This is a genomic window from Streptococcus sp. 27098_8_75, from assembly GCF_041432475.1.
GTDB lineage: Bacteria > Bacillota > Bacilli > Lactobacillales > Streptococcaceae > Streptococcus > Streptococcus gordonii.
Map to the genome: position 1 here is coordinate 403,701 of NZ_JAPVZR010000002.1, position 57,268 is coordinate 460,968.

A 57,268-nucleotide genomic window follows, 5' to 3' on the forward strand; every position below is an offset into this window, starting at 1 on the left:
GGAGAAGGTGGAAGATTTGGATGCGACCAGTTGATGGGACGTGAGGTCCACGGCAGAGGTCCACGTATTCACCCTGACGGTAGATAGTCAAACCACCTTCGTCTTCAGAGTGTTCTTCGATCAATTCCAACTTGTAAGGGTCGTTCTTAAAGATTTCACGTGCCTCGTCTTTGGTAACTTCCTCGCGAATAGATGGGAAGTTTTCCTTGACGATCCTCTTCATTTCTTCTTCGATTCGAGGAAGGTCTTCGTTAGAGATTTGACCAGCTGTGTTGTCCGTATCGTAGTAGAAACCATCTTCGATAGCTGGACCAACTCCCAAGTGAATGTCTGGGAAAAGGCGACGAGCTGCTTGAGCAAACAAGTGAGCAGCTGAATGGCGCAAGATTGGAAGGGCATCTTCGTGATCAGGTGTCACGATTTCGATGGAACCATCTTCGGTGATAGCACGAGTCGTGTCGATGAGTTTGCCGTTGAATTTACCAGCCAAGGCTTTTTTAGCGAGGGAATTGCTGATGCTTTGCGCAATTTCAAAAGTTGTAACGCCAGATTCGAATTCACGAACAGCACCATCTGGGAAAGTAATCTTAATCATGGTTTTCTCCTTTAAAAAATTATCGTATTTTTATAACTGAGGTTTGAAGGAATAGGGAAACTAGTCATTTACAATGAATGATATCAGTTGATTATTTAAATAAATGATAGTTTAACTTTCTCATTCTATAGATAAAGAAAGCTGTAGAAATAAATAGATAGCATACCAAAGAAAGGATTAGAGACAAGTATTGCTCATCAGTCATCTCACCTTCCATGTATATCCTTATCGGATAGCTTTTTATCGCATTGACCAAATAGATAGCAGCTGTCAAACTTGAAAGATATCCCGTTATAATGAGTTTCTTGTTGTTGAAAAACATTAAGATACCAAGAAAGGGGGCAAGGAAGGGCAAGAGAGGAATGAGTAGAAAAAATGAAAAGACGACAATATACTCTAAGCCCCATAGGCTGAGAGTTTTCATTAGCCATACATAGACTATAAGGAAGGTACAAGCCATCATCCAAGATAAATATTGCTTCAAATATATCACCTCATTCAGCTCTTAGCTAAATTTCATTTTAACTTTGTCATAACTATTCTCCATACAAAAAGCGACATCCTCGAAAGGACGTCGCAACGTGGTTCCACCTTCATTTATGTTCCTCAAAAAAGAGGGACACCTCTGATTGGCTCTAACGTAGCCACCGTTTTATGTTTTCATAAAATCCAGTAGAGTAGTCCCAACTGCATCCTCTACGCGATTTCCAGCTCCACGCGCTCTCTAAAAGATTTCCTGCAGGTGATATGTCTCTAGGAAACATTATAGCACGATTGAAAAAATTTGCAAGAACTTTTACATTTTTCTAGCTTCGCTTTTTTTCTTTCTCAAATGATAAAACAAATGGCCTAATCCATTACCAGCCAGTGAAGAAAGAAAATAAACCAAGTGATAGAGAGGAATCCATTCTCCAAAGATAAAAATTGTCAGCAAAAATAGAAGGCCAACTAAGAGTGAAAAACGCAATGCAAATCCATAAAATACTGCATATAGAAAAGACACCAAAAGAGTGACAAGAGGTGAAAAGATAAGAATGTTTCCAACCACAAGGCTTTTACTTACCATTGAATCAAGTGGCAAATATATTAGCAAAATATCAAATATTAAATAGAAAAAAACAAGGGGAAATAAGAAAAGAAATTCATTTTTTCTGTCTCTCATCCCCTCACCTCCTTTTCACCTTTCAAAGAGTAAACTTATTCTAGGTATTTGCGAATTTTTCTGATTTGTTTTCTTGAAGCTTTGATCATCCGAGTGGAACCATTTACCGGAAGAAGGATAATTTTACCTGGCAGTTTTATCATTGATTTTGCAAAGCGCTTTGTTCTTGTTTCATCCGGCCTAATTTCATTTTGAAAATCTTTAGAAATCCCTAAGTCCAGATAGAATTCATAGACACGGCGCCCAAAATTTTCTGCTGAAATCTCATAGAGTTTATCTGCCAATCTCTCTTCGTCCATTTTAGGCGTTGTCATAACTGCTTCTAAAATAGCACCAGATAGGTCATTGTCCTCATAATAAAGCGTCCCAAACATTTTATCCGTCACAACATTATCTAGATAAGGATTGCCATGTGCAATAATCGGTGTACCACTGGCAATACTTTCCAAATATGTTAGACCTTGTGTCTCACTAGTCGAAGCAGAAATAAAGAAATCAGCCGCCTTATAGTAAAGGGCAGTTTCATTTGGAGGAATCATACCCGTGAAAATGATAGAATCAGTAATACCTAAACTCTCAGCCTGTTCCTTCAAGTCCGCCAAATAAGGCCCATCTCCTGCTACTACCAATTTTACAGCAGCATTTTCTTTTAAGACATCTGGTAAGGCTTCAATAACTGCTTGAATATTTTTCTCATAGGAAACTCGAGACAAACTGAGCAACATAGTTTCCGAATCATCGATTGCCAATTTCTTTCGTAAATCTTCAATATGATTTTTGGTAATTTCAGGCCGTTCAAACTTAGCCAAATCAATCCCTGTAGGAATGACCCTCTTTTCAGTTGTAACCTTATAACGTGTCAACAAATCATAGACGATTTCACTAGGACAAATCACACCATCCATGTCATTCAAAAAACCACGAACGATATACTTAACCATACTAGGCCGAATCAGCATTCCATTTGCAATATAGCGGACGTAATCTTCATATTGAGTATGATAGGTATGCAGGACAGGAATCTTTAATTCCTTAGCAATCCAGACCCCTAACAACCCCAATGAAAATTCAGTCTGTGTGTGAATGATATCAAGCTGATACTGGCGAGCAATCTCTAAAGCCTTAGAAAAACCTCGGTATGCAACCCGACGATCTTTAAAGGCAAAAAAGGGTACACTCGGTATCCGAATAATCTGCCAATCCTCATAACGATTCACGTCTTTATCAGTTGTCGTAAAGATAAAAACTGTATGTCCTTGCTTTTCAAGTTCCGTCTTCAAAGTCCGAATACTCGTCGCCACACCCGAGACCTGAGGGAAATAGGTATCTGTAAAAAGACCAACTCGCATATTACATCTCCAATACTTTTCGATAGGCTTCTACTAGCTGATAGGCTACATCATCAATTGAACGGCTTTGAGCCACTCGATAACCAGCCTCACGTTTATCAACTTGACCGTCTAAAACTTTTTGAAGTGACTCAACAAATTCATCAACATTATGACAAAGCTCAGCAGATTCTTCGCTAATCCATCCCTCATACACAGGAATATCCCGAAGAATGACATGTTGCTTGCTAGCTAGGGCTTCCAAGACCACAATACCTTCTGTCTCTTCATATGATGGGAAAAAGAATGCATCACTTCCTGACATAGCTCCTTGAAAAACAGCTCCCTTAAAATAGCCAGGGAACTCCACATTAGAAGGATGATCTTTTTCTACTAATCTACGAATCGAAGCTGGGATCAGCCACTTATTGATTGAGCCTAGCCAGATAAAACGAACATCTGGCATCCTTCTAGCCACTTCAACAAAGTCTTCTATTCCTTTTCGCTTAAAATAGAGACCTGCACAGACAACAACCTTTTGGCCTTCCTTAACTTGAAAATGTTCTCTAAAAACCTTTTCCTTTTTAGGATCCGCTTGGTATTTCCCAAGATCTATACCATTTGACACAGCAATAATCGGTGTCGTTACCCCGTAGCCTGCAATAAGCTTTTTAGAATACTCTGACGGTGTAATAACAAAGTCAGCCTTTTGATACATATGAGCCAGATATTTACCAAATAACGGTGCAAAGAAATTTGACCCAATAAAAGAATTCTGAAAATCCTCCTTGGTAGAATGGCCATGCATAATAACCTTCTTCCCATGTCTCTTGGCGGCATGTAAGAGGAGCAAACTTCTTGGTCCATAAGTATTAATATGGACTACATCATAATCACCTAAAATATCTGTCGTATACGGAATACCAGCCAAGTCCAAGGCATGCATTTGGTGTTGCAAAGCTCGACCAATACCAGATTTTTCTAGAACTGATTTTCCTTCTAAATACAATAAAACTTTCATAAATACTATTATACCTGAAAGCAGAAAAAAATTAAACTTTAAATGGCAAAAGCAGGTATGGATCTCTCAATCCTATTGCTTTTCTTGCCAATAAGTAGCCTCAAACTGCATACAAAAAAAGCCACCAAATGGTGACTTTAACTTTTATTTTCTAGTTGAGTCCCGTTCGTAAATACCATGAGATAGAACAACTTCGCGTTCTTCCAACTCTTCCTTGTGCATAATTTTAGTCAGCATACGCATACTAATAGCACCTAAATCATATAAAGGCTGGCTGATAGTCGACAAATTTGGACGTGTATAGCGAGATATCTGTGAATCATCGCTAGTAATAATTTCAAAATCCTCTGGAATTTTTACTCCACGATCAGCTAGTCCGTTTAAAAGACCAGCTGCCAGCTCATCACCTGTAACAAAAGCAGCCGTTGCTTTAGAAGCAATTACTCGTTCAGCTAAATTATAGCCATCATCATAGCTATACTTAGACTCAAAAACAAGACCTTCGCTGTATGACAGCTTTTTACTCTTAAGAGCCGTTTTATAACCGGATAAGCGTACTTTTCCATTGATATCATCAACTAAAGGTCCGCATACAAAAGCAATTTTTTTATTGCGCTTAGCAAGGAATGTGATAGCATCAATTGTAGCCTGTTTATAATCTATATTAACACTTGGCAATTGGTGCTCCACATCAATAGTTCCAGCCAAGACAACTGGCGTGCGTGAGCGTGAAAATTCTGAACGAATCTTTTCAGTAAGGTGGTAACCCATAAAGATAATACCATCTACTTGTTTCGAAAAGAGAGTGTTTACAACTGAAACTTCCTTATCATCATCCTCGTCACTATTTGCTAGGACGATATTGTATTTATACATCTCAGCAATATCATCAATTCCCTTGGCGAGTGTTGAGAAATAACTATTTGTAATACTTGGAATCACAACACCAACTGTCGTAGTCTTCTTGCTAGCCAAACCACGAGCTACTGCATTTGGACGATAATCAAGGCGATCAATTACTTCCAAAACTTTTTTCCGAGTGTTTTCTTTTACATTCTTGTTTCCATTAACTACACGACTAACTGTCGCCATAGAAACCCCTGCTTCACGGGCGACATCATAAATGGTTACTGTATCGTCTGTGTTCATATTGCTTCCTTTCTTAAAGTTGAAAATAACGTTTTCATATTCCTACCAAGAACATTTTATCACTTCTTGGAAACACTTTCAAGCATTTTGATGAGTTTATTTGAAAACTCTTGCTTTTTTAGCCATTTTTTGCCAAAATAGAGGCATAGAAAGAAGGTTTCATTATGACAAAATTGAATCAAATTCGTAATTTTCTTGAAAATGAGAAAAAAGGCGCTGCAATCATTTCAGATCCAGTCACAATTCATTACTTAACCGGATTTTATAGTGACCCTCATGAACGTCAAATGTTTCTCTTTGTCTTCACAGATCAAGAACCTATACTTTTTGTTCCCGCTTTAGAAGTAGAGCGTGCTTCTAGTACCGTTGGTTTTCCTGTAGTAGGTTATGTAGATTCTGAAAACCCTTGGCAAAAGATTAAGGCTTCCCTACCAGTCGAAGCAGTTAAGGCTGTGGCTGTTGAATTTGACAACTTAATTTTAACTAAATACCACGGTTTGAAGACTGTCTTTGAACAGGCTGAATTTACAAACCTTACACCATTTATTCAACGGATGCGCCTGATTAAGTCTGCCGATGAAATCCAAAAAATGCTTGTAGCAGGCCAATATGCTGACAAAGCCGTTAACATTGGTTTTGACAATATTTCTTTAAATAAAACTGAAACAGACATCATTGCTCAGATTGATTTCGCCATCAAGCAAGAAGGCTATGAAATGAGTTTTGAAACTATGGTCCTAACTGGAAATAATGCAGCCAACCCTCATGGTATTCCAGGAGCAAACAAAATTGAAAACAATGCTCTCCTACTCTTTGACCTAGGATGTATGGTTAATGGCTATGCTAGTGATATGACACGGACCGTTGCAGTTGGCCAACCTGACCAGTTCAAAAAAGATATCTACCATCTAACATTAGAAGCTCAGCAAGCTGCACTTGACTTTATCAAACCAGGTGTGACAGCTCATGAGGTAGACCGGGCCGCTCGACAAGTTATCGAAAAAGCTGGCTATGGCGAATATTTCAACCATCGTCTCGGCCATGGTATTGGTATGGATGTTCATGAATTTCCATCTATCATGGAAGGTAATGACATGGTTATTGAAGAAGGTATGTGCTTCTCTGTTGAACCAGGTATTTATATTCCTGACAAGGTCGGTGTCCGCATTGAAGATTGTGGGTATGTCACTAAAAACGGATTTGAACTCTTTACTGAGACTAGCAAGGACTTGCTCTACTTTGATTAGAATAGCCAAAAGCACCCATTGCGGTGCTTTTTTGCTAGTTTGATATCTACTTAGTCAACTGTTACTTCTCCAGTTCTATAGTTAATACGAATCCCCGTTTGAATATTCGGTATGAAAGTATTAAACTCGAGACTCCCATCGCTTGATTTGGTTTCCAGACGAAAGATTACTCCTTTCTTTGCTTCTAATCGTTATTGGACTGAAATTTTTTACACTTTCTTAGATCCTCTTGCCCTTAATTACAAGTCTGAACTCTATTGTTCAGGCTTGCTTTTTCCTAAAAACTTAAGAATCCCGAAAAACAGTCTGTAACTAGTTCGTGAAATTCTTATAGGAATAAATGATTAACTTTTCAAATCAGGTCTTCCCTTGCCCTTCTTTTTTTAAAATGATATAATTTTATTAAATTATCAGAATATTCTAATATATTTTTGTTTTAAGGAGACATCTATGTCCTTCAAGAAAGGCAGAGGGAGAGGCTACCTTAGCTATCTTGTTCTCTTACTTTTTCTCATCATATTTTTACTTTTTCATTGTTTTTATCTGTTTCTTTAGGAGCTGTTAAAATCAATTTGTTAGATACCTACCGGATTGTATTTAGTAAGTTAGGTTGGTTCTCAAATATAGGATACCTTTCCAAATCAAGTATTGCAATCGTTTGGAATATGCGAATCCCAAGAGTACTCCTTGCCATTATTGCAGGAGCTGGACTTTCTATCTGCGGGTGTGTGATGCAGTCCACAGTCAACAATCCCATTGCCGAACCTTACATTCTGGGGATTTCTTCAGGAGCTACTTTTGGAGCTACACTCAGTATCATTTTAGGCCTTAAAGTCTTCACTGGAGTTGCTGCTTTTACGGGAGCACTTCTAGCAACCGCTGCTGTTTTACTAATTGCGACTATACAAGGAAAGTCGACAACATCCAGTCTGATTCTTTCCGGTACAGTAGTTAACGCCCTCTTTATCGCCTTTGCTAATTTTATCATTTCTCTTGGCGCCAATGCTGATAGCGCCTTGACTATCAAATTTTGGACTATGGGTTCTCTGGCAGGGGCATCTTGGTCGAATCTAACTTTTCCTGCTTTCATTGTCTGTCTTTCCCTTTTGTTCTTTTGGTCTCAATATCGAATTTTTAACGCCATGACGATGGGGGAAGAAATTGCTTTAACATTGGGTGTGCCCTTACGCTTTTATTGGTATCTTTATATCACTATTGTCGCGATTATCACTGCTATGCTAGTGGCGTCTTGCGGGATTATTGGTTTTGTAGGATTGATTACTCCTCATTTAGCAAGAGCCCTAATAGGAAGCAATTATAAAGAAATCTTACCCATAGCCAGCCTTCTTGGAGCTCTCTTTGTTCTTTGGGCCGATGTTTTTTCCCGGATTTTAATAAAAAACTCTGAACTTCCGATTGGTATTTTTACCGCTTTAGTAGGAGCTCCCTTTTTTATCTATGTGGTTGCTAAAAGTCGAAAGGAGGTGCTTAATTGAGATGGATCTAATTTGCGAAGATATTCACTATTCAATTAGCCAGAAAAAAATTTTAAATGGCATTTCTCTAAAAGTCGAAGGGAGAAAATTCCACACTATTCTTGGACCCAACGGCTGCGGTAAAACAACCCTATTGAAAACTATATATCGCCAAATTAAACCAGACAGTGGTAGGATTTTTTTAAACGGAAGTCCATTAAAAAATTTGAGTTTAAAATCTACCGCTAAAGGCATGGCAGTTCTCAGTCAATTTAACCAGTTGCAATTTGACACCACTGTTGAGGAAATCGTATTACTGGGGCGAATCCCCCACCTATCTTTTTTACAGAGAGTACAAGAAGAAGATTATGACTTGGTTCATCAATCTTTACTTAAAGTAGATATGGTCGACAAAGCCAAACGCTCCTACTCTTCCCTATCAGGAGGAGAAAAGCAAAGAGTCTTGTTGGCTAGAGCTCTAGCCCAGCAACCAAGTCTGCTCCTGTTAGATGAACCAACTAATCATCTGGATATTAGATATCAGCTGGATATTCTAAGTATTGTTAAAGACTTAGATATCAACGTATTGGCTGTTCTACACGATATTCAATTAGCCTGTCGCTACTCAGATTATCTGTATCTTATGAAAGGAGGTGAAATCCTATACCAAGGCATCCCTGAAGAAGTAATTTGTCAAGAATCACTGCAAGCCATTTATGGTGTTCAAAGCAAGGTCGCTTGGACCAGCGATCAACAAGCAATGATTCAGTATCTCTAAGAAACTATTTTCAGAGATGAATAGTTGAAGAAAAAATTGTTTCCAATGTGACTTTCTTATAATTAATGGAAACTTTTGAGTGGCCACTTTTTGAAAACCTTAGCCTAATCTGGCTATATTCACAACACATGAAAGGAAATGTATATGAAAAAAACACTCAGTATCTTACTCGTTGCGACTGCTGCACTGACAATGGCAGCCTGCAATTCCTCATCTAAGGAAAGTACGAAAGAAAGCTCAACTTCGCAATCTTCCTCAAAAACACAAAACGCGAAAAAGAGCACAGCAGAGACAAAATATCCAGTGACAATCAAAACCTACGATGCCGAAGGCAAGGAGATTGATCAGGTCTTTGAAAAGGCACCGGAAAAGGTCATCACCAATAACCTTTCAACGACCGAAATCTTGATTGAACTGGGATTGAAAGACAAGATCGCTGGTATGCTCAATCCAGACAACAACGTCACAGATAAATACAAGGCTGATATTGCCACCATTCCGCAAGTCGGCGACAAGAAAACCGTATCACAGGAAACTGTCCTATCCTATGAGCCAGATGCTCTTCTTGGCCGAAACATGATGTTTTCCGAGAAGTCTCTGGGGACAGTCAGTGCCTGGAATGAAAACAAAATCCCTGTCTACACACAGAAGGCTTCCCTGTCCAATACCAAGCAAGACCTAGGAAATATCGTTGAAGATGTCAAGAATATAGGAACCATCTTTAACGTTCAAGACAAGGCCAATCAGTATGCTGACCAGCTACAGGCAAGAATTGACACTGTCAAGAAAGCTAATAAGGCTAGCCAAGGCGAAAAGAAAAAAGCGCTTATCATGTGTGCTTACAACGATGAGACTTTCGGTGCTTATAAATCTGCCCTGCAGGAGAGCCTGCTTAACCAGCTCGGCTATACCAATGTAGCGACCGGAACCTCTGACTTGACCTTGGAAAACCTGGTTTCTATGGATCCAGAAGTCATCATCTACGTAACCAGTGACCGCAACAAGTCCATGGATGAGCAAGCAGTTGATCTAATGAAAGCCAATCCAGTTCTGGAAGATGTCCCAGCGGTTAAGAATCAAAAAATCATGACCATCTCCTATGATGAGTTTATGGATTATGGTCCTGCTGTCATCGACTCTCTTGAGAAAATCAATGACTTTATCAATAAATAAGGCCTTTGTCTGGGAGGGTATCACTGTCAATATTACTCTGCCCCAAGATTATGACGGATCACGACCTTATCCAGCAATCTTGCTAAATGATGGCCAGATAAACTACCTGAACAGACTTTCCTCATCGGTAATCTTGATTGGACTGATATCGAACAACAGTCTGGACGATTATACGCCTTGGAAAGCCAATGCTCTAAAGCCTGGCAATCCCGATTTTGGCGGCAGAGCAGATAGCTACCATCAAAAGCTCTTCAGCGGTATTTTAACAGAAATCAGACAGCACTACCTACTGGACGACAAGAGAATTGCCTATGGTGGCTACTCTCTCGGTGGACTAGTTGCTGTATACAGCCTCTATAGCAACTGCAAGATCCCCTGCATCTTTTCTATCTGCGGTTCCTTTTGGTACCCAGGTTTTACCGACTATTGCCAGACACAGGACTTGAAAAACAGGGACTGTCTAGTCTATTTGCAGAATGGAAAGACAGAAGGCGCGAATCACTCGAACCGACTTTCCAAAGCTCCTTTTTATGCTGAAGAAATTCATCGCTTGATTCAGAAAGAAATCCTTACCACGTGCTCCATTATTGACCCTTATGGACATCATGAAGCTCTTCAATCAAGGTATGATTCCTTTATAAAATGGTTAGTTCAATACTGGCATTTAGAAACAACTAGTTAACTATCTTTCTTGAAAAACTTTAATCTAATCATGGCACTATATAGAGAAACACTTTAATTTTTATTGAAGTAGACGGCTTCTACCTTCCTCATCTCTTCTGATTTTAGAAAGATGATAAAAAGCACCAGATTTACTTCCCCCTAAGACTTAGATAGAAATAATCTAAAAACTAGGGTAGGGTAAAATTGGTGCTTTTTCTGTTTTACTATATAACTACTCTACTGTTACTTCTCCAGTTCTATAGTTAATACGAATCCCGGTTTGAATATTTGGAACGAAGACATTAAACTCGAGGCTTCCGTCGCTGGACTTTGCTTCCAAATGAGAGCCCGCTGCTATTAAGTCATCAGGATTAGCATAAATCAAGGTAACTCGATAACGGATTCTCTTCTTTTTATCCAAAGCCTTCCGAATCAAGCTTTCATAAAAATTTTGTCCAGTAGACGAAGGACTGTTTGCCTGATTTGCCCAAGCTGTTTGAACAGCGATATTCTTTGGGTTACTTGTAGAAGCATCGAAGTTCTTTAAGCCTCCGACTAAAGAATATGCTAATAAATGCCCTCGATCAACAGCATGATTAAAATCTCCACTAAGATTTCTCAACTGATGCCAGCCGGCAGGAACCCAACTTGTCGTCCCGTTTCCTGTTTCTTCTCGATTTTTGTATTGTCTAGTCTGTTTAGAAAGCAGTGCGTTCCCAATTATTGGTACTAACTGTCCCTGGACTGACTTCGTTTGATTTTGTGCATAAGGCTGACTGGCAATATCAGCATTCAGGTCTGTCTTGTTGCCATTAATAATAAAAGCACCTGCCTGATTCCATTCTATGCTACCTTTTAATTGCTTACGAACAGAATCAGTCAATACACTCTGAGATAGTGCTTGCTCGGGAGTTGAGATATCCCTTCTTCCTGTTCTTTGAACCTGTGGATTAGACTTTATGTTATCCTGATTCTGATGGTTTGAGTAATAATTAGCACCAGCTATCAGAACAAGTGCCAGAATCAGTCCTACTATGCTTTGAAAGAGTTTCTCTTCTTGTTTCTTCTTCATTTTTTCCTCATAAAAATAGGAGCGGACAAACTGCCCTATACTCCTTATTTACCTGTGAATTTATTAATAATGCTCTGCCATTTATCAGGTGATAAGATGGACCAAGGATTATCGCCACCACCAATCACACCATAACCAATAACTAAACCAATAGCAAAGACAAGGAGCCCCAAGAAAATTACTAAGAGAACAATCCCAACTTGTTTCGCTACATATTTTAACTCATCATTCATCATCATCTTCCTTCACACGCTTGATGTTGGCTCCTAGAGCAGCCAATTTCTCATGGAAAAGATAGTAACCACGATCTAAATGCTCTAATTTGCTAACCTTGGTTTCCCCACTAGCGATAAGGCCCGTCAAAATCAAGGCCGCACTAGCTCTCAAGTCAGTAGACATGACCTCTGCTCCTTGAAGCTTCTGCCCTCCAACAATTCTTGCTGTATCCCGCATAATTTCAGAGTGCAAGCCCATACGACGCATCTCTTCTAAATGTTGGAAGCGATTTTCAAAAACTGTTTCAATCATGGTTGATTCGCCACGGACTACAGTCATCAAGGCAGTAAACTGAGCCTGCATATCCGTTGGAAAACCTGGGTGAGGCAGGGTTTTAACACTAACGGCTTTTAAGCGAGATAAATCTGATTGAATCCGGATTCCCTCTTCTTCTTCAGTTACTGATACACCCATTTCTTGAAGCTTAGCTAGCAATGGACGATTGTGTTCCCAAATAGCATCCTGAATCAGAACATCACCACCTGTCATAGCAGCAGCAACCATAAATGTTCCCGCTTCAATTCGATCCTGAACAACGCTATGTTTGGTTCCTGTTAATTCTTTGACTCCAAGAATAGTTAAAGTCTCAGTTCCTGCACCACGGATCTTTGCTCCCATTTTATTGAGCAAGACAGCTAGATCAACAATCTCTGGTTCTCTAGCGGCATTTTCAATAACAGTTGTCCCTTCAGCCAGTGTCGCAGCCATCATAATATTCTGAGTCGCGCCTACACTCGGGAAATCCATATAAATATGTGCCCCGTGCAACTTATCTGCTTTTGCTTCAATATAGCCGGCTGTCTGAGTAATCTCAGCCCCCATTGCTTCAAGGCCTTTCAGATGTAAATCAATTGGACGACTTCCAATCGTACAGCCACCAGGCATTGATACCTTAGCATGTCCATTACGCGCCAAGATAGGCCCTAGGACGACAATAGATGCCCTCATCTTGCTGACATACTTATAGGGGGCTTCTTCTGTAATATCTTGACTAGCATCGACCACGATCTCATGCTCATCCTGATTGAAGTCTACAGTAGTATTTAAACCGCGAACAACATTGTTCATGGTGAAGACGTCTGAAAGGACGGGTACATTTGTTAAAATCGTTTTTCCTTTACTTGCCAAGACGGTTGCAGCCAAAAGAGGCAAGACTGCATTCTTTGCACCCTCGATTTGTACTGTTCCAACTAAGCGATTATTTCCACCTTGAATAATAATTTTATCCATATATACTCCCTTACTCATTCATTGTTTCTAGTTTCTCTCTTATTTTACGTTTCCATTCAAAATATCAAAACTTACTTGATAAATACTTAGGAAAAAGAGACTAACCAGATAACCAAGCGCAATACTCAAGAATAGAATGAGTAAGCGAATTTTTAAAGCATTATCAGCATTTACTTTCAAGAGCCTCTCCCAGTTAACAAGACTAGATAATAACTGATGAGACAAAAAAATAAATAGTAAATGACTGCTAAGCGTAAAAACTATTTGAATCATAGACCTATTATACCAAAAATACTAAATAATGGGAAATGACCTTTACTTATCCCCTCTCGCCTTGTTCTTGAAGCAAGTTCTGACAGAAAAAAGCTTGTTGCCTTACAGCAACAAGCTTATGTCTAATCATTATTTTACAAAGTCAAGCAATGCCAAGAAACTTTCAGCTTCAAGTGAAGCTCCACCAACAAGGGCACCGTCAACGTCAGGGCAAGCCATGTATGAAGCAACGTTTTCAGGTTTAACAGAACCACCGTATTGAACACGAACTTTGTCCGCAACTTCTTGACCGAAGTCAGCAGCTACAACGTCACGAACAACTTTACACATTTTTTGTGCGTCATCTTGTGAAGCTGATTTACCAGTACCGATAGCCCAGATTGGCTCGTAAGCGATAACTGATGCAGCAACTTGTTCAGCTGTCAATCCAGCCAATGCAGCAGATACTTGAGCACCTACGAATTCAGCAGCTTTACCAGCTTCGTAAGTTTCAAGCGACTCACCACAACAGATGATTGGAAGCATACCGTTTGCAAAGATTGCTTTTGCTTTTTTGTTGATGTCTTCGTCAGTTTCATGGAAGTAGTCACGACGTTCTGAGTGACCGATAACAACGTAGTCTGTACCGATTTCTTTCAAAACTTGTGGGCTAGTTTCACCAGTGAAAGCACCTGCATTTTCAAAGTAGCAGTTTTGAGCAGCAACTTTAAGGTTTGAACCTTTAGCAGCAGCAAGAACAGCTGTCAAATCAACTGCAGGAGCTGCGATACCTGCTTCAACAAGGTCTGATGAAGGAAGTTTTGATGCAACAGCTTCAACGAATGCTTTTGCTTCTTCTGGATTTTTGTTCATTTTCCAGTTACCAGCGATAAATGGTTTACGTGACATTTCACATACCTCTTTTTTCATTTTATTTTCATGTTCCATTGTATCACAGTTGGCTCAATAAATAAAGGCGCTTGCTAAGTTTTTATCAAATTGAAACGGCTAAAATACTGCTCTCTATTTTATAAAAGACCTTGCTATATGTCCATTATGAAGCTAAATACATTGGTGTTAGGAATATTAGTAAACAAATCCTTCTTTCAAAAAATATAAAAAAACCCGCATAAGCGGGTTTAGTGTCTGACTTAAATTGTTAATCTGGTAACTTAATTGAATTAAGCTTCGATTTCTGTAACCATACCTGAACCAACAGTACGTCCACCTTCACGGATAGAGAAAGTAGTACCTTGTTCAACGGCGATTGGGTGGATCAATTCAACTTCGATAGTTACGTTATCACCAGGCATTACCATTTCAGTACCTGCTGGAAGTTCGATTGAACCTGTAACGTCAGTTGTACGGAAGTAGAACTGTGGACGGTAGTTGTTGAAGAATGGAGTGTGACGTCCACCTTCTTCTTTAGTAAGGATATAAACTTCACCTTTGAATTTAGTGTGTGGGTTGATTGAACCTGGTTTAGCAATAACTTGTCCACGTTCGATTTCATCACGTTGGATACCACGGAGAAGCACACCTACGTTGTCCCCTGCAAGACCTTCGTCAAGCTGTTTACGGAACATTTCAACACCAGTAACAACTGCTTTTTGGATTTCTTCTTTGATACCAACGATTTCGATTTCGTCGTTGACTTTAACGATACCACGGTCGATACGTCCTGAAGCAACTGTACCACGTCCAGTGATTGAGAATACGTCTTCGACTGGAAGAAGCAATGGTTTGTCAGTGTCGCGTTCTGGTTCTGGAATGTATTCATCAACAGTGTTCATCAATTCCATGATGATATCTTCGTATTTAGAGTCACCTTCAAGAGCTTTAAGAGCTGAACCTTGGATAACTGGAAGATCGTCACCTGGGAAGTCGTATTCTGACAAGAGGTCACGGATTTCCATTTCAACCAATTCAAGCAATTCTTCATCGTCAACCAAGTCAACTTTGTTCATGAACACGATCAAGTGTTTAACACCAACTTGGCGAGAAAGAAGGATGTGCTCACGAGTTTGTGGCATAGGACCATCAGTTGAAGCTACTACAAGGATAGCTCCGTCCATTTGAGCGGCACCAGTGATCATGTTTTTAACGTAGTCCGCGTGTCCTGGAGCGTCGATGTGAGCGTAGTGACGTTTTTCAGTTTCATACTCAACGTGCGCAGTGTTGATAGTGATACCGCGTTCGCGTTCTTCTGGAGCAGCATCGATAGACGCATAGTCTTTTGGTTGGTTAACTGATGAAGGCAAGCGACGTGCCAATACAGTTGTGATAGCTGCTGTCAAAGTAGTTTTACCGTGGTCAACGTGTCCGATAGTACCAATGTTAACGTGTGGTTTACTACGATCGTATTTTTCTTTTGCCATTTGAGTAAAAGCCTCCAATAAAATATATTTTATAGATAGACAGTAGGCAATACAGTCTAACTTTCCTTACTATTTTATCAAATTCTAGTGAAAATGCAAGCCTTTTACACATTTTTTGTGAATAAACCTTTTCTAACAGAAAGCTCAACTTGTATATGACAAGTTGACTACTAGCGTATATTCTAAAACTCATCATCTGCTTCTCTTCTTACTTCCTTAAAGGGTTTAACAAAACTACAAAAATGATTTAATCGATTAAAAAAAATCGGAAATATTTCCGATTTTTCTTCGTATTAACCTGAGTTTCGCAAACCAGTCGCAATACCATTAATAGTGATGTGAATCAGCTTCTCTTGATCAGGCGTGAGCTGACCATTGCGTTGACGTTTAATCAGCTCTAGTTGAATATAGTTCAAAACATTAAAGTAAGGCATACGATAGTCCAAGCTGTCTCTTAGATAAGTATTTTCAGCCAAGAGTTCATCGTGTCCTTCAATCTCAAGAATAACATTCTTAGTTAGTTGCCACTCATCCAAGATAATATTGAAAATATCCCGAACATTCTGATCTTCGCATAACTGAGCATATTCAAAAGCAATGTTCATATTGGACTTAGAAAGGACCATGTCTACATTTGATAATAGAGATTTGAAGAATGGCCATCTCTTGTACATAAGTTGTAGAAAGGCAAGGTTATTTTCTGGATCTTGATCAATAAATTCCTTGAAACTCGAGCCAACACCGTACCAACCAGGGAACATCACTCGACTTTGAGACCATGAGAAGACCCATGGGATCGCTCGAAGACCACCGATTTCAGTAATCGTTTTACGAGCTGCAGGACGAGAGCCAATATTAAAGCTAGAAATCGCTTTGATTGGACTAGATTCAAAGAAATAATCATAAAAGCGTTCGTCGCCAAAGACTAAATCACGATAAATCTGATAGCTTCGCTCGACAACTTGATCCATGATCCGCTCATATTTATTGGATGTATGGGCATCACTTTTCTTATGTGTTACCATTCGATTGATTGCTGCAGAAACGAGCATTTCCAAATTATAGTAGGCTGCATCTTTATTACCATATTTGTTTCCAATAACTTCCCCTTGCTCAGTAAGGCGGATCCGGTCGTTGATACTTCGTAGGGGTTGTGAGGTGATCGCTTCATAGGTTGGACCGCCACCACGGCCAACTGTACCTCCACGACCATGGAAGAAGGTAATTTTAACACCAAATTTATCACCGATAGCAGTCAGCTGTTGCTGAGCCTTATAGAGAGTCCAGCAAGAAGATAGGTAACCACCATCTTTATTACTGTCTGAGTAACCCAACATGATTTCTTGGTAATTATTCTTAGAGGCAATCCACTTCTGAGCAATAGGCAAAGATAGATACTTTTCCATTGTTTCGCATGAATTGTCCAAATCTTCAATTGTCTCAAAAAGAGGAACAATCTGTACTCGAGTCCCATTTTCATCAATCAGTCCTACTTCTTTCAGCATAATAGCCAACTCCAGTAGGTCTGATACACTGGTCGAGTGAGAAATGATGTTCTGCTTGATGACTTCTTCCCCAAGTGCATCTTTCAGCTGTCGAGCAGTCTTGAAAATTTCTAATTCTTTTTGCAAAAGTTCGGACTTAGGCTCATGAGTAGCTGATAGAATGCGAGGATCCTCAAGCAATTGCTTAAGTAGTACCTGACATTTTTCTTCTTCAGATAAGCTACTGTAATCTTTTACAATGTTTGCTGATGCCAAGAGCTCAGCCACACAAGCTTCATGAACACTAGAATCCTGTCGCATATCAATGCTGGCTAAGAAGAAACCAAAAACATCTACTGCTTGTAAAAGTTCTGTCAGGTCTCCTGTCACTAAAGCCTCACCATGATGTTCGATAAGAGAATCATAAATGACCTGTAAGTCTTCTTTGAATTCTTTTGCAGTTTTGTAAGAAGGTGTTTCCTCCTTCTTCAACTCAGTTAAGGTTTCACTGATACGAGACTGAATATAGTTTGGAATAATTTCCCGTCCCTTATTACTCACAGAAGGAGTTGTCTTGGCAGATAATGTTTTCTCAGCTCGATCAGTCAAGCGCTGACCTTCATTAGAAAAGTTTCCTTCTTTCAGGTACAGCAAGGTCTGAATCAGCTTGGACTGAATATAGTGGAAGGCACGGCGGTAAGGCTCATTTTCACGATAAACAGATTTATCAGTTGACAAAGCAGCCATTTCTGCTACTGCCTGACTAGTTTCTGAGAGATTCGTTGACAGAGAGAAAGTACGATAAAGTGTATAAACCTTGTCAATGTAATAGTTGAGAATGACTTCACTCTGGAGAGTGGCTGATAGTTTCAAGGTTTCTGCTGTTACAAAAGGATTCCCATCCCGGTCACCACCAATCCACATCCCCATGGTAATAGGTTTAGGATTATCCAACTTGATGCCCCGCTCTTCTGCCAAGCGTTTGTATTCGACCATAAAGTTGGTAATGGCTTGTAGAAAAGAGCTATTGTAGTATTCCATGACATTGGTAATCTCATTGGTTACTTTTAGTTTCTTATCCCGAATCATATCTGTCTGCATCATAAGCTCGATGTAACGACGAAGGTTGCCTAGCCACTTCTTCTCATTAACCAGACCAGCCTTAACATCTCGATGCTGACGCAAAAGGGTGTGAATATGATTTGTCAGATCCAGCATTGTCTTTCTTTGCACCTGAGTTGGGTGAGCTGTCAGTACCGGAACAACATTTAAATTCTCTAGAATTTCTTTTGCATTCTCCCGCGTTGAAATCAAGTCAATAGTTGTTGACAGCTTTCCAAGATAATCTTGGTCGATATTGTTCTGATGATTGATTTCATAGGCTAGATCAACGTCTTCAGAAATATTAATCAAGAGTGGCAGAATAGAAAAATAACGAGAAATATAGACCATTTCTTCTGTTGTTAGTTCTTCTACGATTTCCTTTAGTTCCTGGTATTTGGAGTGAACAGCTAAATCCTGCATCATTTCAATCTTTTCGAATGTCTCAGGACTAAGAATTTTACGCGTAACATCAGTAAGTAAGTCCGTCAAAATGGAAACTTCTTCTCGAATAACATCTTTATTACTAAAGCTTTCTAACTTATTAAATGACATGGTCTGAACCTTTCTATTTAAGGACAAAGACTAGCTAACAACCAGCCGGTCTCACAAAGTTTCTTCTAAAACACGATTGATATTGTTTCGTTTTTCGTTGGCATCAATATTGAGTACAAAGGCAATTCCAACTGACAGAACTAAGAGACTATTCCCACCTTGTGATAGGAATGGAAAAGTCACCCCTGTTGAAGGAATCAATCCTGAGATCCCTCCAATGTTTATAAAGGTTTGGGTCAGCATCATGCCTCCAATTCCCAAAGCCACCATTGAATTAAAAGGGTCTCTAGCTCGAATACCTACCAGAATGATTCGCAAGATTAGGAAAAACAGTAGGGCTAAAATTAAGCTAGCACCAATAAAGCCCAATTCCTCGATAACAATTGAAAAAACAAAATCTGTCTGCGCTTCGGGTAAATAGCCTCGTTTTTCAATTGAATTTCCAAGTCCTAATCCAAACCAGCCTCCGTTTACAATCGCATAATATGAATTCGCAAGTTGATGCCCTGCTCCTGACACATCTGTAAAGGGATTAAAGAAGGCACTAAACCTCTTGGCAACATATCCAAACAAAGGAACCTTGGAGACTTTTTCTACACCAAGCAGCCAAATACTGGATAGGATCAAGGTCGAAGTTCCTACCAGTATTCCTAGCATGGCTGAGAACCATCGATGTCCAATACCACTTACAGAAACCATTATTAGGACAGTCAAAGCTAAAATAGTAGCATTCCCCAAGTCCGGCATGATAACAACGATACCTATCAAAATTCCTGTGATAGTACGCCAATCACTTAACGTTCTGGGTAACCACCGGTTAAAAGTTAAAGCTTGATAATCATATATTTCAATCTCTTCCTGCTTTCTTGAAAACCTCAGTGCTAAGAACCAGACCAGCAGAATTTTCAGATACTCGGCAGGCTGAATACTAACCCCGCCAATAAAAAGCCAACCATGTGCTCCGTTTACTGCACGAGTTATAAAACGCGATAAGAGTAACAGGATCACTTCCACTAAAATGAAACCGAACAAAACCTCTTGTTTCTTAAAAATATCGATCTTTACCTTATATATAAAAACAATTGCTATTAAACTCAGAATCCAAAATATGCCTTGGCTTATAACTGATTTAAAAGAATTAGCACCTGACTGAACCAAGGTCGCACTGGTTGTTGAATAGACAATAATCAAGCCTAAAACTGATAAAATCAAATAGGGAATTAAGATAGAGTAGTTTAATAGGTGTCGTTTGTCAATCTTCATACTTCACCTAAATTTTCTAAAATTTCATTGTACATTATATCATTTTTCAAAACGAAAAAAAAGCCATATCCTTTTCGCAATGTAGCAAAATCTTATGATAAAATGTAAGAAAACAACTGATTGGAGGTCTAAAACTATGAATGTTTACCAATTTTCTGTCGAAAAACAAGATGGCAGCCAGCTTTCACTGGACAGTTTTAATGGGAAAGTCTTACTCATTGTAAATACAGCAACTGGCTGCGGATTTACTCCACAGTATAAAGGACTGCAGGAATTATATCTTCGCTATCATGGTGAAGGATTTGAAATATTAGATTTTCCCTGCAATCAGTTTAAAAATCAAGCTCCAGGAAGTGCAGAAGAAATCAACAATTTCTGTAACCTAAACTATCAGACCAGCTTTCCCCGTTTTCAAAAGATTAACGTAAATGGAAAAAAAGCTGACCCACTATATACATGGCTTAAAGAAGCAAAGGGGGGAATTCTATCTAAAGATATTAAGTGGAACTTCACCAAATTTCTTTTAGATAAAGAAGGCCATGTGATGAAACGCTACTCTCCTCAAACATCTCCTCAAGATATTGAAAAAGATATTCAAGAACTTTTAAAATGAATAAATTTCTAATAAGCTAAAACTTGAACAGTAGGTGTTCAGAAGTTCTATTATAAATGATTTTTTTTGCTTTTTTATTTTTTTTAGGTTACAATAAAAAAGTATGAGAAAGAAGATAAAACCAATCGTTGTACTCGCTTTCTTTGTCTGCTTTATTCTAACAATATTGGTTAGTAGGCAACTATCGAATGCGAAAGGTCAACGAGAACAAACAAAAACTGTCCAATCATCTTCTTCAAGCTCTTCGGAAAAAATAGATCTTACTAAACCAATCATCGATTTGTCTGGTTGGCAGCTTCCGAGCGAGATTGATTATGATCAATTGGCTAAAAATGTTTCAGGAGTCATTGTGCGTATCCAGAGCGGTTCCTATACTAAAAAAGAGAATGCTGCTACTTATGCTAACGGGCTGGATAAAGCATACAAAACCCATATCAAGGAATTTCAAAAACGCAACATCCCTGTAGCAGTCTATGCTTATGTATCTGCTTCTTCGACTAAAGAAATGGAAAAAGAGGCAGAAAGTTTTTACAAGGCCGCATCAAAATACAAGCCGACCTACTACTGGCTAGATGTTGAAGAAAAAACCATGTCTGATATGAATGGAGGTGTCGAAGCCTTCCGTGCTAAATTAGAGTCTTTAGGCGTGAAAAATATTGGGATTTATGTAGGTACTTACTTCATGGAAGAACACAGCATAAATACTGAGAAATTCACAGCTCTTTGGATTCCAACTTATGGAACCGATAATGGTTATTATAATGCTGCTCCTAAGACTGACATTGATTATGATTTGCACCAATATACTTCCCAAGGAACTTTAAATGGTTTCTCTCATCCTTTAGACTTAAATCAGATTTCAACTTTAAAGAACCGAGAGGAAACTCATGCCAAATTATTTGGCAAACAATGATTTAAAATCAAGTATTTTACTTGATTTTTTCTTTTCACTTTAAGCAAGTTCTGCCCATTTTAGGACTTTACTTAAATTTTCACTAACTAAAAGTAAAATATGTTATAATAAACTACATTGAACATGTTAAGGAGATTTTGATGTTTTCTTGGATTACAAGAATGATTAAAGGATTGATTATCGCACTAGGGTTTATCTTGCCTGGTGTTTCTGGCGGAGTTTTAGCCGCCATTTTGGGAATATATGAGCGTATGATATCTTTTCTAGCTCATATCAAAGATAACTTCAAGGAGAATGTCCTCTTTTTCCTTCCGGTTGGTATAGGTATGATTCTTGGAATTGCTCTCTTTTCTCTTCCAGTTGAATATTTACTAGCACACTATAAGATTATCGTTCTTTGGGGATTTGCAGGCGCTATTATCGGGACGATTCCTAGTCTAGTCAAGGAGTCTGTTCGCGAGTCAGACCGTGATCGAATTGATATAGCTATTTTCTGGCTGACTTTTGTCTTGTCTGGTTTTTTCCTTTATTTTCTCAATAGTATGGTTGGAACTCTTCCAGCAAATTTCTTGACCTTTATGCTAGCGGGAGCCTTGATTGCTCTAGGGATTTTGGTCCCTGGACTCAGTCCTTCTAATCTACTTTTGATTTTAGGTTTATACACTCCAATGCTGACTGGTTTCAAGTCCTTAGATCTTTTTGGAACATTTTTACCAATTGCTATCGGAGGTGCTTTAGCTCTCATAGCTTTTTCAAAAACAATGGACTATGCACTCAAAAATTTTCATTCGCGAGTCTATCATTTCATTATTGGTATTGTGCTTTCTAGCACCTTGCTTATTGTCATTCCAAATGCTGGTAATAGTGAAAGCATTACTTATGCAGGAACTTCTATTATCACCTTTGTCATAACAGCCTTCTTCTTTGGCTTAGGTATTTGGCTAGGAATTTGGATGAGTCAGTTAGAAGAGAAGTATAAATAATGGCAAAAAAAACAAAATTAAAAAAAACACTGGTCGAACAGATCTTGACAAAGGCTAATATTCCCCACCAAGGATTGCAAATTAATGCCCTCGAAAATGAAATTGGAGACATAGACGACCGATCTCAGATCTATAAAACTCTTGCACTGACAGGGGATAAAACCGGACCTGTTATTGGTATTCTCCCCATTACTGAGCATTTATCTGAGAAAAAATTAGCCAAAATTTCTGGAAATAAAAAGGTTGCTATGATTCCTCAAAAGGAACTCGAAAAGACAACTGGCTATGTTCATGGTGCTAACAATCCAGTTGGTATCCGCCAAAAGCACTCCTACCCTATCTTCATCGACCAGGTTGCTCTAGAACGAGAAGCTATTATCGTATCCGCTGGAGAAGTTGGACGTAGCGTTCTAATCAAGCCCCAGGACTTGGCGGATTTTGTCAAAGCAGAATTTGCTGACATAAAAGAAGATTAGAGCAGGCACTTCATTTGAAAGAGAAAACTATGAAACTATACTTTATCCGTCATGGAAAGACTGAGTGGAATTTGGAAGGTCGCTTTCAGGGTGCTGGAGGTGATTCACCGCTCTTACCTACTGCTATTGAAGAATTACATATTCTAGGGAAGCACCTTGCTAAGACCCGCTTTGATAAGATATTCTCTAGTGATTTATCCAGAGCCGTTAGGACAGCTCAAATCATTAATTCAGAAAATCATTTTCCGCAAGAAATTATTTTAAAAGAAGAATTACGAGAATGGAATTTAGGTAAATTAGAGGGAGCCAAATGGGAAACTATTACTGCCATATATCCCCACCAAATGCATGCCTTTCGGCACAATCTTGCTCAGTTTGACCATAGTTTATTTGATGCAGAATCAGTTTACCAAACGACCCATCGGGTTATCCATTTTATTAAGTCTCTAAAAGATTTAGAGGGAGAGAATCTCTTATTTGTTGGACATGGAGCTAATCTTACGGCTTCAATTCGAACTCTTCTCGGCTACGAAGTTGGCAGCATACGAAAAAATGGTGGCCTCAGTAATGGAAGTGTCACTATCCTCGAAACAACTGATTTTGAGAAGTTTTCTCTACTAGACTGGAACAATACTGACCATCTTGAAAATCTTGATACTGTGAATCTTTAAATTCGCAGTTTTTTCTTTCTTAAAAGCTAAATATAGGTGAATTTCCATAGATTTTGTGATAAAATAAATTGGAATACTTTTGGAGGAAAACATGACTACTGAACATTTTGAAGAATTAAATGACCAGCAAATTATTCGCCGTGAAAAAATGGCTGCGCTGGCTGAGCAAGGAATTGATCCTTTCGGGAAACGTTTTGAGCGCACTGCAAACTCTGGACAATTAAAAGAAAAATACGCAGATAAAAGTAAAGAAGAGTTGCACGATTTAGCTGATACAGCTACTATTGCCGGACGTCTCATGACTAAACGTGGTAAAGGAAAAGTTGGATTTGCTCACATCCAAGACCGCGAAGGCCAAATTCAAATTTATGTCCGCAAAGATGAGGTCGGTGAAGAAAACTATGAAATCTTTAAAAAAGCTGACTTAGGAGACTTCCTTGGAGTTGAAGGTGAAGTGATGCGTACTGATATGGGAGAATTATCTATCAAAGCTACCCATATTACCCACCTCTCTAAAGCACTTCGTCCTCTTCCTGAAAAATTCCATGGACTGACAGATGTGGAGACTATCTACCGTAAACGCTATTTGGATTTGATTTCTAATCGTGAGAGCTTCAATCGATTTGTTACTCGCTCAAAAATCATTTCTGAAATTCGCCGTTACTTAGATGGGCAAGGCTTCCTTGAAGTCGAAACTCCTGTTCTCCACAATGAAGCAGGTGGAGCTGCTGCTCGTCCTTTCATTACTCATCACAATGCCCAAAATATTGATATGGTACTGCGGATTGCGACTGAACTGCACCTTAAGCGCCTCATTGTAGGTGGTATGGAACGAGTCTATGAAATCGGCCGCATCTTCCGTAACGAAGGAATGGATGCCACTCATAATCCAGAGTTTACATCTATTGAAGTTTACCAAGCTTATGCAGATTTCCAAGATATTATGGACTTGACCGAAGGCATTATTCAACACGCAGCTATCTCTGTATGCGGAGATGGGCCTATCAACTATCAGGGAACTGAAATCAAGATTAATGAACCATTTAAACGCGTTCATATGGTAGATGCCATCAAGGAAATTACTGGCGTGGATTTCTGGCAAGATATGAGCTTTGAAGAGGCTGCTGCCTTGGCTAAGGAAAAGAAAGTTCCCCTTGAAAAACACTTCACAGAAGTCGGCCATGTTATTAATGCTTTCTTTGAAGAATTTGTTGAAGAAACCTTAACTCAACCAACCTTTGTTTATGGTCATCCTGTTGCAGTATCTCCTCTGGCCAAGAAAAATCCAGAAGATCCACGCTTCACTGACCGTTTCGAACTCTTCATCATGACCAAAGAATATGCTAACGCCTTCACCGAATTGAACGATCCAATCGATCAACTCTCTCGTTTTGAAGCCCAAGCTAAAGCTAAAGAGCTTGGTGATGATGAAGCAACTGGCATTGACTACGACTATGTCGAAGCTTTAGAATATGGTATGCCACCAACTGGAGGTCTAGGTATTGGGATCGACCGTCTCGTGATGTTGCTGACGGATGTTACGACTATCCGCGACGTCCTTCTCTTCCCGACAATGAAATAATTTTCACATTCAAGCACTGCTGTACTCCAGCGGTGTTTTTTTATAAACAAAAAAAGAGTTTAGGTTCCTAAACTCTTTTCCTTATTTCATTATTCGTACCTCAGTGCTTCAATTGGATCCAACTTGGAAGCTTTATTCGCAGGTAGAATTCCAAAAACAACACCAACCATTGCTGAGAAGACAAGACTTCCTACTGCAGCTGTAGTAGACACAATCGGAGGTCCACCAAAGACATCTTCTGGTACGACCGCAGCAATTAACGCGTTAATACCATAAGCCAGTCCTAAGCCCAACATTCCTCCAATTAGGGTAAGAACCATGGATTCAATCAAGAATTGGGTTAAGATGTTTCCTCTTGTAGCTCCTAAAGCTTTTCTCAGACCGATTTCACGAGTCCGCTCGGTAACTGATACCAGCATGATATTCATAACCCCGATACCACCGACAAAGAGTGAGATTCCTGCAATCGCGCCAATAACTCCTGTCATGGTACCTGTAATCTGCTTGTACTGTTCCAGCATACTCTCCATATTCAAGATTTGATATTCACCCTGGCGTGCTCCTGAAAGCTGGGTCAATTTTTTAGCTGCTTCTATCCCAACTTCGTTGACACGGCTGACTTCTGGAACATAGACGTAAACAGTTGAGATTTCTTCTGAATGAAACTCAGATGCTACTTGGGTATTAGCCATTAGAGCACTTCCTGAACTCATACTCATACTTTGACCAGCATTGGGATCTTTAAAGATTCCAATAACCCGATAGTTGCTTTCTCCTACTGATACGATTTTGTTTAAGGCTTCTGCGCTACTTCCAAAAAGTGAATTTGCAACTGTTTCATCAATCATCATCACATTAGAAAAGCGCTGGTAATCCACAGGAAGGAGGGTACGACCTGCCAAGATCTCGTATTTTCTAATTTGAAAGAAAGATTGGCTAACGCCAGTAATAAATACCCCATCTGCTTTCTTATTTTGATAAGAGAATGTTGCAGATGGACCTCCATTGGTTGTATAGTAACCTTTCACTCCATCAATTTTTAAGAGCTCTTTAGCCCAAGCATCTTGAATAACTGGTGGAGCTTCGTTTTCTTCGTTATCAACTTCTTGGCTGCCTCCCTCATTTCCTGCAGGGCCTTCCATAAGATTCATCCCCATAACATAATTACTCTTTGTTGGTGAATAATTCAGAGCGACATATTGTTGATCCTTCGTGAAACTTTTGGTAACTCCCTGTTGCATCCCATTTCCTAAAGCCATGATAACTACAACCGAAGCGACCCCGATGATAATTCCAATCATTGTTAGAAAGGAGCGCATTTTGTGACCCATAATAGAGCCAATAGCAAATCTCCAGTTTTGCATCTATGCTTCTCCTTTCTGTGCTGAATCAGAGGAAATTACGCCATCTCGAATGACAATTTGTCGTTTAGCATAGGCTGCAATTTCTGGTTCATGGGTCACCATGATGATGGTCTTACCTTCTTTATTTAATTCAGTCAGCAATTCCATAATCTGCTCACCTGTTTTTGTATCCAGGGCTCCTGTTGGCTCATCTGCCAAAATAATAGAGGGACGATTTACTAGGGCACGAGCGATCGCAACACGCTGCTTTTGCCCCCCTGATAATTCTGATGGTAAGTGATGCATCCGAGTCCCTAACTCAACTTTTTCCAAGTATTGTTCTGCTAAAGCCTTGCGTTTAGACTGAGAAACTCCCGCATAAATCAAGGGTAATTCAACATTTTGAAGAGCATTTAGCTTGGACAAGAGGAAAAACTGCTGAAAGACAAAGCCAATTTCCTGATTACGGACTTTAGCTGATTTCTTTTCACCCAAACGAGCCACTTCCTTACCATCTAGATGATAGGTTCCACTAGAAGGACGATCCAACATACCAATAATATTCATCAAGGTTGATTTACCAGATCCAGATGGTCCCATAATGGCTAAAAACTCGCCTTCTTCAACTTGAAGATTGATGTTTTTTAAAACCTGCAGTTCTTGATCTCCGTTGCGATAGCTCTTATTGATGCCACTTAAATCAATTAATTTCTTCATAAGATTTTACCTCCTGCCCATCTTTTAAATCAGCAGTTGGATTTATAATCACTTTATCATCTTTTGATAAGCCAGATGTTACTTCTTGATTTTCAGCATCAGCATTTCCAAGTGTGACTTCAACTTTTTTAGCTATACCCTTATCATCTAGTTTCCAAATGTAATTTTTTCCATCTTCATCAGTAACAACACTGCTTACCGGAATAAGAATTGCCTTGCTGTTATTCTTCACTTCGATATTTACAGAGAAACCTTGTTTTAAATCACCTATTTCGCTAGTGAAATCAATGGTAAAGGGATATTTAGCGCCTGATCCTCCACCTGATCCTCCAGCAGCTGACGCACTTGAGCTTGCTTGCTGAGCATCTTTTGGATAGTTAGAGATATAGCTGATTTTACCAGTCCAAGTCTTATCTGGATAAACTTTTGAAGTAATGCTGACTTCTTGGCCCACTGACAGATTAGCTAAATTGTACTCTGACAATTCACCCTTGACTTGGAGATTACCATTATTAACAATATGGACCAATGTTTGATTAGATCCTGTTGTTGATTTTGAAACATCACGATTAACTTCAACTACTGTTCCTTCAACAGTACTTAATACAGTTGTAGCATCAAGTAAAAGTTTGGAACTATTGACTTTATCTGCAGCATCAGCTCGGTTGTCTTGCAAATCTTTTAATTGAGAATCCAAGGATTGTTGTGTATTAACCGCTGGTGCAGTGCTTTCGCCAGATTCTTCTCCTTCCGCTGTAGGGCTTGGGGTAGGAGCTGTCCCATTATTTTGAAGTTCGTAAATTTGACGGTCAATTTTATTGAGAGCTCGAACAGCAGAATCATAGTTAGATTGCGCCTCAGTGTTTCGATATTGGACCAAAGCTTGTCCGACTGTAACTTGATCACCCACATTAACGAGGACGCCTTCTAGATCTCCCTTTGTCGAATCATAATAAATATACTGCTCATTATTAGCAGATACTTGTCCTGACAAAAGTACAGAAGATGCTACTGATCCTTCTTTTGCCTTTTGAACCATAGGTTTCGAATCTAAAGCTTCTTGGCTGCCACTTTTCTGATTCAAAAACAGCATAGCAAGAACAACTACTACAATGACAAGAGGAACAGCAATCAGAGCAGTCAACTGCCACTTTTTCAATTTTTTCATTGGAATCTCCTTTAAAAATGAAATCTAATTAATTTTTTTCATTATAACATACATTATAACCTGGAACTATTGTTTTGAACTTAGCAATTTTCAAATGACATTTTATCTTTCTCAAATGTCAATTTTTCTCGTAGCAGATTTTTGCATTCATTTCTTAAAAAGGGTACAATTACCTCATATTAAAAGAAGGAGAATAAACATTATGAAAGAATTTGATATGATTGCTATTGGAGGCGGTAGCGGAGGTATCGCTACCATGAATCGAGCTGGCGAACATGGGGCCAAGGTCGCTGTCATTGAGGAAAAGAAGTTAGGTGGCACCTGTGTCAATGTTGGCTGTGTTCCTAAAAAGATCATGTGGTATGGTGCTCAAATTGCTGAGGCCATCCAATACTATGGTCCTGACTATGGTTTTACTTCGGACAAACAAAGCTTTGACTTTGCCACTTTGCGTAAAAACCGCGAAGCCTATATTGATCGTGCTCGATCTTCTTACGACGGAAGTTTTAAACGCAATGGAGTTGAATTGATTGAAGGACGCGGTCGCTTTGTTGATGCTAACACTGTCGAGGTTAATGGTGAGCTAATCCGAGCTAAACACATTGTCATTGCAACGGGTGCTCATGCTGCTATCCCTTCTATTCCTGGCTCTGAATTAGGTGAAACATCTGATGATGTCTTCGCTTGGGAAGAATTACCCGAATCTGTAGCCATCGTTGGAGCTGGCTATATCGCAGTTGAATTGGCAGGAGTCCTCCATAATCTTGGAGTCAAAACAGACCTCTTTGTCCGACGTGATCGTCCCTTACGGAACTTTGATTCTTATATCGTAGATGGTTTACTTGAAGAAATGGATAAGACAGGTCTTGCCCTACACACCCACAAAGTACCTACAAAACTTGAGAAACTAGATGACAATCAACTGCAACTTCATTTTGAAGATGGTAGTAGCCATATAGCTCAGCATGTCATCTGGGCCATCGGCCGAAAACCTAATGTTCAAGGCCTCAATCTAGAAGCTGCTGGTGTCACTCTCAACGAACGAGGTTTCATCGCTGTAGATGAATACCAAAACACTGTAGTTTCAGGTATCTATGCCCTAGGTGACGTAACAGGCGAGAAAGAACTAACTCCTGTTGCCGTCAAGGCTGGTCGTACATTAGCCGAGCGACTTTTCAACGGCAAAACAGACGCAAAGATGGACTATTCAACTATTCCTACCGTCGTCTTCTCCCACCCTGCTATTGGAACTGTTGGGCTAACCGAGGAAGAGGCTAAAAAAACTTATGGAGCTGATAATATTCACCTCTATACATCTAGCTTTGCTTCCATGTATTCGGCAGTAACTCAGCATCGCCAACAGGCCAAGTTCAAGCTCATCACGGCTGGTGAGAATGAAAAGGTCGTTGGTCTGCATGGTATCGGATATGGGGTAGACGAGATGATTCAAGGCTTCGCTGTCGCTATCAAAATGGGCGCAACCAAGGCTGATTTTGATGCCACAGTAGCCATTCACCCAACGGGATCAGAAGAGTTCGTTACTATGAGGTAAGAAGAGAAAAGGTTTGTTTTACAAGCCTTTTTTGGCTTATGTCCTTATTTTATTATAAAGCTTATAAGTATTCCATAATCTAATCTTTCATTTTTCTTTTGAATCTTACATTTTTGTAAGATTCTATAAGGATTCTTCAAAAATTTTTACCTTCCCATGCATCATTTTTAGTTTCTAAAAGAGAGATTTGACACGTATTAACTTGTTAATCCTACAATCTTTATTTTACAGTCTCTTTATCAACATTTCATCAAGAAAATCTCAAAAATTTCTAAAGTTTTGTAAAAAAGGGAGCCTGAAGTAAAACTTCAGGCTCTTTTTTCTTATGGTAAAATGGCTAAAGCTCGTACTGGCGAACCACTAGCTTGATGCCAGTTAGGGAAACTAATAGAAATTAGAGCTCCCTTAGCAGGTAATTGGTCCAAATTAGACAATACCTCAACTTGGTAAATGTCCTCAGCCAAGAGATAATATTCATTAACCAAACCATGTTCAGCTGTAGGAAGGCCTGCATCAGTATCAAAAGTTTCATGACCTACTGCAGCTACACCGCGCTCATGAATCAGAAATTCCAAAGCATCTCGTCCCCAGCCAGGTGTATGCTGGATTCCTTGATCATCTAAATTTCTCATAGCGTCTTGACTAGGCCAACGCTTGGACCAGTCTGACCGAAAAGCTACGAAACTTCCTTCAGGAATCTTCCCATGCTCCGCTTCAAAGTCCAAAATATCTTGTTTGGTCAAAATGAAGTCAGGATTCTCCTCTACTTCTTTTGATTTATCAATGACAAACAAAGGAAGAAGGAGATCTTTTAAGTCTATTTCTTCCAACCAACGGCCACCTTCTACAAAATGAATAGGAGCATCAATATGAGTACCATACTGACCAACTACAGAAAACTGCTGTACATGGAAACCATCTTTTAGAGTAAAAATATCTTTCTTCTCCAAGGCTGGTAAAGCCGGAAAGTGCGGACTATCTTCCTTGATTTGATGAGAAAGATTAACCCATTTTTTATTTTTTAATTCTTGGTATATTTCAAGCAAATCTGCCATATGTTTTTCCTCCGATTCTATTCTCCCCAGACTTCTTTTACAATATCTGAAATCAAAGCAATTTTTTCCCACTGACTCTCTTCTGTTAGGATGTTTCCTTCTTCCGTAGAAGCAAAGCCACACTGGGTTGAAAGGTAAAGATTTTCTAGCGGTACATACTGACCAGCTTCCTTAATCCGAGCAATAACTTCTTCTTTTTTCTCTAAGTCACCACTTTTTGACGTCAAGAGGCCCAAGACTACTTTTTTCCCTGGTGTTACTTTAGCCAAGGGTTCGAAACCACCGGCTCGCTCAGTATCAAATTCAAGGAAATAAGCATTCACCTTTTCTTTTTCAAATAATTCTTCAGCAATTGGACCGTATCCACCTGAAGAAGCCCAGGTAGAATGGTAGTTACCACGGCAGACATGGGTATTAACAGTCAAACCAGCTGGGACATTTTGATAAAGATCATTGTTGAAACTTAAGAAGAGCTCCGCTAATTCAGCACGAACTTGGTCTTTGGTCTTACCTTGAAGAGCACCCCAGGCTGTCAAGAAATTATCATCTACCAAGACACCCCAAGTACAATCATCCACTTGTAGCGTTCTGAGGCCAGCGTCATATAAATCTTCAACAACTTGTAAATATGCTTTTTTTATATCTTCTCTCAATTGATTGAAGTCAGGATAAACTTGATTGAGCTTCTCCACATGCTCGGCATCCCGGATTAATTCAAAATAAAATTGGGCAGGGGCTGGAATGGTATACTTTGCTTCAACTCCATCTTGATCAGCCACTAAATCTCTTAGAAACTTAAAATGTTCCACAAAGGGATGGTGAAAACCGGTAATCTTACCAGCGATGAGGGCCGAATCTGCCTTGGTTGTTTCCCCATGAAAATGATAGCCTTCTGCAGCTTGAACATGCTCAATTCCTTGAAAGCCCCAGAAAAAGTCCAAATGCCAATAAGCCCGACGAAATTCTCCGTCTGTTACATTCTTCAATCCAGCTTTAATTTCTTTAGAAACTAAAGCTCGAATAGCTTGGTCTTCCACTGCAGTTAACTCTTCTTTGCTAATAGTCCCCCCCGCAAAGGCTTCACGAGCTTCTACCAATTCCTTAGGGCGAAGGAAAGAGCCAACGTGATCAACTCGAAATGGTCCATGATTAACTGTCATCTCAACTCTCCTTTTCTAGTGTAAATAAATGTTATAAAAATCAAATGGAAATTTGGTTATGGTTCATTATATCAACACGACAACCTTATCTCAAGTTTTTAAAGGGTTTTGAGCTAATCTTATTTTATTGATTATTATATAGTTTATAACTATATCAGTTCTTCCAATTCCTACTTTTCTTTTGGATATTAATTTGCTATGCTAGAGAAACACGTATATATGAGGAGAGTTTGATGAGTAAAACAAATAAAATTCTTACAACATTTGGTATTATCTTCTTTAACATCTTTGGTTTAATAGCATTTATTTTCTTGTATTTCAGGAGTAAAAAGAAAAAATAATACGAAATAGTCTAAGTCGATAAAAAACACTTGACTTTTAGCACTAGAGATCTTAAAATAGTTACCATAAATTATAAAAGAGGTTTACTATTATGAATCGAAATAAAGTTTTCTTACTTGTGCTCCCAGCCATTGGGGCTGCTATTTTAGCGGTTTTATCACAATTTAGCTTTGCTATTGGAGCTGTTCCTATTACTCTCCAAACCTTTGCCATCGGTTTGATTGCAACTATTTTTAAACCCAGAGAAGCGGTTTCAGCTACGCTACTTTATTTACTACTTGGTTCTATCGGTCTCCCAGTTTTTGCAGGCGGTCATGGCGGATTCCAATCATTCCTAAATCCAACTGCTGGTTACCTTTTGTCTGCTCCTCTCTTTGCCTTCATTACTTCTATCTTAACTCATAAAAACAGTTCATTCTTGACTATTTTACTGGCAAATATCTTGGGAGATACCATCCTATTTATCGGTGGAATTATAGGTTTGAACATCTTAGGGAATCTTGATTTTTCAAAAGCTATCGCTGTAGGCGTTACCCCATTCATTCTACCGGATCTTTTAAAAATGCTCCTGATAGCTATTATCAGCTTGCCAGTATTAAAAAGTCTCGGATTTCATCCTTACTTTGCTGATAAACAAAAAAACTGATAGACTTTTCTATCAGTTTTTAAATGCATCAAGAAGAACCTGAAATTCTTCATTAGAAAGAGTAATTCCCTTGCCCATTTTACTGTGATCCGGACTCCAAGTTCGAATATCATATTTGGCTGGCGCTCCATTGAAGCTAACTCGGTTAAGCTCTTTGGTCCAGCCTTTATCGTTTTCTGATAAGACTAGAAGTTTTTCTTCAATCTCAAATGTAAATTCTGACATAGTACCTCCTTGGTTAATTCAAAAGTGGATGAGCTAAAATAGCCTCTGCTGTTTAACAGTTATCCATCTTTCATTTAATTCATTCGTAAAAGTTTAGAATTTTACGAGAAAATGTTATATAATGATATTGTATCAAGTTATGGAGATTTTAGCCATGAAAAAATTTCTAAGAATGCTGACTGAGAAAGCTAATGAGTTTATAAACGATAAAAAAACCGAACAGAACAGCGAGAATAATACTGCTATCTTATCCGCGATTGAGCTAGCCTTAAAGAAAAAATCCGGAATTCATGTTATTTTTCAAAATAAAAGCTTTACTGGCGATATTGTTAAGTATGACCAAGAACGCCAGCAGTTGATTGTTAAGAATTTCAATAAGAGCATGTCAACTATTATTCGGATTCCAGATATTCAACGTGTGCGTCTGGTTCCTCAGACAGTTCGAGTAGCACAGAAAGCTAATCCAAAGAAAAAATAAATCCCAGTTTTTACAAACTGGGATTTATTTTATATCTAGGCGCGGACAGTAACGCTGGTGCCATCTTCCTTATACAGATTGATAAGGCCTTCTTTTCTGCTACGCACCATATCACCTGGGCAAACAGGTGTCGGCATAGAAATTGTTAAGAGTTCCATAGGATTTGGCGCTCGATCAATTTTATTGCCTTGCGCATCATGCAAATCTGTAATGACTGTCTCAAAATGACGGAATCCAGGACCGTAGAATTCAACCTGATCTCCTTCATGAATAACATTCCTCTGACGAATAGTCGCGATCTGTTTTTCAGCATCATAGTCTACAACTTCAGCCACAAACTTGTATTCAGGGATTTTCCGGCGTGCCCCGAACAACTGTTCGTTCTCTGTTGGAGTACCGTAGTAAAATCCCGTTGCCAATTCGCGTTGAGCAACTTTCCACATTTCATCAATCAAGTCCTGTTTAATCGCTTCAAATTTCTCAGGACTTTCCAAATAGGCATCGACAGCTGCCTTGTAACAGTTCGATACTGTGGATACATAGTGTATAGACTTCATTCGACCTTCGATTTTCAGACTGTCCACACCATTTTCAATCATATCAGGTATGTGATCAATCATGGACATATCTACCGCAGACATAGAAAATTCCTCCGGGATTTCACCCTTCAAGCTCTTTCTTTCTTGGCCAAAAGGCATATCATAAAGGTCGTATTTCCAACGACAAGACTGCGAGCAACCGCCACGGTTGGCATCACGCATACTCATGTGGTTAGAAAGTGTACAGCGTCCTGAGTAGGAAATACACATTGCTCCGTGAACGAAGGCTTCAATCTCAACATCCGTTCTTTTACGGATTTCTGCTAATTCTTCCATGGAAACTTCACGCGCTAAAACAACACGCGTCAAGCCTAACTCTTTCCAAAATTCAAGGGTTTCATAATTAGTTGCACTAGCTTGGGTAGACAAATGGATTTCTAATCCTGGTGCTTCTGATGCTGCAATAGCAATCAGAGCTGGGTCTGAAACAATTACTGCAGCAATCCCAATATCACGAAGCTTACGGAAGAATTCTCCAGCACCGATTTCATTACCTTCATGCATCACCATATTAGCAGCAACATATACTTTTGCACCGTATTTTGCTGCAAACTGAACTCCTTCTTCCATTTGTTCGTAAGTAAAGTTCCCAGCTCGGCTACGAAGTCCGTACGCTTGACCACCAATAAATACTGCATCTGCTCCATAACGAACAGCTACTTTTAACTTCTCTAAAGTACCAGCAGGTGCCAAGACCTCTGGTCGTTTCAATGTTTTTGTCATCATTTCTCCTATTTGCAAGATAAGATCGATAATCCCTAATTTTTAATCCTTTCTATTTTATAGCAAAAAACTTGGAAAATCAAGATGTGGTAAATGTTTTCACAATTCTAATCTTTCCTGAATTCAAAAAATTGTGATTTCACATCTTTGCAACAGAAAAAAGCAAGAAAATTTCTTGCTTTCTTAGATAGCTATAATTATTTGACCATATCTGGATCGTATTCATAAAAACCGGTATCCAAGAAACGATTTTTAGGATGAAAACGATGAACAGCTTCATCTAAAAGAAAGGCCTGATCATGACTAAATTCACCAGCCAAAATTAAATCCCGAGCTTGAATGAACAACTTAGCGATTTCTACAAAATTATGACCTGGAGTATAGATTCCTTCTAATTTCCAATGAGTAAATCCATGATCCACTAACTCTGTCAATTTTGTCATCAAATCTAAGTCGTTATTTGCAAATATATGAGTTCCATGGTTATCTTCAAAAATGGAATAATGACTGCTCGGATCTCCCGGCTCAGCTAAGAACAAATCTCGCTCCCGAGTTTTCTCGTCATCAATATGAGTGAAATTATAATAGTTTTGAAGTAGAGGGCGTTTGGAGTGATGAATAACACTAGCCCCATAGACCAAGACTTCTGCAGGAATCTCCAAAATATCCTGCATAGCAAAAAGTTCAGCTGAGGGAACTTCTCTAGCTAAAACTGCTTCTGATGCACCAGCTTTTTGTCCCCAAAAATTTATCTGACGACTGCTGGTAACCATTGTCGAAGCATCATAAATTGTCTTAAAGGGATAGTGATCGCGGTTAACAACGTAAAAAACTCCCGCATCTCCAACAGTAATATAATCCGTCTGGATTTCTGCTAGAAAATCAAGAAATGGCTTGATCTTGTCCATCATTTCCTGGTGCATGAGAGCATTGACTGCTACGACGATTTCTTTTCCCGCCTCATGAACTAAATTAGCAATCTCTCGTAATTCGTCATAAGAAAAAGTATGGGGAAGACGAAGGCCATAGTTTTTCTCGCCAACATAAATCCGATCAACTCCTGCTTCTAGCAGTTCCTTCACTTGCTCAATACTTTCAGCTGTCGCTGTAATAATTATCTTTTCCATAAAGTTAATTATAACACACTTTTAGAAATGAACCAGTTTTCTTTTCAAATTCTTTCTTTTACTTTTATTTCCCTTAAATTTTCGATACTTTATTTTTATATTGAAAACTATTTTTATTCTTTCTGTAACAAAAATGTAATAATTACCCCAATAAATCATGATACAATGATATAGTACTAGTAGGAGAGAGAAAAATGGCACTTAGAGATTATAAAAATTATCAAGAGGATTATATCTATCAGGAACTTCCTGAAGAACAATTACCTTTATACCAAGAATATATTCCAGAATCAGACATTGAACCTAAAATAAAAGAGTTGCTTTTCTTCTTTAATATTGCTGCGTTTTGTATTTTAACAGCAATTTTTAGTTTTCTGTTTCTGTCTTTCAAACTGAATACTTTCTTTGCTCTGGCATTAGCTATGACTTTAAGCTTTGCAACAGTGCAAACCTATCGTTTTATTTCAAAAAAGAAATTTTAATCAAACAAGAGACCTGCTTCTGACTTGAAGCAGGTCTTTTTTCTTACCATGCATAATTCGGCTCTTGGCAAGTCAACATAGCTGTCAAAAGCTCTTGAGGGGTCACTTTCTTTAACCCTCCATAAACCGGATCTTGAACAGTATAAGATGGATCAATATAATAAACTCCAATTATATCAGAAGCATCTGAGTTTAATTCATATCCAATTCCGATAACATTGTGCTCTCCACTACGCCCGGGATACATCTTTGAATTATCAAACGTATAATATAGGGGATAGCCTACATCAATGTTTTTCTTGAGACGTTCTTTAAAGAGGCGCATATCTATTGAATTGGGTGAGCTAGATTTCACAGTTTCCAAGCGATAGCCTGCCTGTCCATCAGTTGGTGCTGGATAACCAAATAAATGCTGATTAAGTACCTGAATAGCATTGGCATTGTGGGTCCCAAAATGAGCATCCGTTCCCATTTCCTCAGCTAATTGTTCTTGCGATATATCTATCCCCCGACAGGCTAACATCATGCTCACAGTAGTTGGAGCACAAGTATTCCATGCTCTTTGCACCTGCATAGGTACTTCCAGCCTATGTCTCAACTGAAGTGATCCTTCTTCTGTTTTTTGAACTTGTGGCATCTCCTGCGATTCTGAAGCACTACTCGAAGACGAACCATTGTCCGAAGAAGTTTCTTTTGATCTGTAAAAAGTAGATGAATTGCTTGAAAACTTCTTACTAGAAACAGAGTTAGAAGAATCTAATGGTTTTGCTACTTTTCTTTGGTTAGCACATGCAGTAAAAAACAATATCGCAAACATAAGGCTTAAAAGTTTGATGCATTTCATCAGACCACCTCCCCCAACTTTATCATATTCTTTTCCGTACATGGAGTCAAGTTATTCTACAAAATAAAAAAGCTGGTTTAACCAGCTCTTTTAGTCTTCTTTTAGGTCTATAACGATTTCTTCAGAATGATCTTTTTCATCCGTCAAAGCATGTGCTTTTTCCCTGATAGAAGAGATCAAGTCGTCTTTAGTCAGATGTTCTTCCTGAATTTTTTCTTTAATAGCTTGGAACTTATCCTGTGAATAGTCTAACATCTCTTTTGTAGTTTCCTTTACAGATGTCAAAATAGACTCTTTTGTAATCTCACCATTATTGACCTTGTCTCTTACTTGTGTAACAGTATCTACTGTTTGATTTTTCAAGTCAGTTGCAGAATGACACACCTGCTCTTTAAACTCATCTGGGTTCTCTTGCACTTCTTTGATAAAATTGCTGACTCTAGCTCTTACTTCTTTACCTTTTTCATTGCTTAAGAAGATAGCTGCTGCAGCCCCAGCCGCTGCTCCTAATACAATCGATGAAAATTTACCCATAATGGACCTTCTTTCTTGTAATTATCTATTGAAAAATTTTGATAATAGACGCCAAGCAGTTAAACCTGCACCCGCCTTGACTGAATTTTTACCAGCCGTTGCTGCTTTTTTACTCAGATTTCGAGCTGAATCATTTAAATCTGAAACAGATAGTGACAGATCTGCAACAGCTGTAAAGAGGGGTTCTATGGTCTCCATTTTACCGTTAATATCATCAGTCAAAACATTGACTTTAGCTAGTAATTCATTGGTTTGATATAATGTGACATTAACATCCGCTGTAAGAACTTTAATCGTCTTCTCTGTCTCATCCACAACATTGCTAATTTTTCTAACCAAGAAGATGGAGTAAACAATCAAAGCAATCAAAGCGACTGCGACTAAACTATATGAAATTTCAAGCATTTTTCTTCTCCATTTCTAAAGATGTGTAATAATACGGTGTATCTTTTTTTCTATGTTGATAAACAACCAAGGCGACACCAAGAATAATTAAGAGAGCAGACAACCACTGAGAAACCCGGAGTCCCATAAAGTAGAGACTGTCTGTCCGCATTCCTTCAATAATCATCCGACCACAACCGTACCAGATAAGGTAGAAGGCTGTAATGTCTCCTTGCTTGAGAAAATTGGGTTTTCTACGTAAAAAGAGAATAAGAATGAAGCCTAGCAAGTTCCAAGTAGATTCATAAAGGAAAGTAGGTTGCCGATAAGCTCCATCAATATACATTTGATTTCTAATAAACCCTGGCAAATAGTCTAAACTCTTGACCGCAGCACCGTAAGCTTCCTGGTTGATAAAATTCCCCCAGCGTCCAATACTCTGAGCAATCATAACACCTGGGGCAGCGATATCTAAGAAATCTAAAGTATTAATAAATTTTCTCCTAGTAAAGAAATAAAGAACTAGAGCACCAGTAATCAGTCCTCCATAGATAGCTAAACCACCATGCCAAGTAATGAAAATCTCAATAAATGGCTGTTTTGAATAATAAGACCATTCAAAGGCCACATAGTATAGTCGTGCACCCACGATAGCAAGCGGAAAAGCAATCAAGATAAAATCAATAATGTCATCAGGTTTAATCTTTTTACGAGGGGCTTCTTTCCTAGCCAAGTAAACAGCTAATATTAAGCCTGAAAGTATACAGATTGCATACCAGCGAATAGCAAATGGTCCGATTTGAAAGGCAATTGGATTAATCATGCTTCACCTCATTCTGGCTGATCAGATTTGTCAAGCGTTCTTCAAAAATCTTTGTAGCGTCAAAGCCCATCTCTTTTGCTCTATAATTCATGGCCGCAGCTTCAATTACAACGGAGATGTTACGACCAGTTTTAACTGGAATGCGGACCCTTGGGATTCGAACACCGGCAATTTCTAATTCATCTGAAGCATTACCTAGGCGGTCAAAAGTCTTATTGACGTCGTAATTTTCCAAATATACTGCAATTTGAACCTGCGATGAATCTTTAACTGCACTAGCACCATAGAGACTCATCACATCAATAATTCCAACACCTCGAATTTCAAGCAAATGACGCAAAATTTCAGCCGGTTCACCCCAGAGAGTCATCTCATCCTTAGCAAAGATATCAACACGGTCGTCTGCAACCAAACGGTGACCTCTTTTGACTAACTCAAGTCCCGTCTCACTTTTACCGATACCACTGTCACCCTGAATGAGAACTCCCATGCCATAGATATCCATTAAGACACCGTGAATGCTTGTCCTTTCAGCCAAACGAGAATCTAGATAGCTGGATATTTCTCCTGATAAACGGCTGGTTGATGTATGGCTACGTAAAATAACAATCTGCTTTTCTTCAGCAGCCTGCATCATTTCATCTGGAATTTCCAAATCTCTGGCAATGATAACAACAGGTGTCGTTGGTTGAAACATTTTCAGAAGGACTTGATGGCGGTTATGACTCGTCATCTTCATCAAATAAGACCATTCTTTCATCCCAATCAGCTGAATGCGCTCTGGTGTATAGTAGTCAAAATATCCTGTCATTTCAAGACCAGGCCGTGAAATATCGGATGTCGTAATTTCTTTTTCCAGTAGTTCTTCGCTACCGTAAATCAATTGTAATCTTACTTTTTGCAAGAGGTCCTTGACCTTAACAGACATAAGTTTCCCCCTTTGGAATCTTTCTTTTTCTATTATAGCAAAAAATTACTTTTATAGAGAGTTTCAGCGTCCTTTTTGGGAAAAGAAAAGATGACAGGGAAGGCTTCTACACTTTATCTGTCACCTTGTTTCTCTATTAGTTTTTTTAATAGTGCTTTTTGATGTTGAAAGAGAAGCTCCTCTTTCATGAAAACGGGCAATTCATCTATTCCTACCCAGACATGTCCATCAGTCTCACCATCTTGATAAGTTATATTCCCCTTATCACCTACTATAATTGCTTCATAGTAATCAAATAGACACCGATCTTCAGAGGATATTGTCTGCTCAATGAGTTTTATCTGGCTGGGGACTAAACCTGTTTCTTCTTTCAACTCGCGAAGTACTGCGCTAAGGCTATCCTCGCCAGCTAGTACACTTCCTCCAGCTCCAAATTCAAAGTAGTTGGGGTAGAGTTCCTTTTGGCTGCTTCTTTTCATAAAAAGAATGTCCCCATCCTCATGTCGTACTAAGACATTCACACAGAGATGATATAGGCCAGTCAGTATCCGCTCTCCTCTTACCAAGTACTGGCCCATTTTTTCTCGCTTGTCATTATAAGCATCCCATATTTCCATAGTTCTCCTTTTTGACCAGTAAGCCATTACCAAAAGAGTCCTTTATCGTCATCAATTGGTTCTGCATCCTTACGCTTTCTTGGTCCAGTCCCGTACATTTCGGCCTCTATGTCTTCCTTGGTTGGAAGAAGTACAGCTAAAGAAATGTAAATAACAACTCCAAATCCAAAAGACGAAATGGTAAAAAGGATGTATAAAAAACGAATCAAACTAAGATCAAATTTAAACTTATCTGCCAAACCAGCTAAAACACCGGCTAACAATCGATTTCTTCTTGTTTTATAAAGGACCGTTTTCATGTTCTATTTCCTCTTTCTGTAGATAGTCTCATTTTATCATTTCTTTTGGAAAATCCATCAGGCTCAAGGCTGATTCTAATTATTATTTGAGCAAAAAGACTAAGAATTTTCTTAGTCTTTATTTTCTATATTTACTTTAGTGGGTGCAATCATTCTCACAGCAATTCCATCTGGGTCTGTGACTTCTAACACTTGGGAGCTAATCCATCGGGCTGGCGCCTCCAAGTCCAGAGCATTTTCATAAATAGCTACTAGGTCTTCTTTCCCTTGAACTTGGGCTTCAAAATAGGCTAGTCCGAGTTGCTTCGGTTGGCGATGATTCAAGTGAGAACCTCCCCATTCATTGACGGCTAAATGATGGTGGTAGTTTCCTGATGCCAGCCAGCTTGCAGAAGGTACAGAAAACTTGTCCTCCAAGCCTAGAAGCTTTTGGTAAAAATGACTGGCAGCTCTGCTATTTTTCACAGATAGGTGGACATGACCCATACGAGTGCCTGCAGCAATACTAAACGGTTGGACTTCCTGGCCTAGTTCATAGATTTCTTGAGCCGCTAGCGCTTCCGTCACTCCGATAATGCGACCGTCTTCCCGAATATCCCAATCAGCCTGAGGCTTGTCCCGATAAAGCTCAATGCCATTGCCTTCTGGATCCTCCAGATAAATGGCTTCACTATAACCGTGGTCCGCTCCTCCGACCATAGGGACTTTATTTTCTGATAAATGCTTCAGGATATCTGCCAAGGCTTGACGGCTTGGAAGCAAAAGTGCCAGATGATAAAGACCGTAAGCCGACTTGACTGTCTGACGGTCACTGGTCGCTAAGAGCCTAACCAGCACTTGCCCATCCCGACCCAAAGATACCTGTCCGTCCTGCTCTTCCAAAAGTTCCAGCCCTAAAACACGCTGATAAAAATCCTTTTGTCTTGCTAGGTCAGCCACATAAAGCGCCACCTCTCCTAGATAAATCTTGCTTTCATATTCAAAAGTCATGTTCTTTCTCCTCTCTTAAATTTAAAATTTCAGCAGTCCGCCTGCTCTATTTTTTTTATTTCTCCAAAACAGAGATAGGTTCCTTGATATGGATTTCCATAACCTCCATTTGCTTCGAAGTCTTATTTTTATATTGTAATTATTTATATTACATCTATTAGTATAGCAGGTTTTAATGTAATGTCAATAATTACATCTCAGGATATTAGTCACCCCAAAAAAACAATCTGCTCACTAGGAAGCAGATTGTTCTTTAATTTCTTTTTCGGTTGCTGCGACAACTTCGTCAAGACTGGTCTGAGCCAATTCAGCTTCCATGGCTGCCTGAATAGCTGCCAAGCGGTCGTCTAAGACATTGTGAATGTTCTTGCCGATAGGACAGTCTGGATTGGGCTTGTCATGAAAGCTAAAGAGCTGGCCACTCTTTCCTAGACACTCAACAGCACAATAAACATCTAAAAGGCTAATATCTTTCAAATCTTTGGCAATCTCTGCTCCTCCAGTCCCACGAGCAACGGTAATCATCCCGGCATTCTTGAGCTGGGACAAGGTCTTGCGAATAATAACTGGATTGACACCGACACTGCCAGCAAGAATATCACTTGTCAGTTTTCGTTTTTTTCCCTCCAAAGCCAAAACAATCAACATGTGAGTGGCAATGGTGAAACGACTAGAAATCTGCATCTCTTCTTCTCCCTTATCATTTTTCTTTATTTTTATTATAGCTCAAAACAGGTGTAACTTCAAGTGTTACGACTAGACTTTAAGAAAGCTGCAATCTCATCTGCATAGCCTTCCCGCTCACTGATTTCCCGCAGCAGGTCGTGATTGTGAGTATGGTGGATACCATTGACCAAACTCTCCCGATAAATTTCATAGTAAGGCAAGTGGAGCTTCCGCGCCAATCGCAACTCCTGCTCCACATCATAAGCCACGCGTCGAAAGTCGACATCAGCCAGACCCGTCTCATCTATCTCTAAAATGGCATACTGGGCTCGCAGATCCTGACGCAAAGCCGAATCTAGAAAGAATGGCTGACCAATAGAGCCTGGATTGATAATCAATTGTCCTTTAGTCCCGTAACGCAGAAACTGCTGGTGAATATGACCATAAACAGCAACAGCACAGTCATTTCCCTCAAAAAGTCGGTCGAAATCGCTCTGCTCGCCAATATGAATCAACTCCCGCCCCCAATTCTTATCTGGCAGATGGTGGCTGACCGCAATCTTCAATCCCTCTACTTCTGTCAAGATTTGCAGAGGAAGTTCTTGCATGCGGTCAATCTCTTCTGGACGGATTTCCTCTAGGACAAAATGACAGAGCCGGGTCAGGTAGAGATGGCTGGGACGATCCAAATCCAGTTTTTGATGCAGGGCATGCCAGAGGCTGTCTTCCCAATTCCCTCTGACCTGGAGGCTGATGGGCAGCTGCTCCATCCTATCTAAGATATTTCTGCGACCGGTTCCTGGCAGGAGCAAGTCCCCCAAAAACCAATAGTCTGTCACTTGCTGGCTTTCCGCATCCGCCAGTACTGCTTCCAAGGCTGTGCTATTTCCATGCACATCGGATAATAAGGCAATTTTTCGTGTCATCGTGTGTCTTTCTCTTTCTTTACAAGGAATATTATATCAAAGTTCAAAAAAACTTCCACCCATCAAGTGAGGGAAAGCTTTGAAATGTTTTTTATCAATCGACAGACTTGAGCGCTTCAAGCATATCTACCCTTCTGAGGCGATAGTTGACAAAGAAGCCAAGCAAGGTCAGAATAAGAGTCACCGCAGTTAGAGGAAACAGATAGACTGAGGGACTTACTTGAGGGTTTAAGCTGATAATGCTAGGCGCAACCTTCTCAATCAAAAAACGATGCAGGAAGAAACCGCCTAGAAGTCCAACTGCCATCCCAATCACTGACAGAATAATGGTCTCTCGATAGATATAAAGGGTCACTTCCTTATTATGAAAGCCCAGAACCTTGATGGTAGACAGCTCGCGAATCCGCTCAGCCACATTGATATTGGTCAGATTGTAGAGAATGACGACAGCTAAAAGAATGGAAATCAGGACCAAAACCAGCATTGTATTATTAAGAGAATCCGCTAGAACGTTGAACTGCTTCACCATGCTAGCGTTTTGTGAGACACTCTTGACAGACTTGAGGCTCATAAATTCATTGGCCTTGTCCACAATATTCTTACTAGAAGGGTTCTTGAGTCGCACTAGATAAGCGTTTTTCTCGGGCTTTTTCCCGTAAATCTTTTGGTAGTCAGTCGCCTTCATGAAGGCAAAATGACCAAAATGATTCTCATTGACTGCTGCGAGCTTGACAGACCTGCCACCCAGCTCTATACTGCCACCGGGGCTAACTCCAGCTATACGGGCTAATTTATCCGAAACAACTACACCATCCTTGAGAGTCAGCTTTTGCTGGTTGTCAGGACTTTCCATAGAAATAAAAGGTTCAAAATTTTCCTTGTCCGTAACCATTAAAGTGATTGACTCTGTCTCTTTTTTCCCTTTGTATTTCTCTGTTAGGGTTTCACTATGGATTTCCTGATAGGCTGCAATCGAGTCATCTGCCAGCCGCTTTTTCAGCTTGTCCTGCTCAGCCTGATTTTCTCCAGGATTGACAGCGACAATCAAGTCGTATCGCAGAATCTCCTTAAACTGACGTTTGGGAATACCACCAATAGAAGATTGGAGTCCTAGGCCGGCAAATAGTAGGGCAACAGAACCCGCCACACCAAAGATAGTCATAAACATCCGCTGCTTATAGCGAAAGATATTGCGAGCTGTGACCTTCTGAGTAAAACTAAGACGTCGCCAGATAAGGGGCAGTCTTTCCAAGAAAATCTTGGAGCCTTTGACCGGTGGCTTGGGCAAAAGCAAGTGGGCTGCTTCTTCTCTCAGCTCACGTCTTGCCACCAAATAGGCAGGGAGAACACTGGATAGAAGGGAAAGTCCCAGGGCCAGTAAACTATAGGAAACATAAAAATATGCATGAGGGGTAGAAAGTACCATTCCTCTAGTAATAATAGAAGAAATCACTCCTGACAAAAAATAATGTCCCAGTACAATCCCTATGAGGGTACCCAGACTCCCCGCCACCAAACCGTAAAGGACAAACTTGCGAATGATGTCACGGCTATGATAGCCTAAAGCTTTAAAGACACCTGCATTTGTTCGCTCCTCATCGACAAAGCGAGTCATGGTGGTAAAGGTCACTATAGCTGCCACCAAATAGAGCACCACTGGGAAAATATTACCAATCAACGCAATACTATTCATGGAGTTTTTATACATATGATAGCCATTACCACCTGGCAGAGACTTGCGGTCATAGCTATGATAGGCCGGCTCTTTCAAACGACTAAGGTTTGCCTTAGCGTCAGCTAGCTTGTCCTTGCTAGCTGATAAGTCTTTCTCTGCCTTTGCTAGCTCTGCTTTTTTCTGATTGAGCTGGGACTCAGCTTCCTGAATCTGCTGCTGGCTCTGGCTGAGCTGGGCAGGAGGGAGGATAGAAGCGGCTTGGGCTGCTGCTAGCTGGCTTTTTTGCTGATCTAGCTGACTCTGAGCTTGCTCTAATTGTTTTTTACCTTGGGCCAGTTCGCTCTCAGCCTGAGCAATCTTATCTTGGCCCTTCTGAATGGTGCTTTTGGCATCTACCTCTAATCGCTTAAAACGGGCCGCTCCGTTATCTTCCAGGCTCTTGTCCAAAGCAGTCTGGTGCTGCTCCAAACGCTCCTGATAGCTTTCAGAGAAGGGAGCCAGCTTTTCTAAATCATGATAGCGCAGGCGGGCAATACTGTACACATCTGTTTTAAAGGCCTTGGGGCTGACTACAGCATAGGCTGATAAAGCACCGCTTCCACTAGTCGCATTGCCCAGATTTCTATCAGACCAAAGCTCTGCTGAGTTGACAAATCCCACGACCTTATAGGTCTTGTTTTTTAGAACTGACCGGCTGCCTGCTTTCTCGGTCAGATCAATCTCCTGACCAAGCTTATATTTTTTAGACCAAAAACTAGCTAGGGCAATTTCTTGCTCATTCTTAGGAAGACGGCCGGAGGTCACTTGAAAGTTTGAAATATCCTTGGTATCTGAGAAAACTCGGAGAGCCTCTTCATCTACAGTGACATCTGTCAGATAGCCAAACTCGACATCGGCTCCCTTGATAGCTTCCAGCTCTTTCTGATCCGCCTTATCCAAACCATAGTCCGCCATAATAGCCAAGTCCATGGTTCGCTGTTCTTTCAAGTAATCTGTTGCTGTTCTGCGCATATTTGGCGGAGCGACCTTGAGTCCCACGAGAGCTAAAGAGCCCAACATCATGAGGATTAAAATAGATAGGAAACGTCCTTTAGAGCTAGTGAAGGAGCGCAGAATATCTTTCCAATAAATCTTTCTCTTCATATCAATACTCCAATGTACTTATATCCTGAGGCGCTTCATTGACTGTAACACTCTTGACTCTCGCGTCGTGCATGCGGATGACCCGATCAGCAATGGGAGCCAAGGCTGCATTGTGGGTCACAATAATCACTGTAGCTTCTTGATTGCGGGACATATTCTGCAGGATTTGTAGCACTTGCTTGCCGGTATTGTAGTCCAGAGCTCCTGTCGGCTCATCGCAGAGTAGAATCTTTGGATTCTTGGCCACAGCCCGAGCAATGGACACCCGCTGCTGCTCCCCTCCTGATAGCTGTGCAGGAAAGTTATTGAGGCGATTTTCCATACCAACCGCAGTTAGAACGGCAACAGGATCTTGGGCATCCTTGACAATCTCAGAAGCCAATTCGACATTTTCCTTGGCTGTCAGATTGGGCACCAAATTGTAGAATTGAAAGACAAAGCCTACATCATTGCGGCGATAGTCCGTCAGCTGGTGGGAATTGTAGTTAGCAATATTCTGACCGTCTATCAGAATGTCTCCCTCATCATTGGTATCCATACCTCCGAGAATATTGAGCACTGTTGACTTACCGGCACCAGAAGCCCCCAGGATAATGACCAGTTCCCCCTTTTCAATCTCAAAAGAAATATCGTTATTAGCAACAATCTCTGAGTCACCTACCTGATAACGTTTAAAGCTATGTTTCATTTCAATATAAGCCATGTCATCATCTCTCCTTTTCAAAGCTCGTTTCCTTAAATCAACAAGATGTTGATTCTAAATCACAGATATTATATAATGAGCTTAGATAAAAAGCAATAAGCAAAAATCAACAAAGTGTTGATTTAAGAAAAAGGAAGAAAAATGGTCCAGAAACGAAAAACCAGCACCAAGGAAGATATCAAAGAAGCCTTGATTCAGCTACTATCAGAAGAAAGGTTTGATACTATCTCCATCAGCAAACTCTGCAAACGGGCAGGGATTAATCGCGGCACCTTCTACCTCCACTACCAAGATAAGTATCAGATGGTTGATAGTCTCAAAAAAGAAATTATTTCCCAACTTTCTAGTTATAGCATGTTTGAAGCGGAGAACGAATATCCCAAAAAGTTAATGATAGCAAAATTTCATATACTGCGCGCTAATGAACGTCTTATCAATGCCCTGACCAAGAGCCATTATATTGACTTTCGCGAAGCTATTCGGGAGTACATAACCACTATCATTCTGAGTGATAAGCAAAAGGCTGCTACCCAGCGTTTTTTAGAAGAGAACTTCCATATCCCTCAGAAATACGCCCTAGAAATCTTCCTATCAAGTGTTGAGGGGATTATTTCTCTTTGGATAGCTGGCGGAGCTCAAGAAGAACCTGAAGAACTCACTGACATAATTTTGACAACTTATAACTATGACTATTGGAGATAAGAAGGAGCAGAACTACTTTGTCAATCTCTTTGTGACATAAGCTTCTACTTACACGGAATACTGGTAGTCTGGGAAGAGAGAATTATATGCTGAAGCTAACTGATATGTCGCAAACAGACCTCACTTTTCAAACTAAAAACAAGCCTTTGAGAGGCTTGTTTTTAGTTTATTCAACTTAAATTACTCTCTTTTATGACTAGTCGGTAAACCTCTACAAAGGTAGCGGCAAGAAAGGCAAAAAGAGCTCCAACAACTAGATTGATCCGGTGTTCTGTTTCGTAAAATGGAGAGTTCCAAATAAAATGGTTAACAACTGTTGAAACGACGCACCAGAGACCGAAGCGGCGATATTTCTTATAAACTTTAGAAAAGAGAAGGTAGACCCCAACAGTCACAACTGCCGTATAGAGCGTATGAGAAGCAAATCCACCAGCAATTCTACCAATCGCTTCTAAAGCACCGCTATTTTCTCCACCAAAAGTCTGTCTGGATACATAACCAATATCTTCTATGACTTGGAAACCAAAACCAGAGCTCAGTCCAGCTATTAAGACAGATTGAAGATCTTTTTTGCCCAAAATATAAAGGGCTGCAAAGGCAGTCAAGGCCTTGAAAAATTCCTCAGCAAATGGAGCTGTCAATGCATTGGTCCAGTCATTAAAAACTGCAGGATCTTTGATGAAATTTGAGTTAATAATGTCAATCAGGCTATTACCTGCAAAGCTAAGCCAGCCTGCAATAAATGCACCTCCAAAAAGGGCAGTTCCGAGAACAATGGTCTCTACAGATAACTTTTTGGCAAGCTTTTTAATTAAGAAATAGATAGGTAGGAAGAAGGCCGCTAAAACAGCTAGATTAAGGATAAGGTCACGACCAGCCTCTAAGGTGATGTCCTTATTTGCCATGTCTCCCAATTCAAACTGCAAGCCAATACCCGCTAATGCTAAGTAGATATAAAGAGCAATTCTTCTTGTTTTATTCATGACTGTCTGCTCCTTTTTTATTTTTGCGTTTTATTAGATAGATTACTACTCCAACAACAGTTAGAACAAAGATTCCTCCAGCCAAAGCAATATCATAATCAAAATCCTCCAGACGAATGGTTTCTTCAGTATTAGAATCTTCTGATTCCTCAATTTCTTTTAGGGCTTTAATACCATATTCACTTACTACCTTGTCTTCAGCTTTTTTCTGAATTTCCTTGAGGTGTTTAAAGACTGATTCCGCTCGTTCCATGGAAAGTTTTGTTGCTTTCAAACTAGCTTCTTCTGGTTGATTAGCAAGGCTAATTTGTTCTTTATCATAAGCAGCCTGCTCTTCCATCCATTGGGTTTCTAGTCGTTCAATTTCACTACGGATAGAGCCATCTTCAAATAAATCTGGATATTTAGCTACTAGATCATTGATACGGCTAACTGTCCAATACCAAGAATTTTCATTATAGGCTGTACTCATTTCTTGATAAGCCTGATAAGTATTGTTGATATTTGCATAATAAGGTAGGTATGGTGCATTTCGCGGACTTCCCATAGAAAGCCAGAAAATGCCTCCTCCTGTTTTAGCAGGTAAATTATCTTTTAACTGGAAGATATGTGCTTCCATGACATTAGGATTGGAGATCGGATACTTATAAACAGGATCTGCCTTTTTCTTATCTGGAATCCCTTTACCATCTAGCTCCATCTGATCAAGCGGTTTAAAGTCTGTTCCCTCTAGGCGGTTCCGTTGCAAATTCATAGCATCTCGTAGACTAAGCTTGTCATTGGTTGAGTGCATGAGTTCAAAATATTTATCGTCATATTTTACATCTGCATTTGGATTCAAAGCCTTGATACCAGACCAAACCCTAGACCGATTCGCTTCAGCCAAAGGCGGATTATACGATTGAGCTATATGAAAGGCCCCATTAACTTCTTTGTAAGTTCCTGCATCACGAGCTGTTTTCTCAAGATCCGATGAAGCAATAGTATTTTCTGTATCATTTACATTGATATTGCCAAGGAAGAAAGTGTTAGGAAAGACAGCGTATTTGTCATCCGGAAACTTGATTGCTGCGTATTGGTGCCCAGAAAGGATCTCCATATACCAAACACCAGACTTGTCTGCAATCGTTATGATATTTCCTTCTGCCGCACCCTTTTCTCTGACAATTTTTGCTAGGAGCTCTACTCCTTCTCTAGCTGTTTTGACATGAGGAAGAACTACAGAAGTTATAGCTGACTCGGCAATACCATCCTTAACGTAAGGATCTTTTTTCTGAATATCATCGTTGGCACTTGCTGAGACGGTTGCTGAGATAGAAACTCCTTCTTCGTTGAAGCCAGCCTCATCAAAGACACCTTGTTCTGGAGTCACATCTGGAACTGCCGTATACTTGTAACTAACAGCTGGTAAATCAAAGCTAAACCCATTGGTTTCATCTACGAATTTATCACCAGCTTTATTATTCTTTCTCTCCCTCACAACAAAGTTTTTATTGTGATTAGGCTCCAAGTCCTCTGTTCGGCCATAGAGAGTCGAACCATCAGTCGTCAAATTCTTCCCAATGATAAAGCCCGTACAAGCTTGGACGACTTGGAAAGGAAAGAGTATAAGAAGCATCATGGCTGTAACAAGCCATCTGAAAAGATTCTTTTTCATCAGTTTCTCCTTTATATATTAATTGGTAAACCGAATACCACATGTTTAGTATACTATTCTCCTTCTAGGCTTGCAAGCGTTTCCAAATTAGACTTCTACAGAAAAATGAATAAATTCACCTAAGAAAAATTCTGATTACTTTGTAAATTTAATTTTTCACTTGAGGTTCTTGTATAAATTTACAAACATTTCCATCATGCTGTATAAAAATTTTTTTGTAAAACTTAAAAAAATTGGAAATACTAGCAAAACTAATACTTCCATTGTTATTTATTTCTTTTTAGCCAGCATCGTCGCAAATTGAAGCTGGATTCGATTGCCATTTTCATCAACCTTATGAAGTCTGCCTAAATCTTCATTATATTTGATGAATTCCCAATCCTTGTAGTATTCACGTAGCTCTCCTTCCTTGAAGGTAAAAGAGAAAGGCATATGACACGGATGACTTTCTGTATCCATGGCACAGACGATAAGATTATAGCCACCTGGGTTTGTTTGCTCTTGCATGTTTCGGATAATCTCAGGAACACGTTCACGATTCAAGAACATAAAGACTACAGTGGATACAATAAAATCGTACTTTTGAGTCAGGTTCGCAGAGTTAATGTCATAAGTTCCGGCTAACATATTCAGATCTTCTGCTTCGATAATAGATGCAAGATTGTCCAATGATAAGGGATTAACATCTACCGCAGTTACATCAAATCCCAACTGTTCCAAAAAGAGAGCATTTCTTCCTTGGCCACAGCCTAAGTCCAATGCTTTTCCAGGTTTTACAGTTTCTGCAGCTTCCAGCACCTCTGAATGCACAGGTGTCAGACCATATTTCTTTGCATAGTAATCCTTAGGTAAACAGTAGAACTCTAAGTACCATTCAAGGTCATCGGTCAAGGCTTCGACACGGTGCCAAGCCTGGGGCTGAGCATAAAGATTGTCTTCTCCAGCTTTAAAAATGTGCTCAGCCAACTCTTCCCCATTCTCAGTCATTTCAATAAATTTTAATTCTCCAGTAAGGACTGTGATTTTCCTCCAAGTGCCTACCTTGGTATTATGCTTGCGTTGCACAGCTTCTGGCATAGTTTCTGCAGTCCAAATGGGCATACGTTTATACATAACTAAATCTTGCATCATATAATTCCTTCCAAGCAATCTGATTTCTTTTTAATCATACCGAAAAATCGTCCTCTTGACAAGTTTACCTGCACAGCAAAATTAAGAAAATACCAAACCTTTGAGCAGTTAAAGCCAGAAATAGAAAAAGAACCGAGTATCGGAACTCGGCTCTTTAATCAGAATAGATCAGAAAACTTAGTCTTCTTTCTTATTGCTAAATTGTTTGAAGGCAATAAAGCCACCTACAACAACGACTAAGGCTATGACTATCCACAAACCGTACTGGTTAGAATCGCTCTTCTTAGTTTCAGAGTTTTCTTTCTTGGTATCACTTTCCTTAGCTTTGTCTTTTTCCTTACCTTTTTTGGCATCTGCCAAGAGATTTGCCTTGTTATATCCGGTATAAACAAGGTCGGCATCTTGACCTTTTTCCTTCTTGATCTTTTCTTCCATCTCAGCTTCGACTGCTTTGATTTCCTTAAAGATTTTTTCTGAGCGTTCCAAGGCTTCCTTAGTCACTTCTGGTCCAGCGGCTTTGGCTTGTTCATCTGTGTAGTTTGCATATTTGGCGTCGCGTTCGGTTTGTTCTTTATCCCATTCAGCTTCTTTTTCTTTCCATTTTTCTTGAATGCTGTTACCAAAGATTTCTGGATATTTCATAACCATTTGGTCAATATGCCAAACAGTCCAATACCAAGATTTTCCGTCATATTTAGTAGAACGGTTCTTGAAAGCTTCGTAAGTATCTTCTACATTACCATAGAATGGTACATATGGTGTGTTGCGACTTTGTGCCAGACCCAGCCACATAACACCACCAAAGGCATTTGGTAGGTTTGGTTTGATTTGATAAACGTGGGCATCGATTACATTTTCGTTACCTAAAGCATACTTATAAACATTGGTATCTATTTTCTTACCAACTTCAACCAAATCATCTGCCTTATATTCTGGCAAGTGTTCAAAACGATTTCTTTGTTCCGCGATCACATCATGAACCGTGTATTTCTTATTTGGATCAGTTGGTTCGCGCAAGAGATCAAAGGCTTCATCGTCATAATTTACTTTTGCTTGTGGGTCCATCCACTTGATACCTGCATAAGTCCGAGAACGGTTACGTTCCATATATTTATCAGGTCCGTATGATTTAGCAATCATAAAGTTGCCATCTTTGTCGGTCTTATAGTTGTCTGCTTTTTTAGCTACTTCTTCCACATTTTTAGAAGCAATGACATTTTCCTTATCGTTCAAGTCAACGTGACCAAGATAGTAAGTGTTCGCAAAGACAGCATACTTATTCGTTGGGAATTTGATGGCTACATATTGGTGACCAGACAGGATTTCCATGTACCATAGCTCATTTTTATCTGCTGCAACGATGATATTTCCTTCTGCTGACCCTTTTTCATCCAGAACTTTCGCGACTGTCTCAATAACTTCACGTGCTGTTTTCGCACGAGGCAAAGCAAGGTCAACTAATGATGCTTCTGGAAGACCATCTTTTACAAGTGGATCTTCTTTTAACACTTTATCGTTTGGTGTTGCTGAAACGGTCGCTGTCATAGCTACACCAAGTTCATTAAAACCATGCGCAGCGAAGTTTCCGTTACTTCCGTTGTCACGATCAGAGTCGTAGACAGCTGTGTATTTCATTTCATTCGCCAAATGCGGATAGGTAAAGCCATTTGACTCATCTTCTATCTTATCGCCATCTTTATAGGTCTTAGCTGGCACAACTACATAGTTTTGATTGTGCCGACCACCATCAGGGGCGTAGGGATAGTCCTCTGTCCGACCAAATAGAGTAGAGCCATCTGCTGTCAGGTCTTTACCGACAATAAACGCAGAACAAGCCTGTGCAACTTGAACAGGCAAAAGAGCAACTAACATTGCAAGGAACATTAGTCTGAGCAGTATTTTCTTCATAGTCTATCTCCTTTTGACTATCTGCAGGGCTGGAATCAAGTCCCAGTCTAAGTAGTATAAACCATAATACCAAAACATTCCATCCTCAGTATACTATATAAAGGTATTTTTGCAAGCGTTTACAATATTTATTACAAAAGTGTTTGTTTATTCTATATTATTTTGATTTAATGGTTCTTTTGTGTACTTTTAGTCAATTTATGGCAATTGACGGAAAGAGAAGAGATAAAAAAGACCGGTCGCCCAGTCTTTCATCTTGTATTAAAGTTCTTCATCTGTCTTGCTATATCGCGGTTTTGCTCGCGACGTTTGATGGACTCGCGCTTGTCGTAATCGTGCTTCCCTTTGGCTACGCCCAGAAGCAGCTTGGCATAACCGTCCTTGAGATAGACCTTGAGCGGCACCAGCGTCATGCCAGTTCCCTTGGTCTCCTGCTCCAGCTTTTGGATCTGCTTCTTATGCAGCAGCAGCTTTCTGCGACGCTCAGGCTCTTGGTTCCAGATATTGCCCTCTTCATAAGGCGCAATATGGACATTGCTGAGCCAGGCCTCACCGTTCTTGATCTGGGCAAAGCCGTCTTTTAGATTGATACGGGCAGCGCGGACACTCTTGATTTCCGTCCCGGTCAGTACCATGCCAGCTTCGATGGTATCCACGATGGTGTAATCGTGTCTGGCCTTTTTATTTTGCGCGACGACCTTTCCTTCTCCCTTTGCCATGCTTGGCTCCTTTCTTGACTATTTCCTTGTAAAATGCCTTCTGGCTCTTGCCTTTCTTAGACTTCTTATCTTTCTTATCTCTGTTGCCTTTTTCTTTGGAAGAATGGCTGCGCTTGTCATCCTCACGGCGTCTCTTTCTCCCTGACTTACCTCTGCCACTCTTGCTTGTCTTTTCTACCAGGTCAAATTCACTAGGCAGGTATTCAAAGTCAATCTCGCCTGTAGCCTTATCCGCTCGGACCAGCTTGATACGAATCTGCTGACCGACCTTGAAGACCACGCCGGACTTTTCTCCTTGTAGGGTCATCGTCCGCTCATTGTAGCTGTAGAACTCTGGCAAGTTGGTGACATGAATCAAGCCTTCGACCGTATTAGGCAGTTCGACGAAGAGTCCAAACTTAACCACGCTTGAAACCACGCCGTCAAACTCTTCTCCAACGAATTCTTCCATGTACTCAGCCTTCTTCATGGCTTCGACTTCACGCTCTGCCTCGATAGCCCGACGCTCTCGGCTGGAAGACTGACTAGCAATCTCTGGAATCACTTGCTCAAAATGCTCTGCTATTTCTTTAGACTGACCATAATCCCGCACCATCCGGTGAACCAGAAGGTCCGGATAGCGGCGAATCGGACTGGTGAAATGTGTATAAAACTCCGCTGCCAGACCATAGTGACCGTGATTGTGCTCAGAGTAGCGAGCCTGCTGCATGGAGCGCAAAAGCATCATGGACAGGACATCCTCATAAGGCTGGTCTTCGACCGCCTCCATAATCTCCTGCAGAGCCTGCTGACTCATAGAGCTAGCCGTCCCGTATATCCGAATCCCAAAACTAGAGGCGTAGTCGATAAACTTCTGCACCTTCTCCGCCTTAGGCTCCTCGTGGATCCGATAGATGAAGGGCAGATTTAGCTTAGCAAAATGCTCAGCTACCGTCTCATTCGCCACCAGCATAAAGGACTCAATCATGCGCTCAGCAATCCCTCGCTGACGCAGGACAATATCCACCGGACGACCTTCCTTGTTGACCATGATTTTGGCTTCATTGGTGTCAAAGTTGAGCGCACCGCGTTTAAAGCGCATGCTTTCCAGAATCTCATGTAGCTGGACCATGCTGTCAATACTAGGCACAATAGCCTTGAACTGCTCAGCTTTTTCCTCATCACCTGCGATGATGTCGTTGACATCGCTGTAGGTCATGCGGAAGGTCGTCTTGATTACAGTCTGGGTGATGGTATGCTTGACCACGCGTCCCTTGGCATCAATCTCCATGATAGCCGACTGGGTCAGCCGGTCCACATTGGGATTGAGCGAGCAGATACCGTTGGACAGGCGCTCTGGTAGCATAGGTACTACGCGGTCAGTCACATAGACAGAGGTTGCTCGATTGAGGGCTTCTTTGTCCAGCTCAGAGCCTTCTTTGACATAGTAGGACACATCTGCGATATGGACACCCAGCTCAAAGTTACCATTTTTCAGGCGCTTGATATGAACCGCATCGTCCAAGTCCTTGGCATCCGCCCCATCAATGGTAAAGGTAATCTCTTCGCGCAGGTCCAAACGTCCTTCCAAATCACTCTCCGTCGGTGCGTCTGGAACTCGCTCGGCTTCTTCCAAGACCTTTTCTGGAAATTCGGAGACAATGTCCATCGACTCCAGCACTTCTAGTACATCTATACCTGGGTCGTTGACATGACCGACTACATCGACCAGACTGGCCACAAAGAAATCGTGTTTCTTAGTTGGATATTTGTCAATAGCGACCTTGAGCACCTCTGTGCCATCTAAAACCATGGCTGGCTTTTTGACATAAATAGGCTGGCGAATTTTCTGATTTTTCGAGCGGATATAGCCCGCATACTTGGGTTTCTCCTCATCCAGAACCAGCTGGCCAACTGCTGAAGTCAGGCTGTGCTCCAAAATATCGATAATCTTAGCTTCAGCAGATGTTCCCTTGATACGGTCTGCCACCTTAGTAATGACTACTTCCACTGTATCGCCATCAATGGCATGATTGACATCATTACGGCCGACAAAGAGGTCATCCTCTTCTTCATTTAAGGTGACAAAACCAAAGCCATTCTTGTGGGCATGAAAAACACCCTTGAGCGTCAGACGCTCCTGTTTTTTCTTCTCATACAGCTCAATCCGCCCCTTGTCATCAAAGCGAATCTGATGCTTTCTTTCCATCTGGGAGATGGTCTTAACCAAGCTACTAAAGTCCTTGGAAGACTCTTTCCCAAGAGCAGCTGCTAGCTCATCCACGCTAGCTTGCTGTCTCGTTTCTAAATATTGAATTATTTCTGATTTCATACTTTTTCTCTTCTTTGCTCCATTAAACTTTTTTATAGCCTATTTTTAACTTTAAAAAAAGGCTAAGACAAAGTCAGAGCCCATTTTATCTACTAGATAAGATTGTCAACGCTAAGGCAACCGCTAACCAGAAAAAGACGAGAACACCGGTCAAATTCTGCATAACAGCCTCAAAACCTCGCGCTTTTGGTCGTTCAAATAAATCACCAGCGCTGGCGTCAAAAACGTTGCTAGATTGGTTTTTTGTTGGCTGCATAAAGATTGCAAT

General features: G+C 40.1%; 56 protein-coding genes and 2 pseudogenes (2 of these 58 only partly in view). 16 read left to right on the top strand and 42 right to left on the bottom strand.

Features of this window, described 5'->3' with window-relative positions; translation table 11 throughout:
• The 6 genes from thrS to ccpA all read right to left on the bottom strand — a co-directional run.
• On the bottom strand, window positions 1–595 hold the 5' portion of the coding sequence (gene thrS, locus O3640_RS05125) for a threonine--tRNA ligase (protein WP_125366960.1). Its footprint begins 1,349 nt before the window's first position; only the first 595 of its 1,944 coding nucleotides appear in the window; its start codon is at window positions 593–595; its stop codon lies off the left edge, out of view.
• 91 nt (window positions 596–686) lie between these two features.
• Window positions 687–1,058, bottom strand: a complete 372-nt coding sequence (locus tag O3640_RS05130) for a hypothetical protein (RefSeq protein WP_125367100.1) — start codon at window positions 1,056–1,058, stop codon at window positions 687–689.
• Between the two features lie 333 nt (window positions 1,059–1,391).
• Entirely contained in the window at window positions 1,392–1,757 is a 366-nt protein-coding gene (locus tag O3640_RS05135) for a hypothetical protein (RefSeq protein ID WP_125366959.1), read from the bottom strand.
• A 35-nt stretch (window positions 1,758–1,792) separates the two neighbouring features.
• Window positions 1,793–3,106 (bottom strand): glycosyltransferase family 4 protein, encoded by a 1,314-nt coding sequence (locus tag O3640_RS05140; RefSeq protein ID WP_045502122.1) that lies wholly within the window; start codon window positions 3,104–3,106, stop codon window positions 1,793–1,795.
• Between the two features lies 1 nt (window position 3,107).
• The gene (locus O3640_RS05145) at window positions 3,108–4,106 is read right to left on the bottom strand and encodes a glycosyltransferase family 4 protein (protein WP_045634637.1); all 999 of its coding nucleotides are present in this window, start codon (window positions 4,104–4,106) and stop codon (window positions 3,108–3,110) included.
• A gap of 144 nt (window positions 4,107–4,250) precedes the next feature.
• Entirely contained in the window at window positions 4,251–5,255 is a 1,005-nt protein-coding gene (gene ccpA / locus O3640_RS05150; RefSeq protein WP_008809011.1) for a catabolite control protein A, read from the bottom strand.
• Between the two features lie 164 nt (window positions 5,256–5,419).
• On the opposite strand from ccpA, the gene O3640_RS05155 reads away from it, so the two are divergent.
• Window positions 5,420–6,502 (top strand): Xaa-Pro peptidase family protein, encoded by a 1,083-nt coding sequence (locus O3640_RS05155; protein ID WP_268723170.1) that lies wholly within the window; start codon window positions 5,420–5,422, stop codon window positions 6,500–6,502.
• 50 nt (window positions 6,503–6,552) lie between these two features.
• Here the strand turns inward: O3640_RS05155 and O3640_RS05160 are convergent.
• Window positions 6,553–6,660 (bottom strand): annotated as a pseudogene (locus tag O3640_RS05160) (DNA-entry nuclease); the annotation flags it as partial.
• Window positions 6,661–6,952: 292 nt separating this feature from the next.
• Here O3640_RS05160 and O3640_RS05165 point away from each other — a divergent pair.
• From O3640_RS05165 to O3640_RS05180, 4 genes and pseudogenes are all read left to right on the top strand, one after another.
• Window positions 6,953–7,998 (top strand): annotated as a pseudogene (locus tag O3640_RS05165) (FecCD family ABC transporter permease).
• Window position 7,999: 1 nt separating this feature from the next.
• Window positions 8,000–8,755, top strand: a complete 756-nt coding sequence (locus O3640_RS05170) for an ABC transporter ATP-binding protein (protein ID WP_125366956.1) — start codon at window positions 8,000–8,002, stop codon at window positions 8,753–8,755.
• A gap of 144 nt (window positions 8,756–8,899) precedes the next feature.
• Entirely contained in the window at window positions 8,900–9,928 is a 1,029-nt protein-coding gene (locus tag O3640_RS05175; protein ID WP_125366955.1) for an ABC transporter substrate-binding protein, read from the top strand.
• Window positions 9,909–10,610, top strand: a complete 702-nt coding sequence (locus O3640_RS05180) for an alpha/beta hydrolase-fold protein (RefSeq protein ID WP_125366954.1) — start codon at window positions 9,909–9,911, stop codon at window positions 10,608–10,610. The genes O3640_RS05175 and O3640_RS05180 overlap by 20 nt, the downstream gene beginning before the upstream one ends.
• A 213-nt stretch (window positions 10,611–10,823) precedes the next feature.
• Here the strand turns inward: O3640_RS05180 and O3640_RS05185 are convergent, their stop codons facing one another.
• From O3640_RS05185 to ftsW, 8 genes are all read right to left on the bottom strand, one after another.
• Window positions 10,824–11,663, bottom strand: coding sequence for a DNA/RNA non-specific endonuclease (locus tag O3640_RS05185; RefSeq protein ID WP_125366953.1), 840 nt, complete (start codon window positions 11,661–11,663; stop codon window positions 10,824–10,826).
• Between the two features lie 44 nt (window positions 11,664–11,707).
• Window positions 11,708–11,896 (bottom strand): DNA-directed RNA polymerase subunit beta, encoded by a 189-nt coding sequence (locus O3640_RS05190; RefSeq protein WP_045502090.1) that lies wholly within the window; start codon window positions 11,894–11,896, stop codon window positions 11,708–11,710.
• Window positions 11,889–13,169: a UDP-N-acetylglucosamine 1-carboxyvinyltransferase gene (gene murA, locus O3640_RS05195; RefSeq protein WP_012000226.1), complete on the bottom strand. Its 1,281-nt coding sequence runs from the start codon at window positions 13,167–13,169 to the stop codon at window positions 11,889–11,891. The genes O3640_RS05190 and murA overlap by 8 nt, the downstream gene beginning before the upstream one ends.
• 39 nt (window positions 13,170–13,208) lie before the next feature.
• A complete protein-coding gene (locus tag O3640_RS05200) occupies window positions 13,209–13,442 on the bottom strand; it encodes a DUF1146 family protein (protein ID WP_037622338.1) in 234 nt (77 codons plus the stop codon).
• Window positions 13,443–13,571: 129 nt separating this feature from the next.
• Window positions 13,572–14,330 carry a triose-phosphate isomerase gene (gene tpiA / locus O3640_RS05205; protein WP_000087899.1) on the bottom strand — a complete coding sequence of 253 codons (759 nt, stop codon included), beginning with the start codon at window positions 14,328–14,330 and terminating at the stop codon, window positions 13,572–13,574.
• A gap of 272 nt (window positions 14,331–14,602) precedes the next feature.
• Window positions 14,603–15,799, bottom strand: a complete 1,197-nt coding sequence (gene tuf / locus O3640_RS05210) for an elongation factor Tu (protein ID WP_045634647.1) — start codon at window positions 15,797–15,799, stop codon at window positions 14,603–14,605.
• A 293-nt stretch (window positions 15,800–16,092) separates the two neighbouring features.
• Window positions 16,093–18,939, bottom strand: a complete 2,847-nt coding sequence (gene ppc, locus O3640_RS05215; RefSeq protein WP_125366952.1) for a phosphoenolpyruvate carboxylase — start codon at window positions 18,937–18,939, stop codon at window positions 16,093–16,095.
• Between the two features lie 51 nt (window positions 18,940–18,990).
• Window positions 18,991–20,202 (bottom strand): cell division peptidoglycan polymerase FtsW, encoded by a 1,212-nt coding sequence (gene ftsW, locus O3640_RS05220; RefSeq protein ID WP_008809024.1) that lies wholly within the window; start codon window positions 20,200–20,202, stop codon window positions 18,991–18,993.
• 136 nt (window positions 20,203–20,338) lie between these two features.
• Between ftsW and O3640_RS05225 the strand changes: the two genes are divergently transcribed.
• The 6 genes from O3640_RS05225 to lysS all read left to right on the top strand — a co-directional run bounded on the left by O3640_RS05225 (window position 20,339) and on the right by lysS (window position 25,440).
• Window positions 20,339–20,815 carry a glutathione peroxidase gene (locus tag O3640_RS05225; protein ID WP_045502074.1) on the top strand — a complete coding sequence of 159 codons (477 nt, stop codon included), beginning with the start codon at window positions 20,339–20,341 and terminating at the stop codon, window positions 20,813–20,815.
• Window positions 20,816–20,918: 103 nt separating this feature from the next.
• Entirely contained in the window at window positions 20,919–21,728 is an 810-nt protein-coding gene (locus tag O3640_RS05230) for a glycoside hydrolase family 25 protein (protein WP_045773799.1), read from the top strand.
• Between the two features lie 140 nt (window positions 21,729–21,868).
• A complete protein-coding gene (locus O3640_RS05235) occupies window positions 21,869–22,711 on the top strand; it encodes a DUF368 domain-containing protein (RefSeq protein ID WP_008809027.1) in 843 nt (280 codons plus the stop codon).
• Window positions 22,711–23,187, top strand: coding sequence for an aminoacyl-tRNA deacylase (locus tag O3640_RS05240; RefSeq protein ID WP_125366950.1), 477 nt, complete (start codon window positions 22,711–22,713; stop codon window positions 23,185–23,187). Before O3640_RS05235 ends, O3640_RS05240 begins: the two co-directional genes overlap by 1 nt.
• Window positions 23,188–23,216: 29 nt before the next feature.
• Window positions 23,217–23,858: a histidine phosphatase family protein gene (locus O3640_RS05245; protein WP_125366949.1), complete on the top strand. Its 642-nt coding sequence runs from the start codon at window positions 23,217–23,219 to the stop codon at window positions 23,856–23,858.
• A 91-nt stretch (window positions 23,859–23,949) separates the two neighbouring features.
• Window positions 23,950–25,440, top strand: a complete 1,491-nt coding sequence (gene lysS / locus O3640_RS05250) for a lysine--tRNA ligase (protein WP_061410994.1) — start codon at window positions 23,950–23,952, stop codon at window positions 25,438–25,440.
• 89 nt (window positions 25,441–25,529) lie between these two features.
• Here lysS and O3640_RS05255 read toward each other — a convergent pair whose 3' ends face one another.
• The 3 genes from O3640_RS05255 to O3640_RS05265 are packed head-to-tail and all read right to left on the bottom strand — an operon-like array spanning window position 25,530 to window position 28,668.
• The gene (locus O3640_RS05255; RefSeq protein ID WP_268723169.1) at window positions 25,530–26,804 is read right to left on the bottom strand and encodes an ABC transporter permease; all 1,275 of its coding nucleotides are present in this window, start codon (window positions 26,802–26,804) and stop codon (window positions 25,530–25,532) included.
• A complete protein-coding gene (locus tag O3640_RS05260; RefSeq protein ID WP_053794817.1) occupies window positions 26,805–27,500 on the bottom strand; it encodes an ABC transporter ATP-binding protein in 696 nt (231 codons plus the stop codon).
• Window positions 27,484–28,668 carry an efflux RND transporter periplasmic adaptor subunit gene (locus O3640_RS05265; protein ID WP_125366947.1) on the bottom strand — a complete coding sequence of 395 codons (1,185 nt, stop codon included), beginning with the start codon at window positions 28,666–28,668 and terminating at the stop codon, window positions 27,484–27,486. The genes O3640_RS05260 and O3640_RS05265 overlap by 17 nt, the downstream gene beginning before the upstream one ends.
• A 202-nt stretch (window positions 28,669–28,870) precedes the next feature.
• Between O3640_RS05265 and gorA the strand changes: the two genes are divergently transcribed.
• Window positions 28,871–30,220 carry a glutathione-disulfide reductase gene (gene gorA, locus O3640_RS05270; protein WP_125366946.1) on the top strand — a complete coding sequence of 450 codons (1,350 nt, stop codon included), beginning with the start codon at window positions 28,871–28,873 and terminating at the stop codon, window positions 30,218–30,220.
• Window positions 30,221–30,543: 323 nt separating this feature from the next.
• Here gorA and O3640_RS05275 read toward each other — a convergent pair whose 3' ends face one another.
• Window positions 30,544–31,275 (bottom strand): cyclase family protein, encoded by a 732-nt coding sequence (locus O3640_RS05275; protein WP_061595848.1) that lies wholly within the window; start codon window positions 31,273–31,275, stop codon window positions 30,544–30,546.
• Between the two features lie 17 nt (window positions 31,276–31,292).
• A complete protein-coding gene (locus O3640_RS05280; RefSeq protein ID WP_125366945.1) occupies window positions 31,293–32,435 on the bottom strand; it encodes a 5-methyltetrahydropteroyltriglutamate--homocysteine S-methyltransferase in 1,143 nt (380 codons plus the stop codon).
• Between the two features lie 433 nt (window positions 32,436–32,868).
• Between O3640_RS05280 and O3640_RS05285 the strand changes: the two genes are divergently transcribed.
• Window positions 32,869–33,423 carry a biotin transporter BioY gene (locus O3640_RS05285; protein WP_061585203.1) on the top strand — a complete coding sequence of 185 codons (555 nt, stop codon included), beginning with the start codon at window positions 32,869–32,871 and terminating at the stop codon, window positions 33,421–33,423.
• Between the two features lie 12 nt (window positions 33,424–33,435).
• Here the strand turns inward: O3640_RS05285 and O3640_RS05290 are convergent, their stop codons facing one another.
• Window positions 33,436–33,648 carry a YdbC family protein gene (locus O3640_RS05290; protein ID WP_008809037.1) on the bottom strand — a complete coding sequence of 71 codons (213 nt, stop codon included), beginning with the start codon at window positions 33,646–33,648 and terminating at the stop codon, window positions 33,436–33,438.
• Window positions 33,649–33,787: 139 nt separating this feature from the next.
• On the opposite strand from O3640_RS05290, the gene O3640_RS05295 reads away from it, so the two are divergent.
• Window positions 33,788–34,126, top strand: coding sequence for a hypothetical protein (locus O3640_RS05295; protein WP_172601499.1), 339 nt, complete (start codon window positions 33,788–33,790; stop codon window positions 34,124–34,126).
• A gap of 35 nt (window positions 34,127–34,161) precedes the next feature.
• Here the strand turns inward: O3640_RS05295 and O3640_RS05300 are convergent, their stop codons facing one another.
• Both O3640_RS05300 and O3640_RS05305 read right to left on the bottom strand, forming a co-directional pair.
• Entirely contained in the window at window positions 34,162–35,448 is a 1,287-nt protein-coding gene (locus O3640_RS05300) for a U32 family peptidase (protein ID WP_045773811.1), read from the bottom strand.
• A 197-nt stretch (window positions 35,449–35,645) separates the two neighbouring features.
• Complete coding sequence (locus tag O3640_RS05305) at window positions 35,646–36,575, bottom strand: peptidase U32 family protein (protein WP_125366944.1); 930 nt, start codon at window positions 36,573–36,575, stop codon at window positions 35,646–35,648.
• 194 nt (window positions 36,576–36,769) lie between these two features.
• On the opposite strand from O3640_RS05305, the gene O3640_RS05310 reads away from it, so the two are divergent.
• Window positions 36,770–37,057 carry a DUF3270 family protein gene (locus O3640_RS05310; protein ID WP_012000206.1) on the top strand — a complete coding sequence of 96 codons (288 nt, stop codon included), beginning with the start codon at window positions 36,770–36,772 and terminating at the stop codon, window positions 37,055–37,057.
• A gap of 43 nt (window positions 37,058–37,100) precedes the next feature.
• Here O3640_RS05310 and O3640_RS05315 read toward each other — a convergent pair whose 3' ends face one another.
• From O3640_RS05315 to O3640_RS05370, 12 genes are all read right to left on the bottom strand, one after another.
• Window positions 37,101–37,901 carry a C39 family peptidase gene (locus tag O3640_RS05315; protein WP_046165851.1) on the bottom strand — a complete coding sequence of 267 codons (801 nt, stop codon included), beginning with the start codon at window positions 37,899–37,901 and terminating at the stop codon, window positions 37,101–37,103.
• 90 nt (window positions 37,902–37,991) lie between these two features.
• Entirely contained in the window at window positions 37,992–38,435 is a 444-nt protein-coding gene (locus tag O3640_RS05320) for a YtxH domain-containing protein (RefSeq protein WP_371586781.1), read from the bottom strand.
• A 21-nt stretch (window positions 38,436–38,456) separates the two neighbouring features.
• Entirely contained in the window at window positions 38,457–38,840 is a 384-nt protein-coding gene (locus tag O3640_RS05325) for a DUF948 domain-containing protein (protein ID WP_008809044.1), read from the bottom strand.
• Window positions 38,833–39,642: a prolipoprotein diacylglyceryl transferase gene (gene lgt, locus O3640_RS05330; RefSeq protein WP_125366942.1), complete on the bottom strand. Its 810-nt coding sequence runs from the start codon at window positions 39,640–39,642 to the stop codon at window positions 38,833–38,835. Before lgt ends, O3640_RS05325 begins: the two co-directional genes overlap by 8 nt.
• Window positions 39,635–40,570, bottom strand: a complete 936-nt coding sequence (gene hprK / locus O3640_RS05335; protein WP_125366941.1) for an HPr(Ser) kinase/phosphatase — start codon at window positions 40,568–40,570, stop codon at window positions 39,635–39,637. Before hprK ends, lgt begins: the two co-directional genes overlap by 8 nt.
• Window positions 40,571–40,683: 113 nt before the next feature.
• Window positions 40,684–41,187, bottom strand: a complete 504-nt coding sequence (locus tag O3640_RS05340; protein ID WP_125366940.1) for an NUDIX domain-containing protein — start codon at window positions 41,185–41,187, stop codon at window positions 40,684–40,686.
• 26 nt (window positions 41,188–41,213) lie between these two features.
• The gene (locus tag O3640_RS05345) at window positions 41,214–41,486 is read right to left on the bottom strand and encodes a PspC domain-containing protein (RefSeq protein WP_008809048.1); all 273 of its coding nucleotides are present in this window, start codon (window positions 41,484–41,486) and stop codon (window positions 41,214–41,216) included.
• 111 nt (window positions 41,487–41,597) lie between these two features.
• The gene (locus tag O3640_RS05350; protein WP_125366939.1) at window positions 41,598–42,476 is read right to left on the bottom strand and encodes a VOC family protein; all 879 of its coding nucleotides are present in this window, start codon (window positions 42,474–42,476) and stop codon (window positions 41,598–41,600) included.
• A gap of 234 nt (window positions 42,477–42,710) precedes the next feature.
• Entirely contained in the window at window positions 42,711–43,160 is a 450-nt protein-coding gene (locus tag O3640_RS05355) for an Rrf2 family transcriptional regulator (protein ID WP_008809050.1), read from the bottom strand.
• 59 nt (window positions 43,161–43,219) lie between these two features.
• A complete protein-coding gene (locus O3640_RS05360; protein ID WP_125366938.1) occupies window positions 43,220–44,068 on the bottom strand; it encodes a metallophosphoesterase in 849 nt (282 codons plus the stop codon).
• Between the two features lie 94 nt (window positions 44,069–44,162).
• The gene (locus O3640_RS05365; protein ID WP_125366937.1) at window positions 44,163–46,886 is read right to left on the bottom strand and encodes an ABC transporter permease; all 2,724 of its coding nucleotides are present in this window, start codon (window positions 46,884–46,886) and stop codon (window positions 44,163–44,165) included.
• A gap of 1 nt (window position 46,887) precedes the next feature.
• Window positions 46,888–47,589: an ABC transporter ATP-binding protein gene (locus O3640_RS05370; RefSeq protein ID WP_125366936.1), complete on the bottom strand. Its 702-nt coding sequence runs from the start codon at window positions 47,587–47,589 to the stop codon at window positions 46,888–46,890.
• A gap of 141 nt (window positions 47,590–47,730) precedes the next feature.
• On the opposite strand from O3640_RS05370, the gene O3640_RS05375 reads away from it, so the two are divergent.
• On the top strand, window positions 47,731–48,291 hold the full coding sequence (locus tag O3640_RS05375; protein ID WP_125366935.1) for a TetR/AcrR family transcriptional regulator: 561 nt from the start codon (window positions 47,731–47,733) through the stop codon (window positions 48,289–48,291).
• 170 nt (window positions 48,292–48,461) lie between these two features.
• On the opposite strand, the gene O3640_RS05380 is transcribed toward O3640_RS05375, so the two are convergent.
• From O3640_RS05380 to secG, 7 genes are all read right to left on the bottom strand, one after another.
• Window positions 48,462–49,274: a PrsW family glutamic-type intramembrane protease gene (locus O3640_RS05380; RefSeq protein ID WP_012000192.1), complete on the bottom strand. Its 813-nt coding sequence runs from the start codon at window positions 49,272–49,274 to the stop codon at window positions 48,462–48,464.
• On the bottom strand, window positions 49,267–50,931 hold the full coding sequence (locus tag O3640_RS05385) for a C69 family dipeptidase (RefSeq protein WP_371586782.1): 1,665 nt from the start codon (window positions 50,929–50,931) through the stop codon (window positions 49,267–49,269). Before O3640_RS05385 ends, O3640_RS05380 begins: the two co-directional genes overlap by 8 nt.
• Before the next feature lie 270 nt (window positions 50,932–51,201).
• The gene (gene tehB / locus O3640_RS05390) at window positions 51,202–52,062 is read right to left on the bottom strand and encodes an SAM-dependent methyltransferase TehB (protein ID WP_125366933.1); all 861 of its coding nucleotides are present in this window, start codon (window positions 52,060–52,062) and stop codon (window positions 51,202–51,204) included.
• A 177-nt stretch (window positions 52,063–52,239) separates the two neighbouring features.
• A complete protein-coding gene (locus O3640_RS05395; RefSeq protein ID WP_045634677.1) occupies window positions 52,240–53,970 on the bottom strand; it encodes a C69 family dipeptidase in 1,731 nt (576 codons plus the stop codon).
• A gap of 251 nt (window positions 53,971–54,221) precedes the next feature.
• Window positions 54,222–54,689 (bottom strand): SsrA-binding protein SmpB, encoded by a 468-nt coding sequence (smpB, locus tag O3640_RS05400; RefSeq protein ID WP_125366932.1) that lies wholly within the window; start codon window positions 54,687–54,689, stop codon window positions 54,222–54,224.
• Window positions 54,652–57,000 carry a ribonuclease R gene (rnr, locus tag O3640_RS05405; RefSeq protein ID WP_227221598.1) on the bottom strand — a complete coding sequence of 783 codons (2,349 nt, stop codon included), beginning with the start codon at window positions 56,998–57,000 and terminating at the stop codon, window positions 54,652–54,654. Before rnr ends, smpB begins: the two co-directional genes overlap by 38 nt.
• A gap of 85 nt (window positions 57,001–57,085) precedes the next feature.
• A protein-coding gene (gene secG, locus O3640_RS05410; protein ID WP_008809063.1) for a preprotein translocase subunit SecG crosses the window boundary here: on the bottom strand, window positions 57,086–57,268 show its 3' portion. The gene runs 51 nt beyond the window's last position; only the last 183 of its 234 coding nucleotides appear in the window; the start codon falls outside the window, past its right edge; it ends in the stop codon at window positions 57,086–57,088.

Excerpts from the sequence above, each read along its gene's own strand:
- O3640_RS05130 (WP_125367100.1), bottom strand. The coding sequence starts at position 1,058 with ATGATGGCTTGTACCTTCCTTATAGTCTATGTATGGCTAATGAAAACT.
- O3640_RS05135 (WP_125366959.1), bottom strand. The coding sequence starts at position 1,757 with ATGAGAGACAGAAAAAATGAATTTCTTTTCTTATTTCCCCTTGTTTTT.
- O3640_RS05140 (WP_045502122.1), bottom strand. The coding sequence starts at position 3,106 with ATGCGAGTTGGTCTTTTTACAGATACCTATTTCCCTCAGGTCTCGGGT.
- O3640_RS05145 (WP_045634637.1), bottom strand. The coding sequence starts at position 4,106 with ATGAAAGTTTTATTGTATTTAGAAGGAAAATCAGTTCTAGAAAAATCT.
- ccpA (WP_008809011.1), bottom strand. The coding sequence starts at position 5,255 with ATGAACACAGACGATACAGTAACCATTTATGATGTCGCCCGTGAAGCA.
- O3640_RS05155 (WP_268723170.1), top strand. The coding sequence starts at position 5,420 with ATGACAAAATTGAATCAAATTCGTAATTTTCTTGAAAATGAGAAAAAA.
- O3640_RS05170 (WP_125366956.1), top strand. The coding sequence starts at position 8,000 with ATGGATCTAATTTGCGAAGATATTCACTATTCAATTAGCCAGAAAAAA.
- O3640_RS05175 (WP_125366955.1), top strand. The coding sequence starts at position 8,900 with ATGAAAAAAACACTCAGTATCTTACTCGTTGCGACTGCTGCACTGACA.
- O3640_RS05180 (WP_125366954.1), top strand. The coding sequence starts at position 9,909 with ATGACTTTATCAATAAATAAGGCCTTTGTCTGGGAGGGTATCACTGTC.
- O3640_RS05185 (WP_125366953.1), bottom strand. The coding sequence starts at position 11,663 with ATGAAGAAGAAACAAGAAGAGAAACTCTTTCAAAGCATAGTAGGACTG.
- O3640_RS05190 (WP_045502090.1), bottom strand. The coding sequence starts at position 11,896 with ATGAATGATGAGTTAAAATATGTAGCGAAACAAGTTGGGATTGTTCTC.
- murA (WP_012000226.1), bottom strand. The coding sequence starts at position 13,169 with ATGGATAAAATTATTATTCAAGGTGGAAATAATCGCTTAGTTGGAACA.
- O3640_RS05200 (WP_037622338.1), bottom strand. The coding sequence starts at position 13,442 with ATGATTCAAATAGTTTTTACGCTTAGCAGTCATTTACTATTTATTTTT.
- tpiA (WP_000087899.1), bottom strand. The coding sequence starts at position 14,330 with ATGTCACGTAAACCATTTATCGCTGGTAACTGGAAAATGAACAAAAAT.
- tuf (WP_045634647.1), bottom strand. The coding sequence starts at position 15,799 with ATGGCAAAAGAAAAATACGATCGTAGTAAACCACACGTTAACATTGGT.
- ppc (WP_125366952.1), bottom strand. The coding sequence starts at position 18,939 with ATGTCATTTAATAAGTTAGAAAGCTTTAGTAATAAAGATGTTATTCGA.
- ftsW (WP_008809024.1), bottom strand. The coding sequence starts at position 20,202 with ATGAAGATTGACAAACGACACCTATTAAACTACTCTATCTTAATTCCC.
- O3640_RS05225 (WP_045502074.1), top strand. The coding sequence starts at position 20,339 with ATGAATGTTTACCAATTTTCTGTCGAAAAACAAGATGGCAGCCAGCTT.
- O3640_RS05230 (WP_045773799.1), top strand. The coding sequence starts at position 20,919 with ATGAGAAAGAAGATAAAACCAATCGTTGTACTCGCTTTCTTTGTCTGC.
- O3640_RS05235 (WP_008809027.1), top strand. The coding sequence starts at position 21,869 with ATGTTTTCTTGGATTACAAGAATGATTAAAGGATTGATTATCGCACTA.
- O3640_RS05240 (WP_125366950.1), top strand. The coding sequence starts at position 22,711 with ATGGCAAAAAAAACAAAATTAAAAAAAACACTGGTCGAACAGATCTTG.
- O3640_RS05245 (WP_125366949.1), top strand. The coding sequence starts at position 23,217 with ATGAAACTATACTTTATCCGTCATGGAAAGACTGAGTGGAATTTGGAA.
- lysS (WP_061410994.1), top strand. The coding sequence starts at position 23,950 with ATGACTACTGAACATTTTGAAGAATTAAATGACCAGCAAATTATTCGC.
- O3640_RS05255 (WP_268723169.1), bottom strand. The coding sequence starts at position 26,804 with ATGCAAAACTGGAGATTTGCTATTGGCTCTATTATGGGTCACAAAATG.
- O3640_RS05260 (WP_053794817.1), bottom strand. The coding sequence starts at position 27,500 with ATGAAGAAATTAATTGATTTAAGTGGCATCAATAAGAGCTATCGCAAC.
- O3640_RS05265 (WP_125366947.1), bottom strand. The coding sequence starts at position 28,668 with ATGAAAAAATTGAAAAAGTGGCAGTTGACTGCTCTGATTGCTGTTCCT.
- gorA (WP_125366946.1), top strand. The coding sequence starts at position 28,871 with ATGAAAGAATTTGATATGATTGCTATTGGAGGCGGTAGCGGAGGTATC.
- O3640_RS05275 (WP_061595848.1), bottom strand. The coding sequence starts at position 31,275 with ATGGCAGATTTGCTTGAAATATACCAAGAATTAAAAAATAAAAAATGG.
- O3640_RS05280 (WP_125366945.1), bottom strand. The coding sequence starts at position 32,435 with ATGACAGTTAATCATGGACCATTTCGAGTTGATCACGTTGGCTCTTTC.
- O3640_RS05285 (WP_061585203.1), top strand. The coding sequence starts at position 32,869 with ATGAATCGAAATAAAGTTTTCTTACTTGTGCTCCCAGCCATTGGGGCT.
- O3640_RS05290 (WP_008809037.1), bottom strand. The coding sequence starts at position 33,648 with ATGTCAGAATTTACATTTGAGATTGAAGAAAAACTTCTAGTCTTATCA.
- O3640_RS05295 (WP_172601499.1), top strand. The coding sequence starts at position 33,788 with ATGGAGATTTTAGCCATGAAAAAATTTCTAAGAATGCTGACTGAGAAA.
- O3640_RS05300 (WP_045773811.1), bottom strand. The coding sequence starts at position 35,448 with ATGACAAAAACATTGAAACGACCAGAGGTCTTGGCACCTGCTGGTACT.
- O3640_RS05305 (WP_125366944.1), bottom strand. The coding sequence starts at position 36,575 with ATGGAAAAGATAATTATTACAGCGACAGCTGAAAGTATTGAGCAAGTG.
- O3640_RS05310 (WP_012000206.1), top strand. The coding sequence starts at position 36,770 with ATGGCACTTAGAGATTATAAAAATTATCAAGAGGATTATATCTATCAG.
- O3640_RS05315 (WP_046165851.1), bottom strand. The coding sequence starts at position 37,901 with ATGAAATGCATCAAACTTTTAAGCCTTATGTTTGCGATATTGTTTTTT.
- O3640_RS05320 (WP_371586781.1), bottom strand. The coding sequence starts at position 38,435 with ATGGGTAAATTTTCATCGATTGTATTAGGAGCAGCGGCTGGGGCTGCA.
- O3640_RS05325 (WP_008809044.1), bottom strand. The coding sequence starts at position 38,840 with ATGCTTGAAATTTCATATAGTTTAGTCGCAGTCGCTTTGATTGCTTTG.
- lgt (WP_125366942.1), bottom strand. The coding sequence starts at position 39,642 with ATGATTAATCCAATTGCCTTTCAAATCGGACCATTTGCTATTCGCTGG.
- hprK (WP_125366941.1), bottom strand. The coding sequence starts at position 40,570 with ATGTCTGTTAAGGTCAAGGACCTCTTGCAAAAAGTAAGATTACAATTG.
- O3640_RS05340 (WP_125366940.1), bottom strand. The coding sequence starts at position 41,187 with ATGGAAATATGGGATGCTTATAATGACAAGCGAGAAAAAATGGGCCAG.
- O3640_RS05345 (WP_008809048.1), bottom strand. The coding sequence starts at position 41,486 with ATGAAAACGGTCCTTTATAAAACAAGAAGAAATCGATTGTTAGCCGGT.
- O3640_RS05350 (WP_125366939.1), bottom strand. The coding sequence starts at position 42,476 with ATGACTTTTGAATATGAAAGCAAGATTTATCTAGGAGAGGTGGCGCTT.
- O3640_RS05355 (WP_008809050.1), bottom strand. The coding sequence starts at position 43,160 with ATGCAGATTTCTAGTCGTTTCACCATTGCCACTCACATGTTGATTGTT.
- O3640_RS05360 (WP_125366938.1), bottom strand. The coding sequence starts at position 44,068 with ATGACACGAAAAATTGCCTTATTATCCGATGTGCATGGAAATAGCACA.
- O3640_RS05365 (WP_125366937.1), bottom strand. The coding sequence starts at position 46,886 with ATGAAGAGAAAGATTTATTGGAAAGATATTCTGCGCTCCTTCACTAGC.
- O3640_RS05370 (WP_125366936.1), bottom strand. The coding sequence starts at position 47,589 with ATGGCTTATATTGAAATGAAACATAGCTTTAAACGTTATCAGGTAGGT.
- O3640_RS05375 (WP_125366935.1), top strand. The coding sequence starts at position 47,731 with ATGGTCCAGAAACGAAAAACCAGCACCAAGGAAGATATCAAAGAAGCC.
- O3640_RS05380 (WP_012000192.1), bottom strand. The coding sequence starts at position 49,274 with ATGAATAAAACAAGAAGAATTGCTCTTTATATCTACTTAGCATTAGCG.
- O3640_RS05385 (WP_371586782.1), bottom strand. The coding sequence starts at position 50,931 with ATGAAAAAGAATCTTTTCAGATGGCTTGTTACAGCCATGATGCTTCTT.
- tehB (WP_125366933.1), bottom strand. The coding sequence starts at position 52,062 with ATGATGCAAGATTTAGTTATGTATAAACGTATGCCCATTTGGACTGCA.
- O3640_RS05395 (WP_045634677.1), bottom strand. The coding sequence starts at position 53,970 with ATGAAGAAAATACTGCTCAGACTAATGTTCCTTGCAATGTTAGTTGCT.
- smpB (WP_125366932.1), bottom strand. The coding sequence starts at position 54,689 with ATGGCAAAGGGAGAAGGAAAGGTCGTCGCGCAAAATAAAAAGGCCAGA.
- rnr (WP_227221598.1), bottom strand. The coding sequence starts at position 57,000 with ATGAAATCAGAAATAATTCAATATTTAGAAACGAGACAGCAAGCTAGC.